Source organism: Acetobacterium sp. (genome assembly GCF_039830195.1).
Taxonomy (GTDB): domain Bacteria; phylum Bacillota; class Clostridia; order Eubacteriales; family Eubacteriaceae; genus Acetobacterium.
The window spans coordinates 1-57,671 of the sequence record NZ_JBDODG010000033.1 but is presented as its reverse complement, the minus strand read 5'-3'; the positions used below and the strand labels follow the sequence as shown (position 1 = coordinate 57,671).

The following is a 57,671-nucleotide window of genomic DNA, read 5'->3' as shown; positions in this document are numbered from 1 at the left end:
CAGATTACAGAATGACGGCACCCCGGACAGGGTAATTATTTCAATATTGCGTTTTAACAGATATTCCATCACATAAGAATAGGTACTGAAGACCATCGGGTCACCCAGGGTAATAAAGGCGACGTCCTTGCCTTCATTTAAGAGCACTTCAATTTCGTCAGCATTTTCTTGCCATTGCTTTTCCAATGCTTCCCGTTCCTGAGACAGGGAAATCATCGGAAAATTCATTTCAACGACCTTTGACAGATCGGAAATATGACTTTTAACAATTTCAAAGGCCACACTGGTGCTGCCCATTTTTTTTACCGGGGTAATCACGACATCACAGGCATCTAAAACCTTGGCGGCTTTAACGGTGAGCAGATCCGGATCTCCGGGACCGACCCCGATGCCATAAAAAATTCCTTTTTTTGCTGCTGTCATTGGTTTTACCATTCCCTTCCCAGTTGATAAAGCATGGCGTTAAGAATAGCGGCCACGACCGGGCTACCACCTTTTCGTCCGTTGATGCGGATGATCGGGCTGTCTATCTGATCCAATGCTTCTTTGGATTCAGCCGCCCCAACAAAACCAATCGGGGCGCCAATGATCAGCGCCGGTTTGGCATTGCCCAGTTTGACCTGTTCAATCAGGGTATATAAAGCGGTGGGGGCATTACCAATGGCAAAGATACCGACGCTGTCGTCCTTCAAGGCTTTTTCCATGCTGACGGTGGAGCGGGTCACGCCCCGTTCTTTGGCTTCGGCAGCCACATCGGCGTCGTGGACAAAATTGACAATTTCAATGCCGTGATCGGCCAGGGCTTTTTTATTAACGGCGACCTGAATCATCCGGGTGTCGGCGTAGATTTTCTTACCCTGTTTAAGGGCTTCCATCCCGCTTTCATATCCGCCATTCAAAATTTCCAGTAAGTCGGCATATTCAAAATCAGCGGTGGTATGAATGATCCGTTTGACCATCGGGGCAATCGCTTCCGGGAAAACCTTATCGCCCATTTCAGCGGTGATAATCTCAAAACTACGCTCTTCAATTTCTCGGGGGTTGTTAATATATTCCATATTTTCTCACTCTCTTCGTTCAATTTTTTTATTTTTTGGTCATTTAAAGCTCTATGGTCACACCGCGTCGGTGGTAATTTTTATGCCGCCGGGGATCAGGCGATTCTGGTAGATTTCGGCGTAAACCGAATTGGGAACAAATTTTTTGAAGGCCTTGAGGAACTCCTCTTCCTGAAAATCATCATTGTCATACATAATCCCAATCACCGTGCCACTATGGCCGATGACGGTGCCCAACCCGCCAAAATCCCGGGACAGACTGATCAGGCCATCCAGATAATTCTTGTTTAACCGTTTCTGGTTAAGCAGGGCGCTTTGGGTACAGGCGGCGCCAATATCCTTGAGGCTGTTGGTGCGGACGCCTTTTTCAAATTGCGCCACAATTTCGGCAAAGGTGGCTAAATCTTCCGGGGAATAGTCATCCTGGGTTTCATTAAAGGTCATCGTATCGATGCCGCCGTGAAAATCAATAATCAGAATATCCGCTGCCACGGTGCCCTCAAATTCCTTTAATACTGCTCCGCTGATATGATTAAATAAATTCAATTCGGCAAACATCAGATTGTCGGACGGCTCAATGCCGGTACACAGCAAACCGATATCCGCCTGGGTCAGCTCCAGCCCAAAATAGGCGGAAAGTCCGGCGGCCATGCCGGCAATGTCGGCGGTGCTGCTGGCCATGCCCTTTTCCAGCGGAATGTCGCTGGCCATGGTAACATGCAAATGCTCCGCTTCCCGCTGGGGAATCGCAAAGCGCCGGAAAACCGCTTCGACCTGTTTTCGGGTTTTGGGTTTTAACGTCGCCAGATTCCCCGGTCCTTCGGCGATCGTGATCCGGGAATAGCGGTCAATCGGACTGGATACCAGACAGGGATTGCCATCATACCAGCCCTGAATATATTCGCCACAGGTGCCCGGGGTTTCGACCCTGACCCGCCTCATGCCTGCCCCGCTTGATGCTCCAGGACGGCATTTAAGAGACTGGTTAAAAACATCGGGTTGCTATAAAAATGAATATGAGGATAGCCGGCCAGGACGTTTTTCTGGCGGTACCCACAGGTCCAGGTTTTGCCTTTTTTGGTGATCACATAGGCGGTGGGCAAGGCTTCCGCGGTGGTCACCAGACTGTGATGAAATTCATGGCCGCGGATATCAATGGTTTTACCACCAAGATAGGCGGTAATATTCACATAGCCAAACCGCTGCAGCCGTTTGGTCATCTGGGAATCGGCCGCGAAAAAGCCCACGGCCGGATTGGTTTCGCCGCTGTTTAAGGTCATCGACCGGGTCAGATACATCAGACCGCCGCACTCCGCATAACAGGGTAGCCCAGCTTCCAGTTTATCTTTGATATCGGTGATCATCGCTGTGTTGGCCGCCAGCTCGGCGCCGAATATTTCCGGAAAGCCGCCACCAATATATAAACCATCCAGATGCGCTGGTAAAGCCGCATCATTCAAGGGACTGAAAGGAACCACTTCCACCCCGGCGTTGGCCAGAGCCATAAAATTGTCATCATAGTAAAAATTAAAGGCCCGGTCTTTGGGCACGCCGATCCGCAGCCCCTGATATTTGTCAGAGTAGTCTAAAAAAGGATCCACAAAGGGACTCACCACCTGGTCATGCTGACTGATTTCTAATAATTTATCGAGATCGATATGGGCTTCAGCCAGTTCCCCGGCCTTATCGACCTTGTCCCGAAAATCGGCAATCTCTTCGACCGGTACCAGCCCCAGATGACGGCTGTCCATGACGATATCGGGATTATTGGGAAAATAACCCAGGCAGATCACATCGTTATAGGCTTCAATCATTTCTTTTAATAAAAGATAATGGGATTCTGATGAAATCCGATTGATGATGATCCCGACGATATTGGCCTCGGGATCAAAATCGACATAGCCTTTTACCAGCGCCGCGGCACTTTTGGCCATGCCCCGACCATCGATGATCAAAATCACCGGGGCCCCGATGGTTTTGGCCAGATAGGCACTGCTGCCGACGTCCGATTCCAGACTATGACCGTCATAGAGACCCATGACCCCTTCCGCAATGCCCAGATCATCCGACTCCAGCCGCCTGAAAAAGAGACCCCGGATCGTTTCTTCGTCTAACATCCAGGTGTCCAGATTAATTGAGGGCTCCCCGGTCACAAAGCGATGAAACATCGGATCGATGTAATCCGGACCGGTTTTAAAGGGTTTTACCCGCAGGCCCCGTTTCTTGAAGGCCGCCATGATGCCCATGGTAACCGTTGTTTTGCCAACATTACTGCTGGCTCCGGCCAGCATAAAATAATTCATAATTCTGCCTCCTTTTTAAATGACACGATCTCTATTAGAAATTTCGCCGAGCGGCTGCCGATGCTGACATACCAACCCTTTGCCTAACTATTTTTCTTCAATCAGGGTCAACGCTTTGATTATTTCGATAAATTCCTGATGATCATCAATTTCGTTGACCTTCTTTTGCTTTTTAATGGCCGCCAGCCGCTTTTCCAGCTGGCCTTCGGTGAAATCATTGTTCAGACAATTCCGGTGAAAATAAATCTCACCGGTCAGCTTTTCCAGACCGATCAGGTTAGCAATGTTACCGTGACCAAAAGGCAGATCGGAAATCAGAATCACGTCACTCTCCGCCATCACGGCCAGATTTTCGGCCTGTTTTTCGCTGCTGATGGCGGTAAAGGGGCTTTCTTCAATCATCGGAATGCCCAGCACATCACAGATGGTCCAATCGTCACTGCCCTGATTGACCACCCCGGCAGTAACCTGATGACCCATGGCCTCCAGTTCTTCTAACACCTGGGAAGCCTTGTTGCCGCCACAGATGACATGAATCCGCAGACTACGGTAATCTTCCGATTCTTTAATCACCCGGAGCGGAATGATCTCCGGTTTTCCAAACAGCTTATTCTCCTGAATAAACATTTTCATCTCATAGACTTTTTTGAGATTGGCTTCGGTGATCACATCTTTGGGGGTGCCGTCCACAACTACCCGGCCGTCTTTCATTAAAATCAGCCGGTTGCAGTAACGGGCCGCCAGATTAATATCGTGCAGCACCGCTACCACGGTCATTGATTTTTTCAAATTCAGATTGCGGATCAACTCCATTACTTCAATCTGGTGATGGATATCCAGTGCTGAGGTGGGTTCATCCAAGAGGATGATATCCGGTTCCTGGGCAATCGCCCGGGCAATAATCACCCGCTGTTTTTCGCCGCCGCTGAGATTATTATAGAGCCGTTTTCGAAACTGGAGGGTCTTGGTGGCCCGCATCGCCTCGGTTACAATCGCATAGTCATTCTGACTTTCCTTGGTCCGATAACTCAGATAAGGGTTTCTTCCCATCAGGACGATGTCCTCAACGGTGAAATCATAATCGATATCAAAGGACTGGGGCACGACTGCAATCATTTGGGCCCGTTCCCGTTGGGTATAGCGGGTATTGTCCTTTTCTTCCAGGGTAATGACCCCGGATTTCACCGGCAACAGTCCCGATAAGCATTTTAACAGGGTTGACTTCCCGGTGCCGTTGGGACCGATCAGTCCGACAAACTCGCCCTGGCAGATAGTGGCGTTAAAGCCCTGCAGGATATCTTTTTCACCATAGCCGGATACCACTTCCTTAAAATCCAGCATGATTCTTGGCATTAACCGTTCCATCTCAGGCACCCCCTTGCTTGCGTTTTCTCAAGAGATAAACAAAGAAGGGTCCCCCGAAGGCGGCGGTGATAATCCCCACCGGGATCTCCTGGCCAGTCACGGTGCGGGCCAGGGTGTCGCACAGAATCAGAAACGCCCCGCCAAAGAGCAATGAAAAAGGAATCAAGACCCGGTGTTTCGGACCGGTTACCAACCGCACAATATGGGGCACTACCAATCCGACAAAGCCGATGATCCCGGTAACCGAGACCACGGCGGCGGTTAGCAGCGACGAGGTAATCAGAATTTTCTTTTTTAAACGCTCGGTATCGACCCCCAGCTGGGTAGCCGTTTCCTCGCCCAACAGCATGATATCCAGCTCCCGGACTGAGGTCAGCATGATTACCCCGCCGACAATCACATAGGGCAGCACCGTTAACACCTGGCCCCAGCCCTTGCCGTTTAAACTGCCCATGATCCAGAACATAATCTGGGTCATTTCTTCCTGATTGAAAATCATCAGCAGATACATGATCGCACTGATGGTTTGGCCGATGGCGATACCGCTGAGCAACAGTGTCGCCACCGGCACCTTGCGACCAACCCGGGAAATATTATAAACCACCAGAATCGATGCAAAAGATCCGACAAAGGCCAAAATAGCCGTGCCATTCATCCCAAATAAACTGCTGGAAAAATTCATCACAATGCCAATGGTCGCCCCCAGAGCCGCCCCGGAGGAGACCCCTAAAATGTAGGGATCGGCCATCGGGTTTTTAAAGATGCCCTGATAGGCAGCGCCGCAGATGGCCAGCACCCCACCGGTAATAAAAGCCAGAATAATCCGCGGCAGGCGGACATTCCAGATAATCGCAACGGCGCCGGCGCTGATATTCTCCATCCCCAGATCGATATGAAAGAGCTGGTCCAACAAAATTTTATTGGCATCCCAAAAAGATATCGATGCCACTCCCAATAAGGTACAGACGTAAATGATGATGATACAAATGGCAATGGATATGATAATGCTGTATTTTTTGACGCTGTTTTTCATGATTTCTCCCGTTGATCGTTTTATCTGTTCACCCCCTGAGTCTCTCGTTAAGAAAACCAGGGGGCGAACAGCCTTCGCCCCATAAGACAGATTTATTTAGTAAATATTTCCGGATAAATACTCTCCGCGATCAAGGCCATTCCTTCAATAATCCGGGGACCGGGGCGCTGGATCATATCACTTTCCGGGGTCAGATATTCAAAGTAGACCAGTTGATCATTGATAATTGCATTGATCTTGTCAAAACCTGGAGTGGCCTTAACATCCTCTGGTTTGGTATACAGAGAAATATAAACATCCGGGTTGTCGGCAATGATTTCTTCGGTGCTAAGCTGCGGCCACTGCTCCGCTCCGTCAGCGGCAATATTGACCGCATTCAGGTCGGTGAGCATCGAATCCAGGGTGGAACCGGGACCGGCGGTGTAGAATTTTCCGATATCAAAAAAGACTGATTTTTGAGTTTTAGCGGTTTTAGCCTTTTCGATTAACGCTTCACGATCGGTGTCCATTTTTTCGACGATTTCTTTAGCTTTATGATTGGCATTTGTCACTTCGCCAGCCTGAACAATATTGGCCAGCACCCCGTCGATATCGGCCGCATTAAAGGTGATGACCTTGGCGCCGGTGGCTTCCAGTTGTTGTTTGATATCATCAGAAACAAAATCTGAGGCCACCACAATATCCGGAGCCAGCTCAATAATTTTTTCCAGGGTCGGTGAGTTAAAGCTGCCAATATCGGTTACTGCCAAAGCCGCTTCGGGATAGTCACAGTATTTTGTCCGTCCCACCACCTTGTCGCCCTGATCCAGGGCAAACAGAATTTCGGTGGTGGCCGGCGACAGCGAGACAATCTTCTGCGGTTCCTTTTCGATAGTCACGGCGTTTCCGGCATTATCGGTTACGGTTACCGGGTAAGCGGTCGAACCACTTTTTGTTTCAACGCCCGCTCCATCCGCTGTCGTTTTGCTTTGTTGACATCCGCTAAAGGATAGCATCACGGCTAAAATAACGAGAATAGCCAATAAACTTCTCATGCTTTTCTTTTTCATTTTCTTCTTCATTTTCTTCCTTCTTTTTCTTTATTTTTTTGCATTTTTTGCAAAAATAAATCCAGCTTCCTGAGGAGGCTGGATACTAAACAAAAGGTTTAATCCTGTTCTTCCCACCGAAGAATATCAATGATTATGAGTGTCCTGACTTATGCGTATCCTTGGTTCTCCCTTCCCGTCCTGAGACAGTGGTACAAGAACCGCGTTGGCAATTACAGTAGCGGGGGCTGTAGGGGTCTTCCACCCCTTTCCTCATCAATTTTCTATTATATTAGTGGAAGTGTATCATAGAATCGGCAACTTTTCAATTGATTATTTTTGCCGTGGTTTTCCATCGTTTACTGCCAGACTGTGAAGCACTGCCCGGGCAAAATCCCGAGGCTCTTTTTCCTGCCAGGCTTCGTTAGCCAGCACCTCATAGGAAATGGTTGTAATGGTTGGGACTGTCAGAATTTCGGCCATCACTTCATCCAGTGGGATCTCACCTTCGCCGGGGATCCAATGACGGTCGGCCTGAAAGTCATTGTCAGAAAGGTGCAGGGCCTTGATCCGGTGCTTGTGTGTTTTTAAAATCCGGCCGCAGTTCTGCTCTTCCAGAAAATCGTGGGAGCTGTCATAACACATCCCAAACCGGGGGGCATCAATCTGCTCCAACAGATAACTAAGCAGATGCTGCCGGGAGACGTTTTCCACCGCCAGATCAACATCGTATTTTTCAGCGGCATCCGCCAGCTCCGAGAAAAAAGCGCGCCCCTTATCAAGATCCGGCTGAAATTCATCAAGATCATTGGTATGCATCACCATCGCCGGAATCTCAAAAGCCTGGCAGTCTTTTAAATAATCTTTGAACATCTGCAGCTTGGGCTGAATCTCCATCCGCGAGGCTGTCCAGATATCACTATAACCGATAAAGGGGGCATGAATATTGGTGATCTCCAACCCGTTTTTTCTGACCAGCTCCGGGAATTCCTCTTTCTTTAAGGCCCAGGGTTCAAACTCATCCTCCCAGGAAATCATCGCTTCTTCAAAACCGGCATCGGCAATGACTTTAATCCGATCCTCAAAATTCATAAAATAACCAAACCAGGAAAACATACTATAGTTCATAACGATCTCTCATTCTAAAATAAATTTTACCAAACAAAATTTTATTGCTTATATTTACCCCACGACCACAATTGAAACGCTGGTCAACTTTTTTAAACTGCGTTATAATACAATCAAAATCAAACATACAAAATTGGAGATAATCTATGAAAAAATATTCCAAGGGCATCCTGATCGGCATCGGTTTTATTACTCTATCCGCCATTCTTTATTATGCACATTTTTTAATCTTTAAAGATTCCCATCATATCTTTCTCTATCTCCTTGGCGACATTGCTTTTTTACCAATTGAAGTGCTGCTGGTTTCGGTAATTTTCCACAAAGCCATCGAAGATAAAGATAAAAAGGAACGTTTGAAGAAAATCAATATGGTCCTCAGTGTTTACTTTTCCGAAGCCGGCGTCGAACTGATGCAGTTCTTTTCCCGGGAAGATGACAATTTATCTGATTTTCAGGAATCCCTGTTAATTAAACCCCAATGGGATACCAGAGATTATAAAAACGCCCTAAAAAATCTGAAAGCGATCAACCATCATCTAAATTTTAGCGGGCCCTGTCTGATCAGTCTCCGCGACTTCCTCACATCTCACCGGGATCTTTTCCTAAAACTGCTGGAAAATCCGTTTTTGGTTGAACATGAAACCTTCACCGACCTGATCATGTCACTTTCCCATGCGGAGCAGGAACTGTCCAGCCGCAAGAATCTGCTGGAACTCAATGACAATGACTACCGCCACCTGATGACCGACATTGAGCGGGCCTATAAACTGCTGCTGGTGGAATGGCTGCTGTATATGAACCATCTGCGCAAGTCCTATCCCTTCCTGTACTCCTTTTCGATCCGGACCAATCCCTTTGATCCCAATGCCGAAGTCGAAATTCCCGGGAAGCAGGCTACTCGCTGATCGTTTCCACCGACTCGATGGTGTACTTCTGTTTGCTGAAGACCAGTTCCATCAGCATTGATAAGTATTTGATAATGACGGCCAGAATCACAAAGACGCCGAAGAAGCCAAAGACAATCACCAGCATCATCGAGGTATAGCCGGACACCACTTCTTCGGTAACATAGCTGACCAGGGTATAGATGCCGATGCCAAAGGTGGCCACCATCATAAAGACCGCCGCCAACAGGGTCATCTTATAGGCCACGTTGGTGAACAGGATCAGCGAATCAGCGGCCATTTCTTTGCGCTGATGGCGGGTTTCCTTGTCGTAGTCCTTGGTGCAGGAGCTATCATTATCGTACTCAATAGTGTCGATCTTCAAGCCGCAGTTGGCATAAACCGCCTTGCGGTAAGGGATCGTCTTGCTCATCGAATGAACCCGATTAATCGCCCGCCGTGACAACACCCGGAAGTTTTCCGTCCGCAGTGGATGGGGGCTGTGGGAGTAACGGTTGAAGACCGTGTAAAAAAGCCGGGAAGTCTTGCGCCCGCATTTTTTCGGGGCAGCATTGACAATATCAAAACCGGTCAGGCTGTGGTGATAGACGTCCATCATCAGCTCAGCCTCATAATCCATGACCATATTGTCAAATTCAAAAACAAAATCGCCGATGGACAGATCAATGCCAGCATTCATGGCCAGCTCGACACCCTGGCAAAAGCTCATATTGACGACGTTGATGACCGTCCCGGCAATGCTTTTACCAATCTCCCGGATGACCGCCAGACTGTTATCATCTGAGGCGTCATTGACGCAGATAATCTGATAGTTTTCAAAATTGGCGTTTAAAACCCCGTTAATCTTTCCCAGAAAATCCCGGATCCGTTCTTCATCATTATAAATATAGATCACTGCCGAGACAAAGTTCTTTTCTTTATCCGGCGCAACCCCTTTATTTTCTTGCTGTCTAGTCATTTTTCAATACCTCATCCAAATCGTAAACCGTATTTATTTTCCCCGACAATACCGAGACAAAGGTCGGTTTTTCGCTGACCTTGCGGACCACCGTGGGCCGCGAGTCGTCCACCTCGGAAGCCTTTAAGATCGGCTTCATCGAATAGAGCGAGCCGGCATAGCTAAAGCCATAATCTTCCTTTAGATATTTCTCGGCCATATTGGACATATAGGGCCAGGCGGATTGCGGTTTGGCAATGCAATCATTACAGTTTCCCAGTTGCTGGGGACTGCAATAGCCCCGGCTTTTTTCCTGACAGTTAAATTGGGGCAAGCTGTCAAAGGACGACACATGGGGCGTAAAGGTCACCGAAGTCAGGGAATGATACCCGGTTTTACCAAAGGGCATCACCGAAAAAAAGGGGCCGTCCATCACCGTGATACCCACCTCGGGCAGCTTGTTTTGCGGCTGACAGAGAATGATTTCACACAGTTCATACTTAATCTTAAACGGCTCAAAACCGGCCAGATCGAGGATCTGATTGGTTGATCCGTAGGTGGCATTCAACAGAAAACCGGTTTCTGCGACTGCGCCACTTGCCAGGGTCAGGGCATAGACATCACTGCCCTTATCAATGGTTTGAAGTCGAACCCCATATTTGATTTCAACATTAGTCATCTTTTCCAGCGCATCGATAAAATACTGCCCCAATATCCCGGCGTCATAGGTGTATTCTTTGGTCAGGTAGGCGCCGTCACAGAGTCCCTTTTTAAAATACTTCTCAGGAAATAATTCTTCACAGGGAATTTCCGCCGCCTGACAAAACTGGGTAAACTGTTCCCGGTTGGTCCAGCTGAAACTGTCGCTGGTGGCATAAACCTGGTCAAATTCACTGTGGATGCAGAAATCATAATCCTTGATAAAACGATTGAAATAATGAGCCGATTTGATTGCCGTGGCATAGGACCGGGGGTAGTGGTACCCCATGTGGACCCGGGCCTGGTTGATATAGGTGGCCCGCTGAAACGGTGATTTTTCCCATTCCAGCACCAGTACCCGCTCACCCCGCTCGCCGCAGGTCTTGGCCGCATAAAGGCCGTAAAGACCGGCGCCGATAATGATTTTGTCCCAGGTGTTTTTGTTGGATTTGTTTTTATTTGAATTGTTTTTGTGCGAATCGTTTCTATTCTCAGTCATCTTATGACTCCAGCAACCTGGGCACAAAGGCATTGATAGCGGTTACGACGGCATCAATTTCGGTATCAGTCATCCCATAGAACAATGGCAGCGAAAGAACCTGATCCGCCAGTTTTTCGGTAATTGGCAGACTGCCCCGGCCAATGTTCAGATAGGCATAGGCTTCTGACAAATGGGGTGGAATCGGATAATGAATGATGCTGCCGATCCCCGCGGTTTCCAGATAATCCTTCAGCTCATCCCGATAGGGGGTGGTAACGACAAACTGATGCCAGACCGTGGTGGCCTGGTCCCGCAGTTTAGGCAACGCAATCACCGGGTTATTCATCTTGTTGAGATAGGCTGTGCAAACGCGGTTGCGGTCAGCATTAAGCTGATCCAGATAACGAAGCTTGACGTTAAGCAGCCCGGCCTGGAGCTCGTCCAACCGGGAATTGGTGCCGACCACCTTATTATAATAGCGCTTCTCACTGCCGTAAAAACGATACATCCGAAAGGCCTGATCCAGTTCGGGGCTGTTGGTGGTAATGGCCCCGCCATCGCCGAAAGCGCCGAGATTTTTGGACGGATAAAAGCTGAAACAGCCGATATCGCCAAACGAACCGGTCATCTGACCCTGATAGGTGGCGCCATGGCTTTGGGCGCAATCTTCCACCAGATAAAGGTTATGCTTTTTAGCAATCGCCACAATCTTATCCATTTCGCAGCTGGTACCGTAAAGGTGGACCACCAGAATCGCTTTGGTCTTGGCGGTAATCATCGCTTCAATTTTATCCGCATCGATACTATGGAAAGCGTCCGGCTCGACAAAAACCGGGGTGGCATCGTTAATCGTTATGCCCATCACGCTGGCAATATAGGTGTTGGCCTGAACAATGACCTCGTCGCCGGCGCCAATGCCCAAAACACGAAAAGAAAGCCACAGGGCATCTAAACAGTTTCCCAGGCCGACGCAGTAATTGGTGCCGATATAGTTGGCAAAATCTTTTTCAAAGCGGTCCACTTCATTCCCGAGAACATAGTTGCCGCTTCTTAAAATTTCCAATGCTTTGTTTTCATATTCTTGCTGATGTTCTTGATAATGTCGTAGTAAATTATTTGCTGGTACCTTCATCTTGTCTCCTCTGCTGTCAGGATTTAGTCTTTTGACGATCTTCTCTGATAAATTCTGACTTTAAAAATTTAATCTGCTTGAGATAGGATACCACAGTTTTAACAACCTTTACCTTAGTATCATAATCATCTTCCCAGATCACCGGAATATCATGCACTTCAAGGCCCAGGCGCTCGGCGCGCAGCAGCAGCTCAACGCAATAAAACCAGCCATTGTCCTGGCTGGAAGCAGCAATCAACTGATCAAAGGTCTCTTTACGATAAAAATCAAAGCCGCAGAGGGCATCGGTAAACTGATTTTTAAACACCACATGCAAGAGGCCATTAAGTCCCCGGGAGGTAAATTCTCTAGAAGGCTTGCGTCCCATCACGGTGGAATTTTTCATCAGCCGGGAGCCCTTGATAATTTTTATCTCCGGCTGGTTTTCAAAAATATCCTTAACCTGTCTGAGATGCTCAATATTGGTGGAAAGGTCAATGTCCATATAGCCAATCACTTCACAGCTGTTGTCCGCCGCACCGGTTCGCAGGGCCACCCCTACGCCCCGATGTGGGGTCTTCAGATAATGGACCTCGGGATACTTTTCGCACAGCCGGCGGCTGATCGCCTCGGTGGCATCGGTGGAGCCGTTATCGATGATGGTCAGCTGATAATCAAACAGCTTGTTTTTTTTGAGGAAAACCAGGGTTTTTAAAATCCCCTTTTCCAGACGCCGTTCTTCATCGAGAACGGGAAATAATATATTTACTTTCATGATTCATCCTTTAGCTTTATTTTTATTCTTTCAGCTTGGGAATTCTTTAAGCTTAGGTATATTAATGTCATAGGGCGGATAAACCACACCCTTTTCAGTGATAATCGCCGTCACATTCTGGTGGGGGGTGACATCAAAGGCCGGATTTTCCATGGCGACCCCGTCCGGTGCCACCTGAATGCCGCAGATATGACTGATCTCGCGGCAGTCCCGCTGTTCGATGACAATCTCATCGCCAGATTTCATGGTAAAATCTATCGTTGAGGTCGGTGCTGCCACATACATCGGAATGCCATGGGCCTTGGCCAGTACCGACACCGAATAGGTCCCGATTTTATTGGCCACATCGCCATTCGCCGCAATCCGATCGGCGCCGACAATAACGCCGTCAATTTTACCCAGCTTCATCATCCAGCCGGCCATGTTGTCAGTGATCAGGGTGACCGGGATGCCGTCGGCGTGAAGCTCGTAAGCCGTCAGCCGGGCGCCCTGTAAAAAAGGCCGGGTTTCGTCAGCATAGACAGAAATATTTTTGCCTGCTTCGTGGGCCGCCCGGATCACGCCCAGGGCGGTGCCGTAATCAGCCGTGGCCAGGGCGCCGGCGTTGCAGTGGGTCAAAATGGTATCGTTCTGATGGATCAGCTCGGCACCATGTTTGCCCATATCCCGACACATCTGAATGTCTTCGGCACAGATGGCCTGAGCTTCATCCTTTAATATCGCAACCAACTCCACCGGTTGTTTATCGGCATTGGCCGCCATCACATCTTCCATCCGCTTAATCGCCCAGAATAAATTCACGGCGGTGGGACGGGTAGACGCCAGTAATTCGCAAACTTCTTTCATTTTATCATAAAAAACGTCTTTTGGCTCATTTTGATATTCCAACGCACCAAAATAAACACCGTAGCCAGCGGTTACCCCGATGGCCGGTGCGCCGCGAACGATCATATCGACAATGGCTTTAGCAATTTTCCGATAATCGGTATAAGCATGGACAATAAACTCGGTGGGCAGCTTGGTCTGATCAATCAGCTTCAGCTCCCCATCTTCTAAATAAACGGGTTTCAAGCCTACACCTCTAATTTATCGATGAGCTTAAAGATCAGCGCTTTAACTTTTTCAGTATTTTCATTTAATACCCGGATAACATCCTCATTGGTGACCGGTTTAATATCGGGATGGCCTTCCAGGCCGGAATCATAATCAGTGATCAGGGCAATGTTCACCACCGGGATTTCCTGTTCCAGACACAGATAACCTTCGGGATACTGGGTCATATTAACCACATCGGCACCCATCATCGCAAACATCCGGCTTTCGGCCACGGTCGAAAAACGGGGGCCGTTGATAACAATCACGGTGCCGCCGAAATGAGCTGTAATGCCACATTCTTTCGCGGCTTCCATGGCCATGACACGCAGCTTATGGTCATAGGGATGGGCCGAGCTGATATGATTGACCTTGGGTTTTTCAAAAAACGTATCTTTACGGCCAGAGGTCATATTGATAAACTGATCGGTGACTACAAAATCCCCGGGTTTCATGTCAAATTTCAGACTGCCGACGCAACAGGGTGAAATAATCGCTTTGACACCCAGGCTTTTCATCGCAAAAATATTGGCCCGGTAATTAATTTCGGAAGGATTCAAGGTATGTTCTTTGCCGTGTCGCGGCAGAAATGCCACGGTTTTTTCGCCCACCTTGACCAGACTGATATCATCCGAGGGCTTGCCATAGGGGGTATCCACTTCAATTTTCTTTACGTCCGCACTTAATTCATAGAGACCTGAACCGCCAATAACGCCAATATCTGCTGAATAATACATGATTTCTCTCCTTCAAATTGTTTTATTATTGTCTATTTATCAAAACTGGTGATGACTGCCATAGCGCAAATTAGATTGTGCCCGGGACGATACACCCATCCCAAACACAATCTAGATCATCAATTTTATTTTATTCGGGAATAACCAGGCTGGCCAGGGTGGATTTTTTGACGATCGGTTCATCGTCGTCCAGCGGCGCCTTAAAGCCCAGCCACTGATATTTGGAGTCGTCTTCTTCCTCAACTGGGTCTTCAACTGGCTCGGCAACAACTTCCGCAACCGCTTCTGCAACTGCTGCCGAACTGACCGCCGGTTCTTCTGCCGCTGCGTTATCCGCTGCCTTTTCCCCATCGGTTTTGTCATAATACGGGGTGCAATCTTCGGCTGGAACAACTTCCGGAGCAACTTCGGCCGCTTCCTGAGTATCCTCATCCGCCGGCACTTCTTCACCATCCAGAATCAGTTCGGTCATTTTAGGGATCGGCCGTTTGACAATTTCGTCGTCATCCAGCGACGCTTTAAAGCCCAGCCATTGATACTTGCTATCATCCTCTTCTTCAACCATTTCCGGCTCAGGGGGCGCTACTTCGACAACCGCTGCCACGGCCGCTTCTTCCGCTTTGACCTCCGGGGCGGCATCTTCATCATAGATTTTTTCAGCTTCCATTTCTTCCGCTGTTTTTTCCGGAATCAGCTCTTCTTCACCTTGAATCGTGACGGTGTAGCCCTTTTTCATGGCATCATCTTCAGGATTTTTTTCCGCCTTGTAGCCAACCCAGCTTTTCTGCGGTCGATAAGGTGGGATCTCATCATCGATGATTTTGGCCTTGGCCAGTACCGCGGCACTGCCACCGTGAATGGTTTCTTCCGGTTTGATGGTTTCCGAGGTATGAAATTCCGTCTCGGGATTTCGCTGATCCTTCTTTTCCCAGCTTTTCTTTTTATCCGGGAAATATTTCTTCAGGATCTCCTTGGGAATTTCTTCATTGCAGAGGATCGCCGACACCGACGTCAGCACCTCCGGCAGGCGGTAGGTGTCGCCCCATTTGATCGTCATCCCGACCTCGTATTTTAGCAGATCTGCCACATTAAAGCCTAACGACTCCAATGAAAAGCGCATCAGTTTGGGGTTACGGCAGGGTTGATTTATTTTTCGGGCACATTCCATTCCCTGGGTTTCACAAATCGGACAATTGCCGGGGATCAGGCCGATCACCCCATCCACCTCATTTTCAATTTCCAGCAGCGTTTTCCAGGTCATCACCTTGATCGCCTGGAGCTTATCGGTACAATAGTTTTTAACCGCCTCGGGATCGCGAACATTCCGCAGATCTTCCCGGGGGACCTCCATCTGTCTGCCGATAATATGCATATATTTAAACTGTTTTAAAAAGATTGCTTCATCAAATATGTAAGGAGGACAAGACCAATACTTAGAAAAATTTGGACATGCCTTACAAAAGCCCAGTGTTTTTTCACGATTGAAATACTCTTCCATTAAGTACTCCACTCGTTTTGCTCCCAGGCTAAGTTTGTTTTTCAATTCCATTCGTTTACATCCCTTCTCAATCAATCCGCGGATTAATCGACCAAATATGTATCAATATGTTTAATTAATTTTTAAGATAAGTTCCCGAACCAAAGATAAAATTCACCTATTTTAGGTTCTTGCCCTATTCTACATCGATTTCTCCATTTCATCAATTAAACTTTTTGTCCAATTCGGGTATTTTTCTCCGTTTCTTTAAAATGACAAAATATTACCTGTTTATTTTGAAATTTAAAGTTTATAATTAAAGGAGTAATTTTTTGAAGGGAGATTAATGAATGGAATATTCTCACGAAATTAAAAGAATGTGTACCGTTGGTAATAATGCAAACCACGGTTGTGCCCCAATCCCAGAGGAGGGAAAATGGGTTCAGGCAAAAGATGTAACCGATATCTGCGGTTTAACTCATGGTATTGGCTGGTGTGCCCCACAACAAGGCGCCTGTAAATTGACCCTTAATGTAAAGGATGGCATCATCGAGGAATGTCTGATTGAAACCATCGGCTGTTCGGGAATGACTCATTCAGCTTCGATGGCCTCTGAAATTATGCCAGGAAAAACGATCTTAGAAGCACTTAACACGGATTTAGTTTGTGATGCAATTAACACCGCAATGCGGGAATTGTTTTTACAAATCGTATATGGCCGTACCCAAACGGCTTTCTCTGAGGGCGGACTGCCAATTGGCGCCGGACTTGAAGATTTGGGCAAAGGTTTACGAAGCCAGGTTGGGACTACCTATGGTACCCTTGCCAAAGGACCTCGCTACCTTGAAATTGCCGAAGGTTATATCCAGAAATTGGCGTTAAACAAAAACGACGAGATTGTTGGTTACTCCTTCGTTCATCTTGGAAAAATGATGGAAAGTATCAATAACGGCGTTGAGCCAGCAGCTGCTTTGGAAAAAGCTTCTGGTAAATACGGACAATTCGACGATGCAGTCAAATACATCGATCCAAGAAAAGAATAGGAGGAGATCACATGGCATTATTTGAAAGTTATGAAAGAAGAATCGCTAAAATTGAAGAAGTTTTAGCTGCCAACGGCATTGCCTCTTTAGAAGAAGCAAAAGCTATCTGTGATGAAAAAGGCATTGATGTGGCTGGCATTGTTAAAAGCATTCAGCCCATCTGTTTTGAAAACGCCTGCTGGGCTTACACCTTAGGTGCTGCCCTGGCCATTAAACGCGGCATTACCAATGCTGCCGATGCATCCGAAGTGATCGGCGAAGGCTTACAGGCTTTCTGTATTCCCGGTTCGGTTGCCGAACAACGTAAGGTTGGTTTAGGTCACGGTAACCTCGGCGCCATGCTCTTAAGAGAAGACACCGAATGTTTCGCCTTCCTGGCCGGCCACGAATCCTTTGCTGCTGCTGAAGGTGCCATCGGCATCGCCCGCTCAGCCAACAAGGTTCGAGTCAAACCTTTACGGGTTATCTTAAACGGTTTGGGAAAAGACGCCGCGCTGATTATTTCTCGAGTCAATGGCTTTACCTATGTCAAAACCGATTATGATTTTGCCACCGGCGAGCTTAACATCGTTTCAAAAACACCTTATTCCGATGGCGAACGCGCTGCGGTTAACTGTTACGGATCGAATGATGTGCAAGAAGGCGTTGCCATCATGCATCACGAAGGGGTTCATGTTTCCATCACCGGAAACTCCACCAACCCGACCCGTTTCCAACACCCTGTTGCCGGCACCTATAAAAAGGAAGCCCTGGAACAAGGCAAGAAATATTTCTCCGTTGCCTCCGGCGGCGGTACCGGCCGAACCCTTCATCCTGACAATATGGGCTCAGGCCCAGCTTCCTACGGGATGACCGACACCATGGGCCGAATGCACTCCGACGCTCAATTTGCCGGTTCTTCATCTGTTCCCGCCCATGTTGAAATGATGGGACTGATCGGAATGGGTAATAACCCGATGGTTGGCGCAACCGTTTCTGTTGCGGTGGCGATTGAGGAAGCAAGTAAGTAGGCTAGACTTATTTGTTAGCGATATCATGCGATTTTAAGCGAGTTCGATTGAGATTGGTTTTAGTTGTATGACACATGTAATATAAAAATTATTAAAAAAACCAGACTATTACAGTCTGGTTTTTTATGTTTTAAACAAGCTTTCTAATTTTCTGTGATGGCTGATTTACCACTATCCGTTAGCCTGTACTTTTGCAAGCGACTGTTCGGTTTATCTGGGACAGTCATCTCAATGAGGTCTGCCACTATGAGCGGTTCGATGTGTCGTTTAAACGAGCGGGAGTCGCCGTTCATTCCGATTTTTCTTTTCGCGACAACGTTTTGTCTTGAAGCGATTTCAAAACGTCTATCTGTGCGCCTGTTAAATCGACTTGGTGCTTTACTTGGTGCTTGTCCTGTTCGACGATTGTATTGGATTTGACATTTCGTCGTCTCCTATGTGTACTCTTTTTAGTTGGTTTCCATCACCGAAGCTAACCAGAATTTTCCCAAGGTTGCCCGACTTGTGGATGAAAATTGCACTGCTATCCTTTTAAAAAACAATCCCCCCGCTATGACCTGATTGAGTTCAGCCAGTTTCAGGAAGAAGAAGTGATTGATAATGACGCAGTTGATGCCATTGCCAAACGATTTTTTAAAAAACATCAGGCTTCCTTTGAGGAATTGGCCAAATGAAACGCCTAAACCGGCGGCTGTGATGGCCTCCGGGATGAAGGACTGCTGGATTCTGCTCCTGGCTGACTTAGTCCAATAAGTTTATAAGTTGGTGTCGGGCACTGTTCCTTCAGGCGGATCCCCAACGTAATGGCAAGCCGCTCGCTCTGGCCGGCAGGCCAGGTCGAAGGCGGAAAACGGAACCTATCAGTAGTTCGGGTGGAGCGGTAGCGCAGCCCGCACGCAGACGACGCAGTAATGGTGGCCATTGTCGCACAGGGAGCCTCCGGCATGAAGAATGAAGCCGGCGGCGGGGGAAGAGGGCAAATATAAAAGACTGAATTATTTCAGTCCCAAACCTTGATTATTCTAATTTTGATGGTATAATGATATTAACAGAGTTGCCCGAGACGTTTTACGTCCTGTCGGGGACCAGGGCCGGCGTTTATGCTGGCCCTTTTTATTTGGAGGAAATCGAATGGGATTAAAACCACCCTTAAGTTATGTAGATCAAATTGAACGGTTAAAGAAAAACGGCGTTGAAATTCCCGATCATGAAACTGCTATGTCGATTTTAAGCGAAGCAAATTACTATCGCCTATCCGGTTATGCCCTTCAATTTAGAATCGACCCCCAAAAAAGCCGCTATCAGTCCGGCACCAGCTTTGATAAAATCCACAGTCTGTATTTGTTTGACACTGAATTGCGGAACCTCTTAAAACCTTATCTTGAAAAAATCGAAATCCTCTGTCGCACCCGCATCGCCTATGGCTTTTCCTTAAACAAATGTCAGTTGCCACCCCATGATGGTCATTATGAAAACCGGAATTTTTTTAATAAAGCCAGCCACAAAAAAATCATCAAAAGTCTCGAGCGTGAAGAAAATTACAATAAGGATTCGTTAATCGTCAAACATCACCGTGAGAAGTACGAAAATAAAATGCCTTTATGGGTCTGCGTCGAGATCATGTCCTTTTCCAACCTATCAAAACTGTATCATGCGATGTATATCAGTGACAAAGAAACCATTGCCACTTCTTTATCGACACGGCATGATATTTTATCCAATCATTTGCATTGTTTATCTAATCTCCGGAACAAATGCGCCCATGGTGCCCGTCTCTATAATTCGGTCTACAATCCTCCACCAAAACTGGGGATCGCTACGCTTAAAAAATACCCGGATTTAAAAAGCGATTCTTTTCTTGCCTATCTGATTGTCATCATTCGTCGGCTGACCCAAAATGAGGATAAGAAAGCCCTGGTTGATTCTTTTTTGAATTTAATCGACAAATACCATATTTATCTGGATCTCGATTTTCTTGGTTGCCCGGTTGATTATGAAATGATCTTGTTAGGTGAAGTAAATTAGCCGAAAAGACACGTGAACCAATGACTTGGGCTGCTTTTTGTTCACCTCCATGCCAGTTGATACTGGCATTATATATGGCTATTCACGTCATAGCAAGAAAGCTGTTTCTTGATAAACTTCCATCCCTAAAACATTCAGAAATCAAATTTCGAACATCTTTTTAGTAATACTCTCATTAGTTTTGGTTAAAATCAGATCATTAATTTTTGATTTCCATCTGAAATCTTCAATTCTATTTATTTTGAATTTAAAAATATATGTAAATTCCGAAATAACATAAAACGATTCAACATTTTTACAAAAGACAATTTTTGCACTTATGATTAATTCCTTGTTGTAAAGTTTTTTTAAGTTTTCATCAACAATAATGATTCTGCACGAAAATTTGTCATAATCTTGAATTTCCGTTATCACACTTTCTTTTTGAAATATTAAATCATCACTTAAAATATTAACCCCATTATAGCCTTCTTTAATTTCCAGATGTTTTATTTTGAATAGATCCGGGAAATTATTATTGTAGGTATTGAATGTAAGGTTTAATATTAACCTTGTATCAATTGTATTTTTCCTATAAATGCAGTAGGTGTTTTTATCTGGCCCATGGAAATGGAATTCACCAAGGGTTTTTGCTGGTTGATATATCGAAGTGTAATCAATTTTTTCATTGTCTTTTTTCACAAGAATCAGACTATTCTGAACTAATAAATCTTTTTTTCTCAATACTTTTGTTTGCCAAATTGCTACAACTCCAACCATAAAAGTTGCTATTCCTGAAAGCGCTGTCCAAAATACACCATTGTCAAACACCCCATCTTTACAGAATAATAAATCGAAAAGTGAAGCTACTATTTCTGGTCGCTCACAAAATACTATTAATCCTACTAATATCGCAAAGATTAATAACATTTTTTTAATCTCTTCACTCATTAATTTAAATACAAGCTATTCAATAATTCAAATAAAAATTCAATCTTTAACATATGCTCCCTTTCAATATTATTGATCTATAACTCAAAACAGTCTCTTTATCGATTGTAGTCGCAGTCCAAAAATAATTTTTGAGTTGTGTACTGAAAACGCGTACAATAAACTATTAACGAATCGAAAATTAATAATTACTACCTAACGTGATAGTTGCCTCTAAGTCGTTTATTTTGTCACACACATCTGATAAACTATATATGCCCGAGCTACTTATATCTTCTAATTTGCTGCATATATCAGAAATCGAGTTATCTACACTATATCCAAGAACATCATCCAATTTATCACATATATCGGTAATTGAATTATCTGAACCATATCCCATGATACCATCTAATTTCAAGTTAATCCCTTGCAATTCTGATAGCACATCCTGCATTATACTAACTAATTCGTCCATAATTTTACCTTCTTTCATATTTTTAATGTAATAATCCGCTTACAACATTTTCATTAGCAATTTCATGCCATTCAGATAAGTAGGGTCTATCAAAATTTTGTGCATTTTCCATTTCACAGTCAACAAGTTTTTCTTTTTCCCATTCCAGAAGTATTCTTCCAGCCGCTGCAATAACGCTCTGCTGTAACTCGCTGCCACTCGTCTCATCAATTCTTAGACTTTCCTCGGGTTCAATTTCATATTCAGTTAGTTCACGCATAACCCGACGCATCGTTTCCTCTGGTTCACCATAATACTCACTTCCCCTGATCCGAATAAAACGCCATCCCAGTCTTTCTAACACAGCCTGCCGCTCCATATCTTCACGGATTTTTTCATCACCACTATGATACAATTCCCCATCACACTCAATGGCAATTTTCTTATCCTGACAAACCGCAACCATATCAATACGATACGAACCTACTGGCCATTGCTGAACAATTTTATAGCCGTTTTTGACCAAGGCCTTTGAAACGGAAACTTCAAAAGGCGAATCGGCCTTTGCTTTTATTTTCTTTAACTGCTCCTGAAAGGCATTTGGATCCGTTACATATTCAATTAAATCTCTGCGCATATCACCTGATTTTAAATCTTTAGAAACATCCAATGAATGCACCACCCATATCTGATCTTTCGCACGGCTTACTGCAACATTATAACGTTGCTTAGTCGACTTACCGATACCTTCACCGGCCATTCTTAACGGGCCGTCGCCTTCGTTGCTGTCAACTAAAGTCAGGAAAATAATATCACGCTCATCGCCCTGAAAATTCGAAGCATTTCCACATAAAATACGCCGTTTATCATATTCATCCGGCATAATATTTTCAATGGCGAGTTTATTGATTTTTTTTGCCTGTTCATCACCTAGCAGTGTAATCACTCCGAAAGTCATGTTTTCATATTCTTTATGTTCCATACAAGCCATCATCAACGCCACAATTGTTTGTGCTTCCACATCATTTGTTTTCTTCCTGCTCTGTCGTTCACCATTTACCCGATATGCTATGGTAGCTGGTTTAATCAGGACCTGACTGTCATCTCTTAATGGTTTGATTTTATAATCATAGGAAAGGCGATTGCTGTAACCAATGATACTCGGCACGCATCTGAAATGTTCTTTTAACATCAGGGTGGGGAACGTTGTTTTGGCAATATCATAAAGAGATGAGTTCATGTCATAAAGATGGGCATTCGGAATAATCCCCTTGATTGTCATTTTAGCCAAATTAATCATTTTGTCCTGATCAAGGCCAACCGCTGAGGGACTGACCTGCTCATCATCTCCCACAATGATTATTTTCTTTGCTAAGTACATAATTGCCAAAGCGGAGATATCTGATTGGCTTGCTTCATCAATAATTACAATATCAAATTTGTTTTTTGTTGGATCCAAGGTCTCCAGCGCCTTATTAACCGGCATAATCCATGCCGGCACCGCCGTTTGGCATTTTACCATTAACTTCTGTGCTTCTCTTCGCAGTGCTGGAGCTCTTTTACCTGTCCCTTTTCCAATTTTCTTTTCTGTCATTTTCCAGCCTTGAAGCGCCTGTTTTTTACTGATATCACCTTCGATACGGTTCAACAAATGATACCAGGCGGAGTTTTCTGCAAGCTTGGAAGTGGCCGTCCGCAACTCTGCATTAAGCCCCACTAATTTCCGTTGTAACGCTTCAAAGGGTTGCGCTGTTATTTCGTCAATAATCCCGGCAAATTGTTTCCACTTCCATGCCTCTTCAAGGTTCTTCGGCAAGGTTCCCTGTCCATGTATCCCCACTCGGTTTCTGATCAGATTTGCCCACTCTGGCGCACCTTGCTCAATTTCATTTAAAATTCTAAAGCGTTCGGAAAGATAATAATATTTTGTATAAAGCGTACTCAATAATTCATACTGTTTTTTATACGCTTCACTATTTTTTTCTTTGATTGCTTCTCGCAGCTCTTTACAAACAAACGAATTCGTGACATCTTTGTCGTTCAATATTTGAATGCAATCTTCCAACTTTTTGTGGAGATTGGTTAACTCAATATAAAGCAATTCAGCAATTTTAACATACTTAGGAAATATTGTATAAATCTCATTGATCAGAAAACTTATTTCATCGATTGGCAACCCATGAATTTCGTCCTCTCTCATGAGCATTTTGTTAAAACCCGCTACAAAGATGCATTGTTTTACAGCCGAAAACGTATTTTTGTACCATTCAATACTTGCTTTGATCTTTGGTATATAGCTGATTCCCACTTGCTCCGGCTCATCGCCTAATTCTGAATAGGCGACACCATCATTTTTGGCAATTAATTCAGTCCATAAATTGCCAAGCAAATTTCTTTTGAGTTGCAGCTGACAAAGCGAAATCAAAACATCACAATCATCAGCCGTTTCAATCGATTGGTTATTGATCATAACGCCAGAACAAAGTTCTTTCCAGTCCTTATGCATAAGCAATGTAAAACCGGATAATTTTTTTCCCAATTCCAAATGGTTTTTTATTTCTTTTAGCAGACTAACCGTTTGTTCGCCGATCTTTGCACTTCCGGTTATCTTTTTCCCAATTGTAATTTCTGCGATATCACCCGCATAATTATAAGCATCCTCAATTGCATTTAATAAATTTTCCCAGACTTTTTTGAAACCGCCACCTTTTTTACCGTCCAATATTGCTTGCAATTGCCAGCTCGAGTAATTTGCACTTTCATTTTTGCCGATCAAATTTTTCAGTTGCTCTATTTTTTCTGGCTTGATATTTTCGCAAAGTTGCTGGCCATTAATGGTTGCTGTACGGGTGACCATGTCAATTGTTATGACATTTTTTAGGGTGCGGTTTATGTCATTTAATTCGTTCTCAATTTCAAAATATCGTTTAATTAACCGTTCAAAATCACCAGTCGACAAAAGTTTATTCGGATTTGGGAGTTCATTTTCAAGTTCTGTTTCTTCTTTTATTGTAATTTCATCATTTGTTTTATACACGAGCTCCAAATCGCTCATTGAAACTGGCAATGGTTTATATAAAACCACTTTACCTGGTATATATGAAAGCGCTTCCTTATTCTCAAAAACAAATCTAGCCGCTTCCGAAGGACTGTATCCCTTTCCCCCAAAAATGATGCTTTCATATTCCTTATATTTGATTGCAAATAATTTTTTCCTCACATCAGCTAAATTGCTTAAAATCTGGTCTCGTCTTCTTTTTAGTTGCTCGGTATTTTCTGCCAACTCCAGGGAAGTGTGGGATGAGATATATTCGGTAATTCCATCTATCGAACGTTCCATGTCTCTGTTGTTATCTTGCAATACTGAAACACAAAGGTTCTGAAGTTCTGGGACAACTTTTTCTTTCACCACCGATAATGCTTTTTTGGTGTGGCTGGTTACTAAAATATTTTTACCCTGGGCAAGAAAATGGCCCACTAAATTAGCAATTGTATGTGTTTTCCCGGTTCCTGGAGGGCCCTGAACGAGTACGGCATTATAGTTTTCGATTTGTTTAGCAATCTCCAACTGTTCACGATTTGCTTCTTTTGACAGTAAAATATCCTTGTCTTCGCCATTAATCGCGGCCAGACTTTCACTTAAATCTAAGGTTTCCATTGTTTCAGTCAGCTGAGAAACATTTTCTCCAATTAAGTTCAGTAACGGACCTGACACTTCACCTGTTTCTTCAATTTGTCTGATGATCTCTTCGATTGCCTTCTCAACTCCGCCAGTTCTTTTTCTGATGAAAAAGACAGGATTGTTGTAAACAATGATTTTTTCATAGTCATTCAGAACATCATTCAAATCATCTGTATATTTACTTTCCGAATGGAGACGATGAACAAAGCTCTTCAGAAAATCAGGTGTATCATTTCGATCAAGGGGATGATAGAATTTTTCAGCCAATTCTTCTTTTGTTGCTTTAACGGCTGCATGATTAATAAAATCAATTCGTTGTAAAAGCATGGTGTATATTTCAGGATCAACATTAGAATCTACGATTCTTAAAATATTTTTACCTGAATCAAATTCCATTGAAACTCTTTTCAATAAAATGGGATGATTAATTCTTGTCGAATTTTCTGTGGTACAACTTAGCAGCCCTTGTCCAACCATTAACTCAATAATCTCAGAATCATTTTCCAAATCGCTATAAACAAAATAAAGCTCATTAAAAAACCGTCGTATTTTATCGATTTTCTGTTGTATTTGAATCCATTGTTCACGCAACGTTAACCATTTATTATAGTCCTGGACTCTGTTTGGATCATCAGTAAAATGCTCCACTTTCATAACATCATTAATTATTTTTCCCTGGTGTTCCTTTTTTACAACCATATTCGCAAATCGCTGCCAGCCATCTACAACCCAATTTTCTATGGTTTTCGGGATCACTGGACAACTGTCAAATTCGGGTTTCTGTACTTCTAGAATAATGCTTTGGCCTTCTGTATCTTCTTCATCATCACTTGTTCTATCCAGAAAATTCAAATTGATATACTCATCATCTTGGGGAATATCACTGATCAATTTATACCATTGTTGACTTTTTACATCTGTCACAATCTGATACTTTTGACCATACAATTCCTTGATATATTTAAATAGACTGATTACTTTATCGGTGCTTTCCAATGCTATATCCACCTTCCAAATCCAATTAATTTTCTATATGTTACAACTTTTCTTAATATTTAATCTACTTCTGATTATACTCCTGGGTTTCAACATATACAATGATATTATTTTTCAGCTTAGTTCTATAGTTCCGACTATTCCATTCCTAAGAAGATAAAGGTAGGTTATGGAATTTTTGTCAGCATTCTCTTTTAGTCAACATAAGCAACCAAAAAAAAACACCCGAAGGTGGCCAAAGAAACCAGTAAAAAAGTAACAGGGGACAATGCAAAGGTGCTACTAGGGCCCAGTGTCAAACATATCCTCAATGTTACTTGGTTTTATTCTAAACGCATTTTAAAAAAATGGTAGAATGGGAGACATCGGGGGAGACATCGGGGACGTTTCGAGACATCGGGCGAGACATCGGGGACGTTTCAATTGTCACATTTCCCCAGCCCCTCTAAAAATATGATTCACCCAAAACAGTTGAGACGTTTCGGAACCCGAGAAAAAGGCTTTTTTTTTACTGAACTCAAAAAATTAAAAAAGGCCGGGATTACCGAACCTCTGTTTTTAGTCTGAAACCCTGGTTTAAAAACTTGGGTTTATTTTATATAACGATCCTGGTTAAACAACTTCATCGTTCAGAACGTTGATACCGGTTTTCCAATTCATCAAAAACTTCATCAAAACCGTAGCGGTCATTGTTCCGAACATTTTTTAAACCAGCATTGACAAAGTTTCTTATTCCCATTTTTGCTATTTCTTCCGGCGTGTATAAAACTCTTGCCGTTGCGCCCATTTCATACCCTCCATCTCATCGTTCTTAACTACATTATAGACGGTTATGCTAAAATTTAAAATTGCTTTTTCAGAATTGCCACGATGTCAAAGTGACACTTATTCCATCAGATCAAGCTGACCCTCAATCAAAACTTTGGAAATATCCATTGCTTTGATTAAATTTCTATTACGGCGATAATGAACGGTTCCTTCTGCAAATTTACTCTGTGCTTTTTCACACTTACTGATCACCGAAACCACTGGTCTGAGTGCTTCTGCTAATTCTATTTTGGTATACTGCTCCATAACATTTTTTCGATCAAGATCCAATTTTTTTACCGTATCATCGGATTGATCCCTAGTCGCCTGTTTTTTGCTGGAAATTTCGTTTTCGATCAATAACTTTGAGATAATCATTGCTTTGATTCTATTTCTAAGCAGTGAATACTGAGCGGTTCCTTCCGCAAATTTGCCATGGATCTTTTCACATTTGCTGATCGTTGAAGATACTTCCCGAAGTGCTGCGTTCAATTCTTCATTTGTATAATTACTCATAATATAGCTCCTTTTGTTTAGCAGCACAATGCTGCAAAACCTTTATTCATCGTCAGCCCCAAAGGATGTTATATCCAACAGCAAAATCAGAACGACCGATAAACCAATCTCCATGTTATGGTTACTGTGATCTAATCACCGTTCTCACATAAAATCTTTGATACAATAAGAAACATTCACTTGATTTATCAATTTTTTATTCGGAGGTATAAAATGTATATTAAAATAATAATCGGCTCACTTGTTGGTGGCGCATTGGGACTTCTCTATTACAAACTGGTTGGCTGCCCCAACGGCAGTTGCCCCATTACTGCCAAACCCCATCGCACTGCGATTTATGGCGCCATTCTTGGTTTTATGATCAGTTCTTCGCTTTAAATTAAAGGTGCTGTTGTATGAAAAATAATCGATTCTTATTCCTCTTGGTACTGACTTATTTTGCTTTGGGATTTGTCAATATCCACTTTGCCATTTTGGGTCTCGTCTGCATGACGTTACCCTTTATTTTATTATTTAAAAACCGCAAAAAAACCTGGTGTCAAGGCTATTGCCCCCGGGCCAGCCTGCTGAGCACGACCGGCAAACTTACTTCGAAATTTTCGTTGAAAACGCCAGCCTTTTTTATCAAGGGTAAGATGAAATGGATTATGCTTATCTATTTTGGCATCAGCCTATTCTTTATCACCATGTCCACCATTCGTGTTGGACTAGACTTTTCACCCGCTTTGGAATACCTGCGTTTTCTGATTGTGATTCCCCTGCCATTTGAAATGCCTCAATTGATCATCTTTGAAAGGCTACCAGCCTGGTTGACGCATCTGTCCTACCGTTTTTATTCCATGATGCTGACTACCACGTTTATCGGTGTGATCTTGTCGCTGGTTTACAAGCCGCGCACCTGGTGCACCATTTGTCCCATTTCAACCATTTCCGGTGAGTATATTAAATATACGCGTTGACCTCTAGCAAAGACGTATAATGAGACATCGGGGACGTTTTGTTTCATTTGTCACATTCCCCCAGACCCTGCTAGAAATATGATTCTCAACGAACATTGGCTTCCTCGAAACGCAATTCCAGACGTTCTTTCGTTTGTCCGATCCGTCCTACACATCCCTTTTCGCAACCGCCAACTGCTGGCGGGCGGCCTCAAAATTAATCAGCCGCTTTTCCTGGCGCTTATTGCTACCGTCAAAGGCCAGCGGGGTGCATTTTTCCAGAATCCGGTCATAGATCCGTTTATGGGCTATTTGTGCCGGAGTCTCCATCTGCTCCAGGGTCAGATTGGTGGTAATAATCAGCGGTTTGTTGCTCTTATAGCGCTCGTCAATGACGGTGAAGAGATTCTCCAGGGCAAAGTCGCTTTTGCGTTCAACCCCCAGATCATCAATAATCAGCAGCTCGTAATAATTAAGCGTTTCGAGATACTTGTTCTTATCCAGCTGATTAAATAATTCGTTATTGATCTTGGCCGCACTGGTCATCAGGGCCGGAATCCCCTCGTTGATCAAAGCATTGGCAATGCAGGCGGCCACATAACTCTTGCCGGTGCCAACATCTCCCCACAGCAGCAGGCCGCTGCCTTGAGGATAAAAAGTTTCGCTGAAGGTTGCGGCATAGATTTGAGCAATTTTGATGTTTTCCGGGTTGCTGCCGTCGGACTGCTCAAAGCTGCACGCCCGCAGGGCCGCATCCTGGATGCCCCGGGTTCTCAAATTTTCAAGGTAATGCTGCCGGTCTTTAAGTTCCTGTTGCTTTTTTTGATCGTCCCGTTCCTGTTCCCCACATTCACAGAGACAGGTCTGCTTACGCGCCTCGGGGACAAAAGGCAGTACCACCTCTTTTTGCGTATGGCACTTATGGCAGTATAGCAACCCGTCTTTGATATAATCCCGGGGATCAGCGTCAGAGGACTGCTGGCTGCGGGTTGCGATGGTCTTCAGGCAGGCGTTCATAAGCTCCGTTCTCCTTTCCCGGCAGGCGCAACTGAGCTCACCATTCTTGGTGTTGTTGTCCAAATGAGAAGAACGTTGTTATAAAAAATCAGCGCAGATATATGACATGGGCATGACATGGCGTCGTTGCTTCACTTCGTCTTTTCACTTATCTGACGGCTTGTTTCGCTTCCGCAAAGCTGGGTCCGCTATTAATCCAATAGACATATTCCCCGGCATAAATCATCCACAAAACCAATGGTTTACAGGTTTTTTTGTAGGACTGTTGATTCTTGCTGGTTGCCATTGTTGTCTCCTTTTTTGCCGGTCGGATTATAGCCTTCAAATCGCTTTACTCGCCAATGATTTTGACCAGCACCCGCTTATCCCGTTTGCCATCAAATTCGAAATAAAAGATCTGTTCCCACTGACCAAAATCCAGCTTGCCGGCGGTGACAGCCACCACTGTTTCTCTGCCCATAATCGTACGCTTCAAATGAGCATCGGCATTATCTTCATAACCATTATGACGATACTGACTATACGGCTTTTCTGGTGCCAGTTTTTCGAGCCATTGCTCATAATCCTGATGTAAGCCACTCTCATCGTCATTAATAAAAACACTGGCCGTAATATTCATCGCATTGATCAAAATAAGCCCTTCCTTTATGCCACTTTCTGCCAGCGTTTTTTCAACATCTCTGGTAATATTGACCAATCCTCTTCGTCTTGGTAAATTAAAATGCAACTCTTTGCGATAAGAAATCATTTCTACTCTCCTTGTTTTTGTTTATTCTACTACAAAAAGCAGCTCGCGTGAAGTCATCAAATTCCTGCAAAATCCAAATTTCTTTGTCACAGCGACTTTTTTTCATCTCCTAGCTCAATCAAATCCTTTTCGCAACTGCAAACTGCTAACAGACGGCCACAAAATTAACCATTTTACGGTTTTTTTGTTGCACTTATTGCTAAGATGTGTTAAGTTAGATTTAATACAGGTTCAAGAAACTTTGACAATTGAATGCTTCATAAAAACGATAATACCTGGTTGAGTTTAGGAAAAGAGGGAGAATTGATGAAAAGACAGTTAAAAAGAGGTATCAGTCTACTTTTGGTATGCCTGATGCTGGTGAGCTCAATTCCGTTTAATGTTCTGGCGGAAGAACAGCAAGTCGCTGAACCGCTTCCGAAAGAGACGGTTGATGCGGTAGAATTGAGTGAGGCAATACCGGGTGATGACAATCCCAACGCGGCAGTCCCGTCTCAGGAGATTCAGCCGGAAATAGCGGCACCCAACACGGAGGTACAAGGTGGCCAAAATTTGGCGGCTGAAGAAAGCATCACCACCGCAGCAACCGAAGATTTGACGGTTACCTTAAAAGCGGATAAAGCATCCCCGCAAAAACGCAACACGACGGTCGTATTTACCGCAACCGCAACCGGTGGCGTTGCGCCATACAGCTATGAATTTACACTTAACGGCGAAATAATTGAATCAACAGCCGATACTGCCACCATCGAGTTTACCGAGGCCGGCACCTATAGTATTGAAGTTACCGTAACCGATGCGACTGAAGCTGAGGCCGAGACAACATCGACGGCGCTTGAATATCTCATCAGAGACAACCCACTGGCAACTTTAACCATCGACCCGGATGAAAATAGCAACCATTATGTCAATGAAACCGTAACGCTTCAGGCTGTTGTTGATGGTGGCACCAGCCCCCTTAGCTATCGTTTTTATTATCAGCTGGGTTCGGCGAAAAAGGTGGAAATTAAAAATCCCACCATTGTCGATCACAATGCCCAGGTATCCTTTACACCGGTTACCGCCGGCAGCTATACCCTGCTGGTGGAAATTACCGATAAAGATTATCTGAAAACAACTGCCAAAACCAATTTAACGGTACTGGCTCCCGTTTCGGCCAAAAGTTTTACGGTTGATAAACCATCCGGCCAGAATGTTGGCACCACCCTTAAACTGACGGCCAACGGCAGTGGCGGAAAAGCCCCGTACACCTATGAATTTGAGTATCAATTAGCCGGCGGTGCCGCAATTCCCATTGCGGTTGAAAAAGAGCCCGCCGCAAACACCGTTGAGTTTACTCCGGAGACTCCGGGCATCTACACCTTTATCGTGACAATTAAGGATAACGAGGGGCTTGAAGATGAAACCACCAAGACCGTTGAAAAAACCATTGATAACTATCACGTTGTCAATGGCCCGGTAATTGAAGATTTCACGGCTACAAATCGAAGTGATCCGGAAAAAGCGACCTATGTCAATGATTCGATTCTGCTGAAAGTGGATTTGGCAGAAGGTACGGGTACCGTAGCCGATGCGATCAAATACACCTATACGATTAAGAACGGTTCAAAAACCATTAAAACAATTACCCAGTCCGAGGACCGCTATGAATTTACGCCAGACAGCCCGGGTACCTACAATTTTACGGTCAAAGCAGTCGATTCTGACAATTTATCAGCGACAAAGACCACCAGCCTGGTCGTGTTAAAACCCGTTAAGGTGACCCTTAAAGCAGATAAACCATCCGGCCAGAAAATCCACACTGATATAAAGCTAACGGCCACTGCCAGCGGCGGTGAGGCCCCGTATAGCTTTGAATTTGAATACGAATATCAGGGCGAAACCAAGGTTTTGCAACGCGCATCCGAAACTAAAACTACAACTTTTACCATCGACGATCCGGAAAAAACCGGCAAGTATAATCTGCTGGTTAAGGTGACGGATGCCAATGGTGACCCCGCAGACCCAGCCATTGCAGAGTTAATTGATTATCGGATTACGAATCCACCGGTGATTGATAGCTTTACCGCGGACCCGGCCAAAGGCAGTGCTGTTTACGCCGGACAGGCGATTACCCTGAAAGCCTCCGTGACAGAGGGAACCGGCGAAAAGAATTCCCTCGATTATCAGTTTTATGTTAATGGTAAGTTGTTAACTAGCGATTCTGCAGGTGCTGATTTGACTCAGATTACCTCAGGTATCTGCAAATACAAACCCACAACCGCAGGCAACTATACCTTTGAGGTGGCAGTCTCCGATGGCGTGACCACAGTTAAACAGAAAATTACCAGTTACAAGGTTCTGGCCGGGGTCGAAGTCACCAGTTTAAAAGCAGATAAGCCTACCGGCCTGATCAAAGATGATACCATTAAGCTGACGGCAGCCGGTAAGGGCGGTGTCGGGCCTTATAGCTATGCGTTTTATTATGATTTTGACGATGGAACAACAACGACGGAGAAAAATCCGATTGAGGCGATCGATGCCAAGTTAAAAACGATTAGCCAGAAACTTGGTGAAGCCGGAGAATATACCTTTTATGTGGAGATAACCGATAAAAACGGAACGGTCAGTACCAATGGACTGGATAAGAAAATTGTTGTTAACGTCACCGATCCGCCCATTATTACCGGCCTGACGGTGACCGATGCAGATGATGCCAAGGTGACCAGTTCCTATGCCGGTGAGAAGATCACCTTAACGGCAACACCAGCAGATACCGAAGCAGATCTGATCTACAGCTTCTCCTATAAGATCGGTGCTAAAACAACTATTATCACGGATGAATTGGATGAGGATGGAACGGCTGACGATGAAAAAGCGACATTTACGCTGCCTGCCAGCGGTAGCTATACCTTTTATGTCACCGCCACGGACAACGATGATTTAACCGGCCCAGCCTTTAGCTTACAAAAATTTACGGTTTATAAAGCCTTTGCTGTAAAAAGCCTGACAACCAGCAAACCATCGGGCCAGAATACCAATACCGAAATCAAACTAACCGCTAAGGCTACGGGCGGCCAGGCGCCGTATACCTATAAATTTTCTAAAAAATTGCCAGAAGCAACCGAGTTTACGGCAATTACGAGTGATCCAACAAAAAATTACGTCATCGATCAAAATGGCGATACCGAAGAAACACAACGTGAAGCCGGCACCTATACTTATCAGGTGGTAATAAAGGATGCCAATGGAATAGAAACAAAACCATATACCATCGATTTTGACTTCATCAATCCGTTTACGCTTGCATTAACCGTGGATAAAGCAAGTCAAACCGTATATCAGGACGACGATGACGCCGATGACGATAAGGACAAGGTTACACTGACGGCGACGGTAGACACCGGTACGGATAAAACCAGTGAGCTCGATTATCGGTTCTACTGGAAAATGGGTACTGAAACCGGTGAAATCGCAACGTTAACTGATACGATTGAACGAATTCAAACGGCGGAATTTAAACCGCAAGCCCCCGGCACCTATACCCTCTTTGTGGATGTCATCGATGCGAATGACACCCTGAAAACCGCCAAAATTGCCAGCTACAAGGTGCTGGGAACCCTGACGGTTGACAGTCTTGTCGTTGATCAGGCCGCTCCCCAAAATATTGGCACGACAATTAAACTGACCGCCAACGGCAGCGGCGGAAAAACGCCCTACAAATATCAGTTTTATTATCAATTTGATGCCTTGGCAATAGATGGTGTTGATGTAACAGAGTGGAAAGAAATCGGCATCCCAACCACATCCAAGTCGATAACTTACCGACTCGCGAAAGCCGGTACCTATCAATTCAAAGTTCAATTGATTGATGGCAATGGTCATAAAACTGAAGTTGAAGAAGCTGATTCCAATGCGGTTTACCAAGACTATGATGTCGCCGACAAACCGATCATCACCCGTTTTACGGCCAGCCCTTCATTAAAACAATATGTCGATACAAACATCGTTTTAAGCGCCGCAGCCAAAGGTGGCAGTGGAACCTATGAATATGATTTTTCTTATTCATATGTCGATGATAAGGGTAAAACAATAACAACAAACATTACGGGAGACAAATCAGAACCAACGGTAACATTCAGTGATATCGAAAAACCAGGCACCTATCAATTCAAACTGACTGTGACGGATACAGAAAATATTGATGACGATACCAATACAGCTGAAAAGATCATCAACTATACAATCGTCAACAAACCAGCGATTAAGACCTTCAGCCCCGATAAGACAGCCATCAAGACCGGCAGCAGTGTTAAACTGACGGCGGCGGGACAGTATGGTATCGGCCGCTATCAGTATAAATTCTATGTCAAAAAAGATGACGGTGAGCCTAAAATGATCCGTTCATTTTCAAGCACCCCGACCTTTACCTACCGGGCTCCAACAGCAGGAACTTATACATTTTATGTCGATATTAAAGACAGTAAGATGATAACCTCTGGTCTCGCAGGTGAAGGAATAAAAGTTGTAGAAGTTGTCGTTACCGATTAGGTCGTTTGACATACCACCAGAAGCAATCAGACATCTAACCAAGCGACGAAACGGAAGTAATCTTAACCAAATTTGCTGATGAAATTCCCCGGGAGTTTTATCAGCAGAAAATTGAAGGAATTGATTAAGTTCATATCCGCCAGATAAACGCTTATAATAAAGAAAGCTTAAAAAAACAGAGCCGGTAATCCACCTGGCTCTGTTTTTATTTCGTTAATATCAAATAGGCTGCCTATATTTAACCGCGAGAGACATCGTGGGGATGGTGATTGATCTAATGTTTTCGACTTTTTTACAGGTTCCAAAACGTCCCCATGTCACAACGAATAATCTTTAAAACCGGTTTCTATTCGGGCTTAAAGAAATAGTGGACCCTACGTCTGCCTGCTCACCCTCAGGTAATGTGCTCTAACCTTTAGTAAACCGCGAAAGCCCCGGCTACTGTAAAAAGAGGGGGCACTATTATGATAGATAAACACACGGCCATAGCCTCGGTCGGCGTGGTTTATTGCTTGCGCCAGGAGCCGTCAGACCAGATGTAGGTGCCGTCTCCATTTGCCTGGTAAGTCTCCATAAAGCCACTACCATTGCTTCCTATCGTTGCCGCTTCACCGATAATAACCATATTGGCCGGCATCGTAATACTTGTCAGCGGCTGATTTCTAAATGCGTTTAATCCAACCACAAACGAAACTGTGCGATCTTCAACGATCAGGGTTGACAGGGTTTTGGTTTCCCCGCTTAGTCCTTCAAAAGCCGCCTCGCCAATGGCCACCACCGGCAGGCCGTTAATGACCGCCGGGATGGTAACGCTGCTGTCACTGCCCAGGTATTTGGTGATTGTCACCTGCTCAGCGGCTACACTGATCTGATAGGGCAGCACCGTGACCTCGCAGGTGGCGGTTTGATTGCCGTCAACCGTCGTGGCGGTGATCGTTGCCGTGCCAGCGCTGACTGCGCTTAGCGCCCCGGTGTCTGGATCCACCGCCACCACCTCGGAATCTCTGGAACTCCAGGTGACACCTTGATTGGCATCCGCCGGACTGACGGTGGCACTTAAGCTGTACGTGCCCCCCTTACTGAGACTTAAGGTTGCTGGCATGATGGCAACCGTGTCCACCGCCGCCGGGGTTGTCAGGCTAAGGAAATTGGACAGCCCGGGGGTATCCCCGTCGGTGACCAGCAGCTGGAAGTCATAGTGGGTGCCGGGCACAAGCGTGGTGGCGGTCGCACAAGTTGAGCTGGCATCCAGCGGGGCCGCCAGATTTGCTGACGTCCACTCGGTGGCCCCGGTAATTTTCTGCTGCAAGGTCAGGTTACTCGCCCCGGTCTGGGCCGCAAAGCTGAAGCTGGCGGTATTGGCCATCACCGTGGTCGTGGTCAAGCAGGCATTGCGATATTTAAGCACATAGCCGCCGGTCGTCCAGGGTGCAGCATCAAAGCCGGTGGCGCCGGCATAATAGGCCATGGTCGCGCCTGCCGGCAGGCCGGCGTTGCCCGCTAAGGTCGGGGCATTGCCGTCAAAACTCAGCGTTTTCAGACCGCTGCAGTAAAGAAAGGCATCCTCCCCAATCTGGCTAACCGAATTGGGAATAAGCAGGTCAGTCAGGGCAACGCACTCATAAAATGCATAGTCCCCAATGGTCTCAACTGCCCCCAGCGTCATGCTGGACAATGTGCCGCATTGGGCAAAGGCTGCCGAACCAATGCTTCTAACCGTGCCAGGCAGCGCCATCTGCTCCAGACTGTTACAGCCCTGAAACGCCTGGGGGCCAATGGCCGCCAGCTGGGAGCTGCCATCAAAGGTCACGCGTTTCAGATACTCGCATCCCTGAAACGCCCCGGCACCGATGGCCACCACCGGTTTGCCCTCAATCTGGGCGGGAATAGTCACGTACGTACTATTTCCATTACACTTCGTAATGGTCACCTGATCGTCCTCGACCAACGTCTCCAGCACCGGCTTGACCGTTACCGTACAGGTACCCTTAACACCATTATCGGCCAACGCCTCAATCTCGGCGGTTCCCGGCGCCCGGCCGGTCACCTCACCCGTCCTTATATCCACCGTCGCCACGTCCTTATTATTGGTACCCCAGTAGATGGTTTTATTGGCGGCATTGAATGGTTCCACCTGTGCCTCTAACCTGGTTGTGGAACCTGGGATCAGAGTCGCCGTTTCACTAGAAACTGTCACCCTGGTGACCGGAATATTCAAGTTTGCCATCATTTGATTGGACAGCAGCGATTCCCCATAGTCATCCCGGGCTTTGACAGCAAAATAATAGCTTTTGCTGCTATCCAAATCGGAAATAGGCGTCGCAAAAACATCACCCGCCACCGACACGTACTCATACCCATACAAACCCGCTGTTTCACTGCAATAAATATCATAAGCGGTGGCATGACTGACCGGTTGCCAGTGAACAATCACTGACGAGCTATGGCTATTGATAACTGTTACAGCAGCCAGATTCGGTGCTGCTAAAATATGCGCCTTCGTACAGCCGGTCCAGTCATCATAACCGTGATAGTTGCTATAATACTTAATCGTCGGGGTGGGCGTGGTCGGAATCGCCCCGGCACCAATCGTCGGCACATCGCCCCGGAAGATATAGCAGCGGCTGGCTGGTGCTGTTCCCGCTTCATAATCAAAGGCTTCGCTGCCAATCGTTGTCACCGTTTGCGGAATGGTGATCTCCTGCAAAAAAGAACAATTTTTAAAAGCTTCCGCCCCGATGGCGGTAATGATTAACCCGTCAATCATTTCCGGGATCTCAATCGTGGTGCTGTTGCCGTTCATCCCGGTGATCATGCCAATGCCATTGGCGGTTTTGATTACCGCAAAGCTGGTGGATACCGTTACGGCACAGGCCGCAGTTTTATTGCCGTCGGTGGTGGTCACCGTAATGGTGGCCGACCCTTCGCTGACGCCGCTGACCTTGCCCGTAGCATCAACGGTGGCAATGTCCGGATCGCCGGAAGTCCAGCTGACCCCCTGATTGGTCGCCGTCGCCGGCTGCACCCTGGCGCTTAGCTGGACAGCTTCGGATACCCCCACCATCAGGATGGGGCGATTGAGGCTGACCCCGGTCACGGCAACCGGCGCCGGCGGGGGACCGCCCACGCCGCCCTCCGGAGCCGGGAAAACCGGTGGAATGGCGACCCCTGGTGCTACGCTATAGGAATCCGGCGCCTTGTCAAAGACAACGCCATCGACTTTAACCTCGGCTTTCGCCACCGTACCCTGGCCCTTAACCGCTGTTTGGCCCGCCAGCACCAGCTCACTGACCGTGCTGCCGGCGGCCACCGTCACCGTACTGCCGGCGGCGCCTTCAGTCACGGTCATCGTCCCGATCGTGGTCGTGCCCTGAGTGATCACACTCATCCCGGGGGCATTGACGGCGACGCTGTCAAAGGCCCCTTCCAGGATAATCGTCTCGCCGCCGGCATCCTCGGCAATCACCACCGCCAGGCCAGTGGCGTCGGTGGCCACAATCCGCACCGCCCCGCTGGCGGTTTTTTCCATCACAATGGTTTTGTAAGACCCGCCGTTAATATGAATACTGTTAATCCCGCCGCCGCGGACAAAGGTATCGCCTGTTACGGTGACGTGATTGAGGGTGACGGTGCCGTCCCCGACCGCTTCGCTGATGGTCAGATTGCCGGCAATTACGAGATTCTGCAGGGTCACCCAATCCGCCGCGACGGTAACGTCGCCGGTAATGGTTTCACTGCCGCTGTCCGGGCCGAACGTCCCGGCACTGTCATAAACCACCGAAACCGGTGTCGGCGGATCAACCGCGGTTTTAACCACCGCCACCTGCAGCGCTTCTAACCGCAGCGAACTGCCCACCGTGCCCAGCTGCGCGCCATCCGCCAGCCACTGACTGGCATCCGCCGGCAGCTCGCCCAAATTCTGAACATGGCCGCGGTATCTGACGCTGTAGCTGGAAACCGCCTGGCCGTCAGCATCGGTCAGCACAATCTTAACCGCTTCAATCCGCAGGCTTTCCCCCCGGGTCCCGGCATAGTCGCCGTCCCGGGGCCAGCTGCTGGCATCGTTTTCATCATAAAGCCAGCCCTTGTTCTCGACATGGACGTTATAACGGATCATCATCCCGGCAGGGAGTTCGCCGGTCAGTTTGATCTCAAAGCCCTCAATCCGCTTGCTCTGGCCGACAGTACCGATGATCTTCGGGCTCTCAACCCAACTGCCGTCGGTGGGGTAATCCCCTAAATTCTCAATATGGCCCCGGTAAGCCACTCCGACTTGCGCTTCGGCGGCGGCCGTCACCGGCAGACATAAAAAAATCAGCATGATCAAACTAAACCCAAATTTCAATTTGTCTTTCATCCGCAATCTCCAATCGTATCTTTCCGAAATAACTTGCCTTCATCCTATCATGAAAACAAGCCGCTGTCCATTGACAAAAGCAGCAAAATTGGTACCGCTGAAGACGTGGGGGGAGACATCGAGACCGTTTCATTCGTCACCTTCCCCTAAACCCCTCTAAAAATATGATTCCCCAAAAAATATTGGATTCCTAAAAACGCAATGCCAGAACCAGTGGCTACTTACGAGACCGGTTGCCAGTCCTTACACAGATCAGACCAACCGGCACTGTTGGAATATTTTTCCAGTTCCGCGATTGTCAGTTCAATGGCACTATTACTGCTGCCACAGGCCGGAAAGACCGTCTCAAATCGTTTCAGCGAATCATCAAGATAGATCTCCACATTGCTGTTGACGGCAAAGGGACAGACGCCGCCAATACCATGACCAACAAGGTGCTCGACCTCTTCCGGCGAAATCATTTTTGCCTTCGTTTTAAAATGCGCTTTAAATTTTGAATTGTCGATTCTGGCATCACCAGCCACCACGACGAGTACACATTTTTCCGCCAGTTTAAAGGACAAGGTTTTGGCGATTCGTTCCGGGGCACAACCGACCGCTTGCGCCGCCAGTTCCACCGTTGCCGATGAGGTCTGGAATTCCAGGATGCGGGTTTCAATATGCCATTGTTTGAAATAATCTCTTACTTTTTCGATTGCCATTTAAATTTACTCCTGTTCTGATCGATCATTTTTTCTTTTTCTTGGGTTTGGGCATAGGCAGTTCCTGATAGCTGGCCCGCAGCAGTTCGGCCAACCATTCCCGGTCATCCAGCGAATCAATCAAAAACTGTGGCTTGGCACCCGGGTATGGCAGCCCTTCTTCAACGGTTCCCAAGTGTTCTTCAATCATCACTTGCCCTGCTTCGGTTTTCTTTAGAAAAAACTGATTATCGCAGATCAGTCCGACAATCTTTTCGTCAAGATAAACGCCATATTCGCCAAACATTTTTTTGCAGCTGATGTTACCCGCTGCCATTAACTGATCGCAAACATAGTCTGCAAATTCTTTACTGGTTGCCATTGTTGTCTCCTTTTATGTTTAAGATGTCGCCGCACTATAAACTGCCGGAATTGAAATATTGCCAGTATTATCTTCGATTGATAACGCGGATCTGCATGCTTGCCATCACATCCAATGCGGCCTCGTTAAGGCGGTCGTCATTACTGGCGACGCAGCTGGTATCAACAATAATTTCCGCTTCCGGCAGGGCCGCCTTGGCCAGCACGGCGTCCGAGATCAGACAAATATTTGACACCACCCCGACCAGCTCGACCCGGTCATACTGGTTCGCCGCCAGAAACTCGGCCAGTTCCATGGAACCAAAGGCGATCTTCTCGATGCAGGTATCCGTATCCAGCCGCAACTGGGCCACCTTGCCATAAAGCTCCCACCCGTCAGTTCCTTTGAGACAATGAACCACCGGTAAATTTCGGCCTTCCTGGGTGTTCAGATAATCGGCGGTATGGGTGTCATAGGTAAATAGAATTTCCTGCCCTTTAGACCGATACGCCAAGATTTTTTGGGCAATCGGCTCCTCAAGACAAAGTGCCTGGGGAAAACCCAGCGCCCCATCGACAAAATCGTGCTGGTAATCAATGACCAATAGAATGCTCTTCATCTATTCTTCTCCTCGTTTTTCTTTATTCTACTACAAAAAACGGCTGCCGTGAAGCGATTCAATATTATGCCAAATCCAAACTGCTTTTTAAGATCCCCATCATTTCATCGATCTGTTTTTTCTCGATCACCAATGGCGGCAGAAATCGCAATACGTTTGGTCCGGCAGTGATGATGATCAGTCCCCGTTCCTGGGTTTTTGCGATGATATCTGCAACCGGGCGATCCAGCTCCAGGGCTTGTATTAGTCCCATCCCGCGGCGTTCTTTGACTCCCGGATAGTCGCTGACCAGTTGATCCAGTTGCGCTTCCAGATAGCTGCTGACCGCTTTGACATGATCCAGTAAAGCCGTCTCCTTATAGATATCCAACACCACCGCAACGGCGGCACCAGCCAGGGGATTAAAGCCATAGGTGGTGCCGTGATCGCCTGGTTCTAATACTGCTGCGGCTTTGCCCCGGGCCGCAAAAGCCCCGACCGGAATGCCGCATCCGAGGGCTTTGGCTGAAGTCACCACATCGGGGATAATGCCATATGCCTGATAAGCAAACATTTCTCCGACTCGTCCCATGCCGCATTGGATTTCATCCAGCATCAACAGCAGATCATGTTCTTCACAAAGCTTTTTCACGCCACTGACAAACTCGGCGCTGGCCGGATACAATCCGCCTTCGCCCTGAATGGTTTCCATTAATATGGCACAGGTTTTTTCAGTGATCTGTGCTTTGACACTGGCCAGATTATTAAACTGGGCAAACTTGATATTTGGCATCATCGGGCCAAAAGCTTCCTGGTATTTGGGTTGTCCGGTAACCGCCAACGCCCCCATGCTGCGGCCATGAAAGGACTGCTTCATGGCAATGATTTCGCCGGTGGGACTGCCGGTCTTGTTAAAATAATATTTACGGGCAATTTTTAACGCCCCTTCGATGGCTTCGGTTCCCGAATTGGTAAAGAACACCTTCTCCATCCCCGATACCTGGGCAAACTTCTCAGCCGCCTCGGCGGAGGGCTTGTTATAAAACAAATTGGAGGTGTGAATGAGTTGATCGATCTGTGTTTTCAAGGCTTCGTTATATGTTTTGTTTTGATAACCTAAGGCAAACACGCCAATGCCCGCGGCAAAATCAAGATATTTTTTCCCCGCATCGTCAACGAGATAAACACCTTCTCCGGATTCCAATACAATCGGATAGCGATTATAGGTCTTCAAGAAATAATTTTCGGCTTTTTCGATGGTCTGATTCATCTTTAACACGTCCTTTCAAATTTGCTTGTAATTGTAACACACGGTTATTTTAATTGCAAGTAGCAACTATTGTTTTTATCAAACATTGCAAATGCAAATTAAACATGCTACAATAAACCCATCTTAAAGGAGGTGCTATTATGAATCGAGCACAACCAAAACATTTTAGAGAACAAATCCGCATCCTGGAGCGAAAACTGGGACTCTTAAAAAAAAATAATGGCAGCTGCTGCGCCGCCGTTCTAAGTCTGGCTCAATGCCATGCCTTAGTGGAAATCGGGCGGGTTAACGCCATTTCTTTAAAGGACTTAGCCGTCATCCTGGCCATCGATATGAGCACCACCAGCCGTACCGTCGACGGACTTGTCAAAAAGGGCTATGTCCAACGCATCCCTTCACGTGAAGACCGGCGCAGTGTTGAGATATCTCTGACTGAAGCTGGCATGGTTATCTTTGAAACGATTGAAAGCAATAATGATACTTTCTTTGCCGACATTTTTGCTAACATTCCCAATGACGAAAAAATGAATGTCCTTCATGCCCTTGACGTCATGCTGGCCGCGTTCGATCAGGAATCTTAAGCCCGTTCGATTTGGCTAAACGATTTAGCTCAATCCCCTAAGCCAAAATCGGTATTCTAAAATTACAGGGAGTTTGCAATGAAAATTCGCACTGATTACACCTGCCCGCTTGAGATTGTCCATGACATTATCAAAGGCAAATGGAAAACCATTATCATTTTTCAAATGAGAGCGGGTTCTGTTTCGCTTTCACAACTGCAAAAAAGCATCGCTGGTATCAGCCAGAAGATGCTCTTGCAACAATTAAATGAGCTGCGCCATTTTGGCCTGGTTGCCAAAGAAAACGCTCCCGGTTATCCGCTTCATGTTGATTACTATCTCACCGCCCGGGGCAAGCAGATCCTCGCGGCCATTGAAATTATGCAGGACGTTGGCATTGACTATATGGTTGAACATCGCCTGACTGACAGCTTGGATCAAAAGGGCATCTGTTATCCCAAATAATTGCGCTGCTTTTCCCCTATCGATAAACATACCCACCAAAAAGTGGGTAATTTACCTTCTGATTAAGATGGCTTATACTGTCAAAAACGAGGAGGTTTAATAAATGAAAAAAGCACTCATTCTAATTGATATCCAAAATGATTATTTCCCCGGTGGCCGTTTTGAACTTAATCAGCCCGATGCCGCGGCCCAAAACGCCAAACGCGTTTTAGCTTACTTTAGAAAAAAAGAGCTGCCCGTCTTTCATGTTCAGCATATCAACATGAACTCAGGAGCCCCCTTTTTCAGCGCCGATACCGCTGGCGTCAATATCAATCGCCTGGTATCGCCCTTTCCCGGAGAAAGGGTGATTGTCAAAAACACCCCGGATAGTTTCTTCAACACGGATTTACTTCCGCTGCTGAATGAATTGGGCATCGAACAGTTGGTAATCTGCGGCATGATGAGCCATATGTGTGTTGACACAACGGTGCGTTCCGCCAAGCGACTGGGCTTTGCCATTGAATTATTGAGTGACGCCTGTACCACCAGAGATCTGCTCTGGGAAAATGCTCCGATTCCCGCTGAGCTTGTCCACACAACGTTTATGGCGGCTCTGCAAAACACCTTTGCTGATGTAAAGCGTACCGAGACATTTATAAAATCCGGCTCCTGAATGTGGCCGGGTATTCGTCAAGACTGTATCGGCGCACCCTGAGACAAACGCTGATAATTAATTATCGCTTTTCCATTTGCCGCAATGGTTTCAGTTGGTGTATACTCAGGATGGTTACGCAAAAAATACTATCCATTAAAGCAGGTGAATCTTATGCCAGAACTACCAGAAGTCGAAACCGTTCGCCGAACGTTGAAGAACTTTATTATCGGCAAAGAAATTAAAGAAATCCGGGTTCATTACGATAAGATCGTCGTCGGAGCTACGGATAATTTTGTGACGACGTTAACCGGTCAAACCATCCGCGATATCGATCGGGTCGGGAAATATTTAGTTTTTATTTTGGATCGTGATGCCTTTATTTCGCATTTACGAATGGAAGGCAAATATCATATTGTCGACGCATCAAAGCCGCTAGGCAAACATGAACATCTTAGCTTTGTCTTTAGTGATGGCACCGCATTGCGCTATCAGGACACCCGTAAATTTGGGCGTTTAGAACTGGTCAACAAAGACAGCTATCGCCACGATTTACCGCTTTGCAAGCTGGGTCCGGAACCATGGGATGCTGATCCCAAAACGATCTATGCCAAAATACATAAGAGCAATCTGCCGATTAAAGCCTTGCTATTGGATCAAACCATCATGACTGGAATCGGTAATATTTACGCCAATGAAATCTGTTTCACAATGAAAATGGATCCCCGAACCCCTGGGAAACGGGTCAGTAAAAAGCGGGTGGTTGAATTAATCGCCGTAGCAACAGAAATTCTGGCGCAGGCCATTGCCCAGGGCGGCACAACGATTCACTCTTTTGATGCCAATGGCATTACCGGTTTGTTTCAGATGCAGTTACAGGTGCATACCCAAAAGGTTTGCGCGGTCTGCAATGGCGCCATCACCAAGGAAATGGTTCGTGGCCGCGGCACCTACTATTGTCCGACCTGCCAGAAAAAGAAAGGTTAGACGCCATTGTGATCCAGATGGTTTTTAAGTGTTGCTTTATTCCTGGCCGGCACTCATTTCATTTTCCCGAATCACGGCTTTGTCCAGAGTTCGGGATTTTTTTCTGATCAGTCGCAATAGCGTTAATACGGCACCAAAAAGACTGATCACCGCCGCCGTCAGATAGACCGTTCGCATGCCGTTAATAAAGGCGCCATTTTGTCCGGCTACATAATCGGTCACGCGATAGCCCAACTCGCCGCTCATGCTGCCGTAAAGCAAGGTGGTGGCCAAAGCAATCCCGCAGACCATGCCCATATTTCGGACCAGGGCATTGATGCTCCCAGCAATCCCCAGCTGATGCCGACCCACAGTTGACATGATCAGAGAATTATTGGGCGATTGAAATAAGCCCATCCCCGCCGATAAAACAACAATAAAGATCACCATGGTCATCAGGCTGGACTGTTCGGTCAGGGTGGACATCAAAAACAAACCCAGACTGATCAGCAACAAACCGATAAAGGTTAACAATTCCGAGCCAATTTTGTCGGATACATGACCGCTGACGGGTGCCAGCACGGATAACACCAAGGGGAAAATCATCATAATCAATCCCGCCTGCTCCGGTGCATAGTTCATGACATCCTGGAGATAAAAGGGTTGGATAATACTGTTGCAGAAAAGCCCCACAAAGGTAATAAAGGCACAAAAGATACTCAGCGAAAATAATTTATTCTTGAAAATCGCCAATGAGATCAAGGGGTTGTGACGTTTTTGTTCAACCACGATAAAGGCGATAAATGATAGCACCGAGACAATAAAAGCGCTTAGTATCAGCGGATTGGCAAAACCGAGACTGGGTACCTGACCCAGAGCCACAAATAATGGCACGATGCTGAACATAAATAGTGCCGCACCCAGAACATCCAGCCGGTCGGTGGCTTTTTTATTACTTCGTGGCAGTAGCTTGATGGCAAAAAATAGGACCACCACGCCGACTGGAACATTGATCAGAAAGATATATTCCCAGCTGGCGGCGCCGACAATAATCCCCCCCAAACCGGGACCAACCAGCGATCCCAAGGCCACCGATGTGCCGGTTAAACCCAGCGCCTTGCCCCGCTCCGTGGCCGGAAAAACCTGGGTAATAATGCCCTGATTGTTGGCCATGGTTGCTGCGGCACCAACTGCCTGAATAATCCGGGCCCCGATCAGCACCGGAAAAGAACCGCCGATTCCACAAAGCAGTGAACCCAGCGTAAACATGGCAATACCGAAGGTGAAGATCCTGGTCTTACCCAGCATATCCCCCAGTTTTCCAAAGATCAGGATGATCCCGACAATGACAATCAGATAACTGGTCACCACCAGCTGGATCTGAGCGGTATCAACATCCATCGCCCAGGCCATCTGGGGCAGAGCGACATTGACGATACTGCTGTCCAGGGTGGCCATAAAGGTCGACATGACCACAATCAGCAGAATCGGCCATTTGTTTTTCTCATAAGTTTTTTCCATCGATTTCCTCCTCGACTCTTAGCTGCTGGGTTCGCATAAATATTTTTTTCATCGCTGCCAGGGTTATGTCCTTTTCTTCCAGCGATAAATCGACCGAAATTAAATCCACAATCTCCTGAATTTCCCCGTGCATCTTAGGTAATACTGCTTTGGCTTTATCGGTCAGATATAATTGATAGGCCCGACAGTCCCCATCTTTCCCGACTTTATAAACATATTCCAGTTCGATCAGCCGTTTTATGGTGCGGGTGGTCATGGCCTTATCATTGCCAATTTTTCGGCTGAGCTGATGAAGGCTGACGCCTTCGCTTTTTTCTAAAATGAAAAGATAGGGCATTGAACCACTGCTTAAGCCATATTTTTTCATCACCTTATCCAGTTGAATCTGGTTGTTTCGGAATATTTTATTGTTGAGCATAATAAAATGCATGTTTTCAATTTCCAATATACTCACTCCCTTTTTGATTGACTAGTCAACGTTATTATAAATTGTTTATGTTGAGTTGTCAACTATAATTGTTTGTCAATCATTCAGGCTGTTAATACAACCATCATGTGCTTTAAAAAACGGTAATGGTTACTGCAAAAAAAAGCGCAAAAAAATCACCAGCCAGCATTTGCTGTAACTGGTGATATGTCTGGTGATTTTTTATTTATACCAATCGTTTTAATCCGGCCGCGTCAATAAGACGGTTGACGAGATCCGAGCCAATGCCGATGACGGTTTCCTCATGGGTAAAATCGGTAATTTTTTCGTCAAAAAGAATGGTGGCCTGGGCGGGCAGTTCATCGTCACCATCCCAAAATAGAAACCGGATGGGCATACAGACAAAGGCCATGGCCTGAAAGCCGGCGTCTGAATTTGGTAATCGTTCAAAGCCCAGTTTTTCTGCGGCATCAATCAATTGCTGGGTTTTACCTTCAAATGTTTTGGCAAAAGGAGTTAGCGTCGATTTTTTAAATGCCGGGCTAAACGGCGCGGCGCCCCGGAGTTCGTGGAGGGGAATAAAATTACCGGAATTTCGCGGTGCTTCTTGTGAGAAATGAAATAAGTGGTAGATGGCTGATTGGGTATAAAAGTCCACCTCTTCTGCCGGTTGATCGACCCGGATAATGCTGGCATCGCTACGGTTAATTTGGTAGTTCACGCCAAAATAAGTGATTGGTAAATTATTTTCATTATATCCGGGCAGCCCCAGCGCGGCATAGCGTTCTTCGTAGTCAAACTCCAGCGCCTTTAAGCGCCAATATTCACATACTTTTTTGTAATTATCTAGTTCCATCATCATCTCTCTTTCTGATTTTTTTCATACATGGCTATAATATCTTAAGGGTGATGGTTACCAAACCACCTTGGGCCGTGTTGCCAATGACAAGCTGACCACCAAGCTGCTTCACAATGTTATCGGCAATATAAAGTCCCATCCCGTGATGTTTGTGATCGGTCCTGCTGCTGTCCGACATGAAGAATTGCTCTTTCCCATGGCGTAGCGCCTGGTCTCCAAAGCCTTTTCCACCATCACGAATGGTCAAGATCAGTTTCCAATCCCTTTTTGCGCCGCTACCGCAATGGTTCCCTGGGGCGGCGTAAATTCAACGGCATTTCCCATCACATTCATAATTGCCCGGTGTAACTTTTCCCGATCAGCTTGAATCGTTACGCTAGCCAGATCCATCTCCTGCCAGGTGAGTTTAATGTTCTTTTTTATGATCATCCCGCTAGTCTGCTCATGGATGCCATCAAGTAAATTCTTAACCGCTACCTTTTTAACCGCCAACGCTTCCGGTGTTTCCGATTTTGAAAGCTCGACCAATTTATTAATATAGCCTTCTATTTGGGTCGCATTTTCGATAATATATTTCTGATACAGCATTTGCTCCTGGTCTAAGACCGTTTCGCCTAAAAGCTCCACATTCCCCTTGATGATCGTTAATGGCGTTTTGATGGGCTCTTCTTTGCTTAATGCAAATTTACCGCGAATGTTTTTGACATGTTCGACAATCACGCTGTTGTCACTCTCGCCAAAAACGCCAAACACCGACTCATAAATCTGTTCTTTGGAAAACACCTGACCATGATGTAACGCCAACAGCTCTGATATTTCATACTCGCTTTTAGTCAGTGCAACAGGTGCATCACCAATGTAACAAGCTTCCCGGGATATAAAAATGCGTAATCGTCGTCCAGGTAAAACGGATGCTCCAGGCACAGGGGAAATAAGGCCATCGGCCATCCCCCATTCCGGTTCTGAAAAGGGCCACAATGAGGGCTTCAAAGATCCCCATACCGACAGAAACCGATTTTGAAAAACGCAGACTTAAGAATAAATGAAATGCATATAAAAACAGACTGCGCCCAAATAGAATGCCCATCAATGCAAAATAAGTTCCGATCGGCAATGCGGTTATCATTTGCGACATACCAAGATAAAAACCAATCACGGCAATCACGGTACTCAGCGCCCCAAGCACAATCAGTACCAGGTATTTACTCATCAGCGCCGACCACTTGACCGGATAGACGTTCAACAGATTGCGATAATTCCCGGCCTGGTCTTCAGCTTCGGCCACCATCGCGGTAATCACGCCAATCAGAATCGGAAACGCCACGCACATCACCGTAATATAGGTTTTTTGTTTCATAAAGCCGTCCATCGGACTCACCGAATAATAACTCAAAAATACCATCAACCCAAGCATCGGCACCAGCAAGTGCAACCACAGAACCGGGGTTGATTTAAGTTTCATTATATCAGTAATCAGCAGATTTTTAAACTTCATTTATTTTCCCTCCCGATCTTTAAAGGCCCAGGCCGTTGCTGCCACTAGCATGATAAAAACGATCATACAGCCCAGTGCCGCACTTCCGATGCCATTGTTAACTAATAACGGACTGCTTTCCGGAACGGGTAAACCATTTGGCAAAATATGGAGAATCGGACACATTAAGGTCACACCGACACCATATGGGGAATACGCTATAATTGATTCCGTTCCAAATGATACTACCGATAAAATAACCATGCCGACGTTAAACAGCGTTGCCACAAAAAGATTGAATCGATCCGCCAGAAACATGCAAATCGGGATCTGAAAAAGAAAGGTTAAAATTAATATACTCATGGCCAATAAGTTAGCTGGCAAAGAAATCGTCGCTTGATCAAATAATCCCATCATGACAATACCCAACATAAAAATCAGACTGGAAAACAAAAAAAGTAGACTCACATAGAGTGTTTTGCCAATCCAGAACAATGCTTTTTCTTTTGGATAGAGAAATAGCCCTTTATATTCAAGATTCTTATCCCGACCGATGATCATCGCCGCTAAAATAGCGATAAGTCCGGGTAGAAACATGACCACCCACCAATTATAGGCGCCATTTTGTCCCCCTCCTAAAATATAACAGAGCAGGAGCGTCATAATCGGTGCCACAATTACAAATTTGTTCACCGCTGACCGTTTACTTTTCTGAAACTCGGATTTTATGATGGCTAACATGCGCGTTCACCCGCACTTTTTCGGATCACATCCATAAATATCTTTTCCAAGTCCTCACCTTTTTGGACGGCGCCCTGATAGCCCACAACCCCATTCGCGATGATTGATACCTCATCTGCAACCAGTGCCACTTCGGATAGAATATGACTGGAAAGAATGACCGTGATCCCATGGGATGAGAATGAACGGATTAATTCTCGCAATTCTTCGATCCCCACCGGGTCAAGGCCATTGGTTGGTTCATCCAGAATCAGCAGCCGGGGATTATTAATGATGGCTAAACCGATTCCTAACCGTTGCTTCATACCCATCGAGAAATTTCTGGTTTTCTTTTTGCCGGCACTTTCCAGGCCAATCAGCGATAACACTTCCTCAGCTCTTGAGCTGGGTAGTTCATAAAGGGTACACGCCACCTTTAAGTTTTCCATGGCCGTCAGATTGGGATAAATGCCCGGGTTTTCAATCAGGGCACCAATTTTAGCTAAGTCTTTTCTTTCCCAGGGGTTTCTTCAAACAGGATCACGCCATCCGTCGGCCTGATCAGTCCGGTGATCATTTTTAACAATCTTAAAATAATCGGCTCTTCTAGAAATTAAGCAAATCATTAAATTCTTTTTGAATTTTACTAAATTCTAATTTACCAAAAACTTTATTTTCTCGTTTATTAAATACATGTTTTGCATATTCATCAATTATTTCACGATTGTTCTGGCTTGCCTTGGCTTTTATAAATCGCAAAGATTTAAATCCTGCCACCACAATGGATACATCCTTTTGCCCATAAAACATAATTTGATTATAGGCATCATACAGCAGCACTTTAAAATCAAAAGCTTCGTAGATTATAAAGCCAAATTCATTTTGATCTTTTAAGATAATATATCCTTTTTCGATATTTGCTAAATTTCTTAACAAAACACCGATGATCTTAAGACAATGAACTGCCGTATTTGGATCATTTATCCCCGGCGAAAGTGCTTTTAAAGCGATTTCAACGATCTTTTGAATTGTAAAACTAAAGTCTTGAGCCTGCGTTTTTTTATTTCCGATCAAAATACATTGATGAAGTTCATTTAATACGATTTCAGTAAAATCTTCAAAACCTTCGAAATAAATTATTAAAATCCTCGTTTCCGTTGAAACGAATTGCCCGACAACTTTTTTAAAACAAACAATACACTTATATTTCTGTGCAAATTTTTTTAATCTTTGGTAATTTATTTCTTGAATATAACCATCGGACCGAGCAAATATTTTAATAAAATTTTTTTTGTCTGTTATTTTTTTCAATTTGACTTCGGAAATAATTTCTGACTCTTTTGCAAAATTAGTATACTTTTCAATTTCTCCGATTGCTTCTTCATGAAGTCTAGATATTAAATCACTGGCTTGAATATGGGTTGAAACATTATTGATGAATAATAGGAAGTATACCAGACCGACTATGATATAAATAACACCTACACTGGCTGCAATTACAAGATTACCATCTTTATTTGTGTCAATAAACAACAACGAAGTAATTGCATAGATAAATCCACTCAGAAAAATACCAAAAGATTTCATTGTTGTCTTATTATTTAAAAAATTTTCTACAACGCGTGGTGTAAACTGTGAAGAATACATCGTCAACACTACCATCGTTGTCGAAAAAGTAAAGGTCGAAATTGTAATAAACGCTCCTGCAATAATACTCAATACTGCCTGAGCTAAAGAAGATGTCGTATAAAATAGCTCATTTACATAGTTCAATGATTCATCAGTACACGTTTTATCGATGATTGTAATACTAATCGAGAGTACGAACGCAAACAAACTATAAATCGTTGGATACAACCAGATGCTTGTTCGAATCTTGTTAATTATTTTTTTCATTCAATCATCCTACTTTCATTATTTATCAAACGCATTTTTTATTTATGCATAAGAACGGCGACAAAATCGCCAAAATTTGCCATTACTTTGATTCGCATCAAAACTAAAACCACCTATGGGCGATTGATCTCATTGTTGGATTTCACTTCAATGGGGGGCATTTTTGTTAACGCAAAAGTTGCTGAGGCAAACTTAACCTGACCTGAATTGCTTTCTACCCTCTCAAGGATTTTTGTGAATAGCTGATCCTTTACACCCACACGCATTTTATAGTTCACCACATATCGAAGGCTAAACTCCACCCAGTTATCATTGGCAATAATATTTACCATGGGATGGGTTGAGGCGTTTTCAATCAGAAATTTTTGTACCATGATCTCCCAATGCTTCTCCGCTTCATCAGAATAGTCGCTTACCACTTCCTGGGCTACATCATAGAGAATTTCTCTTGCCAGAGTGTAATTACTTCCATATTGAATCGGAACTTTAATCTCATCCCATAAAAAAGGAAAATCTGCAGAATAGTTGTATACGGGTTCCTTGAATACAAAGCTGTTGGAGATTCTAACAATTCTGCCATTGTATAAATCCCCTTCTACCCATTCACCTATTTCCATAATGGTGGTTCGTAGCACACCGACATCAATCACGTCGCCTTTGATTCCGCCCATCAATACCCGGTCCCCAGATTTATAAATGTCGCTGGACAAGATCGCCATCCATCCTGCGATGCTTGTAATAACTTCCTGTAGTGCAAAAGCAATCCCAGCTCCGGCGATCCCCAAAAAAATTGTTAACGATCCCAGGCTCTCGCGATAAATAATTGAGATCAACAGTAGAATGAGAAAATATCCCACAAGGTTAATGGCCTTTCTGGTCCGATAGGAATTATTTTGATCGTTGATGCGTCTGCTCAGGCGAGACTGAATCAAGTTTTTCGCCGTCAAAATTACGATCACGCCCGCTACAACCAGAACCAGTTGCAAAACGCGAGGATTTTGCATCACAATGTCGAAATATTCATCCATGGAAACCTCCTCTATTTTTGACTGTTTCACCTACACTATCATATTTTTTATTATAGCATTTATCGTTGTGGAATCACTGTATTTATTATCACTTTTCAAAATTGGCACAAAAAACAGCCGACTGATCTAAAGTCCGCTGTTTTTTCCTTTGGGTGAGGTGGCTGTTATTACCTTAATAATCTAATCCCTGAACCTTGAATTAAGGTTGAAAAAGAATGCTATCTTATAAAACTTGATTAAATAACCTTGTCGATCAGGGGAAAATTCCTTTGATTTCCTCGGCGTAGATCAATCGTTTTAGGGCGATGATATAAGCGGCCATCCGCAATGAACACTGGGATTGCTGACTTTCTTCGATGATCTCAATAAAAGCCGCTGACATAATCTTTTCCAGAGTTTTATTGACCTGATCCCGGTTCCAGGTTAAGATCTGAATATTCTGGACCCACTCAAAATAAGAGACGATGACCCCGCCGCTATTGGCAAAGATATCCGGTACCAGGACGATGCCCCGTTCTTCCAGCAAAGCATCGGCGGCCACGCTGGTTGGTCCGTTGGCGCCTTCAATGATATAGGAGCATTGCAGTTTTCCAGCATTTTCAGCATTGATCTGATTCTCCAGCGCCGCCGGGATCAGGACATCACAGTTGCAGGTCAGCACTTCTTCATGAGAAATATGGCTGACCCCCGCTTTCTGATAATCTTTTAACTGCTTGCCTTTAGTCTCTAAAAACTCCGATATTTCATCAGCATCCAGACCGTTTTCACAGTAGATGCCCCCGGAAACATCGCTTAAGGCGACTATTTTACTGCCCCGGTGTCCGAGAATCCGGGCCGCATTGCCACCGACATTGCCCATCCCCGAAATCGCCACGGAGACATCTTCAAGCTTCTTGCCATCCCGTTCCAGAATCAGTTTGGCACTGATGGCCACGCCGCGGCCGGTGGCTGAATTCCGTCCTTTGGAACCGCCCAGTTCCAACGGTTTGCCGGTGACCACCCCGGGGCAGGGCTTGCCTTTTAACATACTGTAGGTATCGAGAATCCAGGCCATCGTTTGGGCGTTGGTGTTGACGTCCGGGGCCGGGATGTCGGTATCGGCACCAATCAGCGGTTCGATGGCAAAGGCGTAGCGCCTCGTCAATTTGCGCAGTTCCCGTTGGGACAGGTTATTGGGATCAACCCGTACCCCGCCTTTGGCTCCGCCATAGGGAATATTGACCACCGCACATTTTAGCGACATCCAAGTTGCCAGGGCCTTTACTTCATTTAAATTACAGTCCTGATGAAAACGGATCCCACCTTTAAACGGTCCCCGGATATTGGAGTGCTGAACCCGGTATCCTTCAAAAACCTGCACTGTTCCATCATCCATTTCTACTGGCAAATATACCTTTGTTTCCCGCTGGGGATTCTTTATGATATCAAACATATATTGATTCATCCCACCAATTTCCATTGCCTCTGTCATTACATCTACCACGTTCAAATATGGATCATAGCATTCTCTCATACAAATATCTCCTGTTTATGAATTGTTGCGGCACATCAACTGAAAACAATCATAAACTTAAAGCATTTGCATTGTCAATCACTCAATGTAAAACGATGATACCTAATTATTTTAAGTGATCCAGCTAATTTAAAAAGTTTTTTCGCTTTTGAACTTAATTTAATTATGCTACAATATTGTAATAAATATCCGCTCTTTTACATTAATAATTATTTTCATTTATTTTCAAAGATGTCAGGAGATTAAAACTATGAAAAACAAGTTACTGGATGCCATCGATCTGCAGATATTAAATCTGCTCCAGAAAAATGGGCGAATCTCAATTAAAGAACTGGCCGCCCAGGTCTATCTTTCCTCCCCGGCGGTTTCTTCCCGGATTGAACAATTGGAAAAAAACAACTATATTTGCGGCTACCAGGCGGTGGTGAATCCCATCAAAATGGGCTATCATATTAAAGCTTTTGTCAATCTCGAAGTGGAGCCGGTCTGCAAAAAAGAATTTTATCCCTATATTCAGACCTGCAACAACGTTATTGAATGCAATTGTGTCACCGGTGATTATTCGATGCTGCTGGAAGTTCTTTTCCCCAGCACCAGCGAATTGGATAGCTTCATCGGCGAACTGCAACGATTCGGCCGGACCAAAACACTGATTGTCTTTTCGACTTCGGTGGAACACCGGGGGATTGAGTTTTCGCTGGAGTAAGCACTTAGCGGGCTTTGGGATCGCTTTACATCATCGGCGGATAAACCCTCTGTGAATCCTAAAGAGATGCCGATCCACAAGCGCTGATAAGAAAACTGTTTTGATTCATTTTGCCGCGCTTATTTAAGCAGCATCTTATTGACCGCATTAATCAGTGCCAGGGCACTGGCCCGCATCACGTCCTGTTCGATGGCTTTCCCCGAGAACAATTGGTCATCACAGCGAATCTGAGCTGTGACCTTACCCAAACTGCCTTTGCCCCGGCTTAAGCTGTTAATCCGATAATCGATCAGTTCAACCGGCGCCCCGACGGCTTCCATAATGGCTCCGTAAAGGGCATCGATGACCCCGGAGCCACTGTGGCTGATCATCACTTCTTTCTCACCCCGGGCCAGCTTTACCGTCGCTGCCGGCAAACCGCTGGCCACCTGCAACTGATAATCGACCAACTGCCATAATTCCGGGCTATTACCGCGGCTGGGGACGCCACTGTTTTTCAGCAGCGTCAGCACATCATTATCGTAGATTTCTTTTTTGGCATCGGCCATGGACAAAAACTGCTGGTAGATTTCCGCCACCAACGTCTCAGGAATATCAAAGCCCAGACGCTGAGTGACGTGGATAAAAGCATGCCGACCGGATCTGGCGGTAAGCACAATTTCCATTGCCGGTGCCCCGATGGTTTCCGGATCCATAATTTCATACACATCTTTGGATTTAAGCAACCCATCCTGATGGATCCCCGAAGAATGGGCAAAAGCATTTTCCCCGGTGATGGCTTTGTTCACCTGAAGATCCAGCCCCATGGTAGCACTGACCATCCGCGAGGTTTCATAGATTTTCCCGGTATCCACCGTGGTCTGTCCGCCATAATAAGCCGGGTGGAGCGAAATCCCCATGACCACTTCTTCCAGCGCGGTATTCCCGGCCCGTTCACCGATACCATTGATGGTGCACTCCACCTTATCCGCCCCGTTTTTCACCGCTGCCAGGGTATTGGCGGTAGCCAGACCGGTATCATTATGACAATGAACACTGAGCATCACCTTAGGGTCGAGATTTTTTAACCGGTCATTGATGCGGTAGATCAGCTTGCCAAATTCTTCGGGAATGGCAAACCCCACTGTGTCCGGCACATTAATGATGGTAGCCCCCGCCTTCACCACGGCTTCAATGGTTTGCCAGAGATACTCAAACTCCGAGCGACTGGCATCTTCCAGCGAATACTGAACCTGGGGCAGCAGGCTGCTGGCATATTTAACTGCACCGACCCCCATTTGAATAACCTGCTCCGGTGTTTTTCTAAATTTCTTGGCGACATGAACATCCGATGACCCCAGAACAATATGAATCAGCGGATTCTCAGCCGCCCGGATACTCTCATAAATGCAGTCAATATCCGCTTGCACCGCCCGACCCAGGGCGGCTATCCAGACGTCTTTTCCGATTTTGCGACTGATCGCCTGAACCGCCTCAAAATCCCCCTGGGATGAAGACGGGAAGCCCACCTCCATCATATCGACCTTCATTTTAGCAATCTGCTCGGCCACCTCCAGCTTTTCGGCCAGATTCAATTTGGCCCCCGGTACCTGTTCCCCATCCCTTAAGGTGGTGTCAAAAACATAAATCTTTCGCGACATACTCTTTCTCCTTTTATGAATTTTATAGTTGATGCAAAAAAGCTCCCTTATCATCTCAATCAGAGACGAAAAGGGAGCTTTCCGCGGTACCACTCTTATTCATACAGCGATCTGTATGCACTTTATCGATACCCTTTATGTTGCCCATGAAAAACTATTTATATAAAAAACTGTATAAAAAAACGCCTGTCTCAAACGAGACAGACGAAAAATCTGCTATACCACTCTATTTTATATAAGTCTTCAATACGGGTTTAATAAAACCGATATCCATCCCCTGTAACGGTGGGCTTCCGTCTTAACCTAGTATCACTGACTTTGTCAGCATTATTTCAGCAAGCAACTCCGAGGTGAGTTCATCATCTTCTGATTTCTGCTTCACACCACCCAGCAGATCTCTGAAAATCATCCAATCACTACTATTCCTCATCAACGTCTTTTTGATATTTTATTTATCATAAACGAATCAAACCGATTTGTCAACCCAACAAACAAAAAAAGCAGCCGTTCAATGAACAGCTGCCAAAGATAGTGAAGTGAAAAAAGATGTCGAAACTTTTTCCACTCCATAGATTTTAACTTGTTAAGCTTAACTTTCTCTGTAAGTTTACATTTATTTAAGCATATGTTAAAGAAAAATGAAAACAAGCAGAATATTTCTTATGCAAAGGGGGAATCCGCCTATCCTGCCACAAAATTATTTGTTAAATATATTTAACAAATAACCTGTTAATCTTGATATTTTTGGGTATATTTTATAATAAATCTAATTTATTTATAGGAGGTAAATTTATGGCACAATATCACGAACCAATTGAATTATTGGACGAAAAAACCATGAATATCACCCGTGCCATCAACAGCTTAAAAGAAGAACTGGAGGCTGTTGACTGGTACAACCAACGTGTGGCTGCAACCAATGATCCGGAACTGAAAGGAATCATGGCTCATAATCGGGATGAAGAAATTGAGCATGCCTGCATGGCCATTGAGTGGTTGCGCAGAAACATGGACAAATGGGATGAAGAACTGCGCACCTATCTTTTTGCTGAAGGCTCGATCCTGGAAGCTGAAGAAAGCGCTGGCGAATCTGAGACCACTACTTCATCGGGTATTCATATTGGTAATCTTAAGTAACTCAAACTTCGCATATTAAAAACACCTTAAACCGTTGATGCAAAACGTTTTT

Annotated in this window: 54 protein-coding genes, 2 pseudogenes, 1 riboswitch and 1 other annotated feature (1 of these 58 running past the window's edge); of the genes and pseudogenes, 14 read left to right on the top strand and 42 right to left on the bottom strand. The window is 45.3% G+C overall.

Translation table 11 applies throughout. The annotated features are described in order from the left end of the window. The 8 genes from cobI to ABGU93_RS09825 form a co-directional block, all read right to left on the bottom strand. Positions 1-435, bottom strand: partial view of a precorrin-2 C(20)-methyltransferase gene (gene cobI / locus ABGU93_RS09860; RefSeq protein ID WP_347413292.1) — the 5' portion only. It extends 306 nt beyond the left edge of the window; the window shows 435 of its 741 coding nt (coding positions 1-435); it begins with the start codon at positions 433-435; the stop codon falls past the left edge of the window. Then, on the bottom strand, positions 429-1,058 hold the full coding sequence (locus tag ABGU93_RS09855; RefSeq protein WP_347413291.1) for a precorrin-8X methylmutase: 630 nt from the start codon (positions 1,056-1,058) through the stop codon (positions 429-431). Before ABGU93_RS09855 ends, cobI begins: the two co-directional genes overlap by 7 nt. Positions 1,059-1,115: 57 nt before the next feature. Next, positions 1,116-2,000, bottom strand: a complete 885-nt coding sequence (locus tag ABGU93_RS09850; RefSeq protein WP_347413290.1) for a GHMP kinase — start codon at positions 1,998-2,000, stop codon at positions 1,116-1,118. Next, positions 1,997-3,361 carry a cobyrinate a,c-diamide synthase gene (locus ABGU93_RS09845; protein WP_347413289.1) on the bottom strand — a complete coding sequence of 455 codons (1,365 nt, stop codon included), beginning with the start codon at positions 3,359-3,361 and terminating at the stop codon, positions 1,997-1,999. The genes ABGU93_RS09850 and ABGU93_RS09845 overlap by 4 nt, the downstream gene beginning before the upstream one ends. An 87-nt stretch (positions 3,362-3,448) precedes the next feature. After that, on the bottom strand, positions 3,449-4,726 hold the full coding sequence (locus tag ABGU93_RS09840; protein ID WP_347413288.1) for a heme ABC transporter ATP-binding protein: 1,278 nt from the start codon (positions 4,724-4,726) through the stop codon (positions 3,449-3,451). A 1-nt stretch (position 4,727) separates the two neighbouring features. After that, positions 4,728-5,759, bottom strand: a complete 1,032-nt coding sequence (locus tag ABGU93_RS09835; protein WP_347413287.1) for an iron chelate uptake ABC transporter family permease subunit — start codon at positions 5,757-5,759, stop codon at positions 4,728-4,730. A 92-nt stretch (positions 5,760-5,851) separates the two neighbouring features. Then, a complete protein-coding gene (locus tag ABGU93_RS09830) occupies positions 5,852-6,820 on the bottom strand; it encodes an ABC transporter substrate-binding protein (RefSeq protein ID WP_347413286.1) in 969 nt (322 codons plus the stop codon). Between the two features lie 104 nt (positions 6,821-6,924). Further along, a riboswitch (cobalamin riboswitch) is annotated at positions 6,925-7,097 on the bottom strand. A gap of 23 nt (positions 7,098-7,120) precedes the next feature. Next, a complete protein-coding gene (locus ABGU93_RS09825) occupies positions 7,121-7,915 on the bottom strand; it encodes a sugar phosphate isomerase/epimerase (RefSeq protein ID WP_347413285.1) in 795 nt (264 codons plus the stop codon). A gap of 146 nt (positions 7,916-8,061) precedes the next feature. Here ABGU93_RS09825 and ABGU93_RS09820 point away from each other — a divergent pair, with 146 nt between their 5' ends. Continuing rightward, on the top strand, positions 8,062-8,820 hold the full coding sequence (locus ABGU93_RS09820; RefSeq protein WP_347413284.1) for a hypothetical protein: 759 nt from the start codon (positions 8,062-8,064) through the stop codon (positions 8,818-8,820). Here the strand turns inward: ABGU93_RS09820 and ABGU93_RS09815 are convergent. The 7 genes from ABGU93_RS09815 to ABGU93_RS09785 all read right to left on the bottom strand — a co-directional run bounded on the left by ABGU93_RS09815 (position 8,810) and on the right by ABGU93_RS09785 (position 16,201). Further along, on the bottom strand, positions 8,810-9,778 hold the full coding sequence (locus ABGU93_RS09815) for a glycosyltransferase (RefSeq protein ID WP_347413283.1): 969 nt from the start codon (positions 9,776-9,778) through the stop codon (positions 8,810-8,812). The two genes, ABGU93_RS09820 and ABGU93_RS09815, sit on opposite strands and share 11 nt — an antisense overlap. Further along, positions 9,771-10,955, bottom strand: coding sequence for an FAD-dependent oxidoreductase (locus ABGU93_RS09810; RefSeq protein WP_347413282.1), 1,185 nt, complete (start codon positions 10,953-10,955; stop codon positions 9,771-9,773). Before ABGU93_RS09810 ends, ABGU93_RS09815 begins: the two co-directional genes overlap by 8 nt. A gap of 1 nt (position 10,956) precedes the next feature. Then, a complete protein-coding gene (locus ABGU93_RS09805) occupies positions 10,957-12,069 on the bottom strand; it encodes a DegT/DnrJ/EryC1/StrS family aminotransferase (protein WP_347413281.1) in 1,113 nt (370 codons plus the stop codon). Between the two features lie 16 nt (positions 12,070-12,085). Continuing rightward, entirely contained in the window at positions 12,086-12,823 is a 738-nt protein-coding gene (locus ABGU93_RS09800; protein ID WP_347413280.1) for a glycosyltransferase, read from the bottom strand. A gap of 30 nt (positions 12,824-12,853) precedes the next feature. Then, positions 12,854-13,894, bottom strand: a complete 1,041-nt coding sequence (gene mtnA, locus ABGU93_RS09795; RefSeq protein WP_347413279.1) for an S-methyl-5-thioribose-1-phosphate isomerase — start codon at positions 13,892-13,894, stop codon at positions 12,854-12,856. 2 nt (positions 13,895-13,896) lie between these two features. Further along, complete coding sequence (gene mtnP / locus ABGU93_RS09790) at positions 13,897-14,652, bottom strand: S-methyl-5'-thioadenosine phosphorylase (RefSeq protein ID WP_347413278.1); 756 nt, start codon at positions 14,650-14,652, stop codon at positions 13,897-13,899. A gap of 130 nt (positions 14,653-14,782) precedes the next feature. After that, positions 14,783-16,201, bottom strand: coding sequence for a DUF2284 domain-containing protein (locus tag ABGU93_RS09785; protein WP_347413277.1), 1,419 nt, complete (start codon positions 16,199-16,201; stop codon positions 14,783-14,785). 278 nt (positions 16,202-16,479) lie between these two features. On the opposite strand from ABGU93_RS09785, the gene ABGU93_RS09780 reads away from it, so the two are divergent. The 4 genes from ABGU93_RS09780 (at position 16,480) to ABGU93_RS09765 (ending at position 20,207) form a co-directional block, all read left to right on the top strand. Further along, positions 16,480-17,172 (top strand): iron-sulfur cluster assembly scaffold protein, encoded by a 693-nt coding sequence (locus tag ABGU93_RS09780; RefSeq protein ID WP_347413276.1) that lies wholly within the window; start codon positions 16,480-16,482, stop codon positions 17,170-17,172. 11 nt (positions 17,173-17,183) lie between these two features. Further along, a complete protein-coding gene (locus ABGU93_RS09775) occupies positions 17,184-18,182 on the top strand; it encodes a GGGtGRT protein (protein ID WP_347413275.1) in 999 nt (332 codons plus the stop codon). Positions 18,183-18,697: 515 nt separating this feature from the next. After that, positions 18,698-18,856 carry a hypothetical protein gene (locus tag ABGU93_RS09770; protein ID WP_347413274.1) on the top strand — a complete coding sequence of 53 codons (159 nt, stop codon included), beginning with the start codon at positions 18,698-18,700 and terminating at the stop codon, positions 18,854-18,856. 457 nt (positions 18,857-19,313) lie between these two features. After that, entirely contained in the window at positions 19,314-20,207 is an 894-nt protein-coding gene (locus ABGU93_RS09765) for an Abi family protein (protein WP_347413273.1), read from the top strand. 141 nt (positions 20,208-20,348) lie between these two features. Here ABGU93_RS09765 and ABGU93_RS09760 read toward each other — a convergent pair whose 3' ends face one another. From ABGU93_RS09760 to ABGU93_RS09740, 5 genes are all read right to left on the bottom strand, one after another. Next, entirely contained in the window at positions 20,349-21,137 is a 789-nt protein-coding gene (locus tag ABGU93_RS09760; protein ID WP_347413272.1) for a hypothetical protein, read from the bottom strand. 181 nt (positions 21,138-21,318) lie between these two features. After that, positions 21,319-21,594: a hypothetical protein gene (locus ABGU93_RS09755; RefSeq protein WP_347413271.1), complete on the bottom strand. Its 276-nt coding sequence runs from the start codon at positions 21,592-21,594 to the stop codon at positions 21,319-21,321. 22 nt (positions 21,595-21,616) lie between these two features. Further along, positions 21,617-26,251, bottom strand: a complete 4,635-nt coding sequence (locus ABGU93_RS09750) for an AAA domain-containing protein (protein WP_347413270.1) — start codon at positions 26,249-26,251, stop codon at positions 21,617-21,619. 622 nt (positions 26,252-26,873) lie between these two features. Next, complete coding sequence (locus ABGU93_RS09745; protein ID WP_347413269.1) at positions 26,874-27,038, bottom strand: hypothetical protein; 165 nt, start codon at positions 27,036-27,038, stop codon at positions 26,874-26,876. Positions 27,039-27,136: 98 nt separating this feature from the next. Further along, the gene (locus ABGU93_RS09740; protein WP_347413268.1) at positions 27,137-27,574 is read right to left on the bottom strand and encodes a hypothetical protein; all 438 of its coding nucleotides are present in this window, start codon (positions 27,572-27,574) and stop codon (positions 27,137-27,139) included. Between the two features lie 213 nt (positions 27,575-27,787). Between ABGU93_RS09740 and ABGU93_RS09735 the strand changes: the two genes are divergently transcribed. Both ABGU93_RS09735 and ABGU93_RS09730 read left to right on the top strand, forming a co-directional pair. Further along, positions 27,788-27,952 carry a DUF6132 family protein gene (locus ABGU93_RS09735; protein WP_347413267.1) on the top strand — a complete coding sequence of 55 codons (165 nt, stop codon included), beginning with the start codon at positions 27,788-27,790 and terminating at the stop codon, positions 27,950-27,952. A gap of 17 nt (positions 27,953-27,969) precedes the next feature. Next, complete coding sequence (locus ABGU93_RS09730) at positions 27,970-28,533, top strand: hypothetical protein (RefSeq protein WP_347413266.1); 564 nt, start codon at positions 27,970-27,972, stop codon at positions 28,531-28,533. 147 nt (positions 28,534-28,680) lie between these two features. Here the strand turns inward: ABGU93_RS09730 and ABGU93_RS09725 are convergent, their stop codons facing one another. The 3 genes from ABGU93_RS09725 to ABGU93_RS09715 all read right to left on the bottom strand — a co-directional run bounded on the left by ABGU93_RS09725 (position 28,681) and on the right by ABGU93_RS09715 (position 30,277). Next, the gene (locus ABGU93_RS09725; protein ID WP_347413265.1) at positions 28,681-29,529 is read right to left on the bottom strand and encodes an ATP-binding protein; all 849 of its coding nucleotides are present in this window, start codon (positions 29,527-29,529) and stop codon (positions 28,681-28,683) included. Between the two features lie 148 nt (positions 29,530-29,677). Next, positions 29,678-29,815 (bottom strand): hypothetical protein, encoded by a 138-nt coding sequence (locus tag ABGU93_RS09720; RefSeq protein ID WP_347413264.1) that lies wholly within the window; start codon positions 29,813-29,815, stop codon positions 29,678-29,680. A gap of 45 nt (positions 29,816-29,860) precedes the next feature. Then, positions 29,861-30,277 (bottom strand): secondary thiamine-phosphate synthase enzyme YjbQ, encoded by a 417-nt coding sequence (locus ABGU93_RS09715; RefSeq protein ID WP_347413263.1) that lies wholly within the window; start codon positions 30,275-30,277, stop codon positions 29,861-29,863. 306 nt (positions 30,278-30,583) lie between these two features. Here ABGU93_RS09715 and ABGU93_RS09710 point away from each other — a divergent pair, with 306 nt between their 5' ends. Further along, positions 30,584-34,807 (top strand): PKD domain-containing protein, encoded by a 4,224-nt coding sequence (locus ABGU93_RS09710; protein WP_347413262.1) that lies wholly within the window; start codon positions 30,584-30,586, stop codon positions 34,805-34,807. A 374-nt stretch (positions 34,808-35,181) separates the two neighbouring features. Here the strand turns inward: ABGU93_RS09710 and ABGU93_RS09705 are convergent, their stop codons facing one another. The 6 genes from ABGU93_RS09705 to ABGU93_RS09680 all read right to left on the bottom strand — a co-directional run bounded on the left by ABGU93_RS09705 (position 35,182) and on the right by ABGU93_RS09680 (position 42,073). Then, positions 35,182-35,286, bottom strand: a complete 105-nt coding sequence (locus ABGU93_RS09705; RefSeq protein WP_347413261.1) for a DUF4256 domain-containing protein — start codon at positions 35,284-35,286, stop codon at positions 35,182-35,184. Between the two features lie 26 nt (positions 35,287-35,312). After that, positions 35,313-39,164: an Ig-like domain-containing protein gene (locus ABGU93_RS09700; protein WP_347413260.1), complete on the bottom strand. Its 3,852-nt coding sequence runs from the start codon at positions 39,162-39,164 to the stop codon at positions 35,313-35,315. Between the two features lie 221 nt (positions 39,165-39,385). Further along, on the bottom strand, positions 39,386-39,865 hold the full coding sequence (locus ABGU93_RS09695) for a YbaK/EbsC family protein (protein WP_347413259.1): 480 nt from the start codon (positions 39,863-39,865) through the stop codon (positions 39,386-39,388). 25 nt (positions 39,866-39,890) lie between these two features. Beyond that, positions 39,891-40,226, bottom strand: a complete 336-nt coding sequence (locus tag ABGU93_RS09690; RefSeq protein ID WP_347413258.1) for a TfoX/Sxy family protein — start codon at positions 40,224-40,226, stop codon at positions 39,891-39,893. 67 nt (positions 40,227-40,293) lie between these two features. Beyond that, positions 40,294-40,824, bottom strand: a complete 531-nt coding sequence (locus tag ABGU93_RS09685) for an isochorismatase family cysteine hydrolase (RefSeq protein WP_347413257.1) — start codon at positions 40,822-40,824, stop codon at positions 40,294-40,296. A gap of 64 nt (positions 40,825-40,888) precedes the next feature. Further along, positions 40,889-42,073, bottom strand: a complete 1,185-nt coding sequence (locus tag ABGU93_RS09680) for an aspartate aminotransferase family protein (protein WP_347413256.1) — start codon at positions 42,071-42,073, stop codon at positions 40,889-40,891. Positions 42,074-42,213: 140 nt separating this feature from the next. Between ABGU93_RS09680 and ABGU93_RS09675 the strand changes: the two genes are divergently transcribed. The 4 genes from ABGU93_RS09675 (at position 42,214) to mutM (ending at position 44,719) form a co-directional block, all read left to right on the top strand. Further along, positions 42,214-42,654, top strand: coding sequence for a MarR family transcriptional regulator (locus ABGU93_RS09675; protein ID WP_347413255.1), 441 nt, complete (start codon positions 42,214-42,216; stop codon positions 42,652-42,654). Positions 42,655-42,732: 78 nt separating this feature from the next. After that, a complete protein-coding gene (locus ABGU93_RS09670) occupies positions 42,733-43,098 on the top strand; it encodes a helix-turn-helix domain-containing protein (protein WP_347413254.1) in 366 nt (121 codons plus the stop codon). Positions 43,099-43,201: 103 nt separating this feature from the next. Beyond that, on the top strand, positions 43,202-43,753 hold the full coding sequence (locus tag ABGU93_RS09665) for a cysteine hydrolase family protein (protein ID WP_347413253.1): 552 nt from the start codon (positions 43,202-43,204) through the stop codon (positions 43,751-43,753). 153 nt (positions 43,754-43,906) lie between these two features. Next, a complete protein-coding gene (gene mutM / locus ABGU93_RS09660) occupies positions 43,907-44,719 on the top strand; it encodes a DNA-formamidopyrimidine glycosylase (RefSeq protein WP_347413252.1) in 813 nt (270 codons plus the stop codon). 36 nt (positions 44,720-44,755) lie between these two features. Here mutM and ABGU93_RS09655 read toward each other — a convergent pair whose 3' ends face one another. From ABGU93_RS09655 to ABGU93_RS09600, 12 genes and pseudogenes are all read right to left on the bottom strand, one after another. After that, a complete protein-coding gene (locus ABGU93_RS09655) occupies positions 44,756-46,219 on the bottom strand; it encodes an MFS transporter (protein ID WP_347413251.1) in 1,464 nt (487 codons plus the stop codon). Then, positions 46,203-46,664, bottom strand: a complete 462-nt coding sequence (locus tag ABGU93_RS09650) for a MarR family transcriptional regulator (RefSeq protein WP_347413250.1) — start codon at positions 46,662-46,664, stop codon at positions 46,203-46,205. The genes ABGU93_RS09655 and ABGU93_RS09650 overlap by 17 nt, the downstream gene beginning before the upstream one ends. 208 nt (positions 46,665-46,872) lie before the next feature. Beyond that, the gene (locus ABGU93_RS09645) at positions 46,873-47,502 is read right to left on the bottom strand and encodes a DUF3786 domain-containing protein (RefSeq protein ID WP_347413249.1); all 630 of its coding nucleotides are present in this window, start codon (positions 47,500-47,502) and stop codon (positions 46,873-46,875) included. Between the two features lie 34 nt (positions 47,503-47,536). Further along, on the bottom strand, positions 47,537-47,752 hold the full coding sequence (locus ABGU93_RS09640) for an ATP-binding protein (RefSeq protein ID WP_347413248.1): 216 nt from the start codon (positions 47,750-47,752) through the stop codon (positions 47,537-47,539). A 2-nt stretch (positions 47,753-47,754) separates the two neighbouring features. Then, positions 47,755-48,165 carry a histidine kinase dimerization/phospho-acceptor domain-containing protein gene (locus ABGU93_RS09635; RefSeq protein WP_347413370.1) on the bottom strand — a complete coding sequence of 137 codons (411 nt, stop codon included), beginning with the start codon at positions 48,163-48,165 and terminating at the stop codon, positions 47,755-47,757. Then, positions 48,157-48,339 (bottom strand): annotated as a pseudogene (locus ABGU93_RS09630) (winged helix-turn-helix domain-containing protein); the annotation flags it as partial. The pseudogene ABGU93_RS09630 and the gene ABGU93_RS09635, both read right to left, overlap by 9 nt. Before the next feature lie 16 nt (positions 48,340-48,355). Then, positions 48,356-49,000 (bottom strand): lantibiotic immunity ABC transporter MutG family permease subunit, encoded by a 645-nt coding sequence (locus ABGU93_RS09625; protein ID WP_347413247.1) that lies wholly within the window; start codon positions 48,998-49,000, stop codon positions 48,356-48,358. Continuing rightward, positions 49,001-49,720, bottom strand: coding sequence for a lantibiotic immunity ABC transporter MutE/EpiE family permease subunit (locus ABGU93_RS09620; protein ID WP_347413246.1), 720 nt, complete (start codon positions 49,718-49,720; stop codon positions 49,001-49,003). Next, positions 49,714-50,285: pseudogene (locus ABGU93_RS09615) on the bottom strand (ATP-binding cassette domain-containing protein); the annotation flags it as partial. The gene ABGU93_RS09620 and the pseudogene ABGU93_RS09615, both read right to left, overlap by 7 nt. Before the next feature lie 20 nt (positions 50,286-50,305). Then, the gene (locus tag ABGU93_RS09610) at positions 50,306-51,595 is read right to left on the bottom strand and encodes a DUF2254 domain-containing protein (RefSeq protein WP_347413245.1); all 1,290 of its coding nucleotides are present in this window, start codon (positions 51,593-51,595) and stop codon (positions 50,306-50,308) included. A 113-nt stretch (positions 51,596-51,708) separates the two neighbouring features. Next, positions 51,709-52,623, bottom strand: coding sequence for a mechanosensitive ion channel family protein (locus tag ABGU93_RS09605; RefSeq protein WP_347413244.1), 915 nt, complete (start codon positions 52,621-52,623; stop codon positions 51,709-51,711). A 253-nt stretch (positions 52,624-52,876) separates the two neighbouring features. Beyond that, positions 52,877-54,136, bottom strand: a complete 1,260-nt coding sequence (locus ABGU93_RS09600) for a Glu/Leu/Phe/Val dehydrogenase (protein WP_347413243.1) — start codon at positions 54,134-54,136, stop codon at positions 52,877-52,879. A 265-nt stretch (positions 54,137-54,401) separates the two neighbouring features. Here ABGU93_RS09600 and ABGU93_RS09595 point away from each other — a divergent pair, with 265 nt between their 5' ends. Beyond that, entirely contained in the window at positions 54,402-54,842 is a 441-nt protein-coding gene (locus ABGU93_RS09595; protein WP_186894676.1) for an Lrp/AsnC family transcriptional regulator, read from the top strand. Positions 54,843-54,961: 119 nt separating this feature from the next. On the opposite strand, the gene ABGU93_RS09590 is transcribed toward ABGU93_RS09595, so the two are convergent. Then, the gene (locus ABGU93_RS09590) at positions 54,962-56,482 is read right to left on the bottom strand and encodes a 2-isopropylmalate synthase (protein WP_347413242.1); all 1,521 of its coding nucleotides are present in this window, start codon (positions 56,480-56,482) and stop codon (positions 54,962-54,964) included. A 58-nt stretch (positions 56,483-56,540) separates the two neighbouring features. Next, positions 56,541-56,924: a binding site (T-box leader), on the bottom strand. A 350-nt stretch (positions 56,925-57,274) separates the two neighbouring features. Here ABGU93_RS09590 and ABGU93_RS09585 point away from each other — a divergent pair. Beyond that, positions 57,275-57,619 carry a ferritin-like domain-containing protein gene (locus tag ABGU93_RS09585; protein WP_347413241.1) on the top strand — a complete coding sequence of 115 codons (345 nt, stop codon included), beginning with the start codon at positions 57,275-57,277 and terminating at the stop codon, positions 57,617-57,619. Positions 57,620-57,671 lie beyond the last annotated feature (52 nt).

Excerpts from the sequence above, each read along its gene's own strand:
- ABGU93_RS09645 (WP_347413249.1), bottom strand. The coding sequence starts at position 47,502 with ATGGAACTAGATAATTACAAAAAAGTATGTGAATATTGGCGCTTAAAG.
- ABGU93_RS09855 (WP_347413291.1), bottom strand. The coding sequence starts at position 1,058 with ATGGAATATATTAACAACCCCCGAGAAATTGAAGAGCGTAGTTTTGAG.
- ABGU93_RS09725 (WP_347413265.1), bottom strand. The coding sequence starts at position 29,529 with ATGAACGCCTGCCTGAAGACCATCGCAACCCGCAGCCAGCAGTCCTCT.
- ABGU93_RS09830 (WP_347413286.1), bottom strand. The coding sequence starts at position 6,820 with ATGAAGAAGAAAATGAAAAAGAAAAGCATGAGAAGTTTATTGGCTATT.
- ABGU93_RS09620 (WP_347413246.1), bottom strand. The coding sequence starts at position 49,720 with ATGTTAGCCATCATAAAATCCGAGTTTCAGAAAAGTAAACGGTCAGCG.
- mtnP (WP_347413278.1), bottom strand. The coding sequence starts at position 14,652 with ATGTATTATTCAGCAGATATTGGCGTTATTGGCGGTTCAGGTCTCTAT.
- ABGU93_RS09680 (WP_347413256.1), bottom strand. The coding sequence starts at position 42,073 with ATGAATCAGACCATCGAAAAAGCCGAAAATTATTTCTTGAAGACCTAT.
- ABGU93_RS09610 (WP_347413245.1), bottom strand. The coding sequence starts at position 51,595 with ATGAAAAAAATAATTAACAAGATTCGAACAAGCATCTGGTTGTATCCA.
- ABGU93_RS09605 (WP_347413244.1), bottom strand. The coding sequence starts at position 52,623 with ATGGATGAATATTTCGACATTGTGATGCAAAATCCTCGCGTTTTGCAA.
- ABGU93_RS09675 (WP_347413255.1), top strand. The coding sequence starts at position 42,214 with ATGAATCGAGCACAACCAAAACATTTTAGAGAACAAATCCGCATCCTG.
- ABGU93_RS09700 (WP_347413260.1), bottom strand. The coding sequence starts at position 39,164 with ATGAAAGACAAATTGAAATTTGGGTTTAGTTTGATCATGCTGATTTTT.
- ABGU93_RS09745 (WP_347413269.1), bottom strand. The coding sequence starts at position 27,038 with ATGGGCGCAACGGCAAGAGTTTTATACACGCCGGAAGAAATAGCAAAA.
- ABGU93_RS09835 (WP_347413287.1), bottom strand. The coding sequence starts at position 5,759 with ATGAAAAACAGCGTCAAAAAATACAGCATTATCATATCCATTGCCATT.
- ABGU93_RS09840 (WP_347413288.1), bottom strand. The coding sequence starts at position 4,726 with ATGGAACGGTTAATGCCAAGAATCATGCTGGATTTTAAGGAAGTGGTA.
- ABGU93_RS09670 (WP_347413254.1), top strand. The coding sequence starts at position 42,733 with ATGAAAATTCGCACTGATTACACCTGCCCGCTTGAGATTGTCCATGAC.
- ABGU93_RS09825 (WP_347413285.1), bottom strand. The coding sequence starts at position 7,915 with ATGAACTATAGTATGTTTTCCTGGTTTGGTTATTTTATGAATTTTGAG.
- ABGU93_RS09735 (WP_347413267.1), top strand. The coding sequence starts at position 27,788 with ATGTATATTAAAATAATAATCGGCTCACTTGTTGGTGGCGCATTGGGA.
- ABGU93_RS09755 (WP_347413271.1), bottom strand. The coding sequence starts at position 21,594 with ATGGACGAATTAGTTAGTATAATGCAGGATGTGCTATCAGAATTGCAA.
- ABGU93_RS09800 (WP_347413280.1), bottom strand. The coding sequence starts at position 12,823 with ATGAAAGTAAATATATTATTTCCCGTTCTCGATGAAGAACGGCGTCTG.
- ABGU93_RS09715 (WP_347413263.1), bottom strand. The coding sequence starts at position 30,277 with ATGATTTCTTATCGCAAAGAGTTGCATTTTAATTTACCAAGACGAAGA.
- ABGU93_RS09850 (WP_347413290.1), bottom strand. The coding sequence starts at position 2,000 with ATGAGGCGGGTCAGGGTCGAAACCCCGGGCACCTGTGGCGAATATATT.
- ABGU93_RS09665 (WP_347413253.1), top strand. The coding sequence starts at position 43,202 with ATGAAAAAAGCACTCATTCTAATTGATATCCAAAATGATTATTTCCCC.
- ABGU93_RS09810 (WP_347413282.1), bottom strand. The coding sequence starts at position 10,955 with ATGACTGAGAATAGAAACGATTCGCACAAAAACAATTCAAATAAAAAC.
- ABGU93_RS09845 (WP_347413289.1), bottom strand. The coding sequence starts at position 3,361 with ATGAATTATTTTATGCTGGCCGGAGCCAGCAGTAATGTTGGCAAAACA.
- ABGU93_RS09695 (WP_347413259.1), bottom strand. The coding sequence starts at position 39,865 with ATGGCAATCGAAAAAGTAAGAGATTATTTCAAACAATGGCATATTGAA.
- ABGU93_RS09655 (WP_347413251.1), bottom strand. The coding sequence starts at position 46,219 with ATGGAAAAAACTTATGAGAAAAACAAATGGCCGATTCTGCTGATTGTG.
- ABGU93_RS09730 (WP_347413266.1), top strand. The coding sequence starts at position 27,970 with ATGAAAAATAATCGATTCTTATTCCTCTTGGTACTGACTTATTTTGCT.
- ABGU93_RS09820 (WP_347413284.1), top strand. The coding sequence starts at position 8,062 with ATGAAAAAATATTCCAAGGGCATCCTGATCGGCATCGGTTTTATTACT.
- ABGU93_RS09805 (WP_347413281.1), bottom strand. The coding sequence starts at position 12,069 with ATGAAGGTACCAGCAAATAATTTACTACGACATTATCAAGAACATCAG.
- ABGU93_RS09585 (WP_347413241.1), top strand. The coding sequence starts at position 57,275 with ATGGCACAATATCACGAACCAATTGAATTATTGGACGAAAAAACCATG.
- ABGU93_RS09710 (WP_347413262.1), top strand. The coding sequence starts at position 30,584 with ATGAAAAGACAGTTAAAAAGAGGTATCAGTCTACTTTTGGTATGCCTG.
- ABGU93_RS09600 (WP_347413243.1), bottom strand. The coding sequence starts at position 54,136 with ATGAGAGAATGCTATGATCCATATTTGAACGTGGTAGATGTAATGACA.
- ABGU93_RS09625 (WP_347413247.1), bottom strand. The coding sequence starts at position 49,000 with ATGAAGTTTAAAAATCTGCTGATTACTGATATAATGAAACTTAAATCA.
- ABGU93_RS09775 (WP_347413275.1), top strand. The coding sequence starts at position 17,184 with ATGGCATTATTTGAAAGTTATGAAAGAAGAATCGCTAAAATTGAAGAA.
- ABGU93_RS09780 (WP_347413276.1), top strand. The coding sequence starts at position 16,480 with ATGGAATATTCTCACGAAATTAAAAGAATGTGTACCGTTGGTAATAAT.
- ABGU93_RS09685 (WP_347413257.1), bottom strand. The coding sequence starts at position 40,824 with ATGAAGAGCATTCTATTGGTCATTGATTACCAGCACGATTTTGTCGAT.
- ABGU93_RS09760 (WP_347413272.1), bottom strand. The coding sequence starts at position 21,137 with ATGAGTGAAGAGATTAAAAAAATGTTATTAATCTTTGCGATATTAGTA.
- ABGU93_RS09765 (WP_347413273.1), top strand. The coding sequence starts at position 19,314 with ATGGGATTAAAACCACCCTTAAGTTATGTAGATCAAATTGAACGGTTA.
- ABGU93_RS09590 (WP_347413242.1), bottom strand. The coding sequence starts at position 56,482 with ATGTCGCGAAAGATTTATGTTTTTGACACCACCTTAAGGGATGGGGAA.
- mutM (WP_347413252.1), top strand. The coding sequence starts at position 43,907 with ATGCCAGAACTACCAGAAGTCGAAACCGTTCGCCGAACGTTGAAGAAC.
- ABGU93_RS09740 (WP_347413268.1), bottom strand. The coding sequence starts at position 27,574 with ATGAGTAATTATACAAATGAAGAATTGAACGCAGCACTTCGGGAAGTA.
- ABGU93_RS09720 (WP_347413264.1), bottom strand. The coding sequence starts at position 29,815 with ATGGCAACCAGCAAGAATCAACAGTCCTACAAAAAAACCTGTAAACCA.
- ABGU93_RS09785 (WP_347413277.1), bottom strand. The coding sequence starts at position 16,201 with ATGGAATTGAAAAACAAACTTAGCCTGGGAGCAAAACGAGTGGAGTAC.
- ABGU93_RS09815 (WP_347413283.1), bottom strand. The coding sequence starts at position 9,778 with ATGACTAGACAGCAAGAAAATAAAGGGGTTGCGCCGGATAAAGAAAAG.
- ABGU93_RS09690 (WP_347413258.1), bottom strand. The coding sequence starts at position 40,226 with ATGGCAACCAGTAAAGAATTTGCAGACTATGTTTGCGATCAGTTAATG.